General features: G+C 53.7%; 56 protein-coding genes (2 of these 56 running past the window's edge). 11 read left to right on the forward strand and 45 right to left on the reverse strand.

The window, feature by feature from the left end; all coding sequences use genetic code 11:
* The 3 genes in view from DFG60_RS03875 to DFG60_RS03885 are tightly spaced (each overlapping or abutting the next) and all read right to left on the reverse strand, a layout consistent with a single transcriptional unit that may run on beyond the window.
* Window positions 1–1263 carry the 5' portion of a glycosyltransferase family 4 protein gene (locus tag DFG60_RS03875; protein WP_232818612.1) on the reverse strand. 51 nt of this gene lie to the left of the window's left edge, so the window shows 1263 of its 1314 coding nt (coding positions 1–1263); it begins with the start codon at window positions 1261–1263; the stop codon falls past the left edge of the window.
* Window positions 1155–2165: a class I SAM-dependent methyltransferase gene (locus tag DFG60_RS03880; protein WP_232818613.1), complete on the reverse strand. Its 1011-nt coding sequence runs from the start codon at window positions 2163–2165 to the stop codon at window positions 1155–1157. The genes DFG60_RS03875 and DFG60_RS03880 overlap by 109 nt, the downstream gene beginning before the upstream one ends.
* Complete coding sequence (locus DFG60_RS03885; protein WP_114570429.1) at window positions 2162–4789, reverse strand: glycosyltransferase; 2628 nt, start codon at window positions 4787–4789, stop codon at window positions 2162–2164. Before DFG60_RS03885 ends, DFG60_RS03880 begins: the two co-directional genes overlap by 4 nt.
* A 267-nt stretch (window positions 4790–5056) precedes the next feature.
* Here DFG60_RS03885 and DFG60_RS13610 point away from each other — a divergent pair, with 267 nt between their 5' ends.
* Complete coding sequence (locus tag DFG60_RS13610) at window positions 5057–5212, forward strand: hypothetical protein (protein WP_198661541.1); 156 nt, start codon at window positions 5057–5059, stop codon at window positions 5210–5212.
* Between the two features lie 51 nt (window positions 5213–5263).
* Here the strand turns inward: DFG60_RS13610 and DFG60_RS03890 are convergent, their stop codons facing one another.
* From DFG60_RS03890 to DFG60_RS03900, 3 genes are all read right to left on the reverse strand, one after another.
* A complete protein-coding gene (locus DFG60_RS03890; RefSeq protein WP_114570430.1) occupies window positions 5264–5890 on the reverse strand; it encodes an HAD family hydrolase in 627 nt (208 codons plus the stop codon).
* 12 nt (window positions 5891–5902) lie between these two features.
* On the reverse strand, window positions 5903–6472 hold the full coding sequence (locus DFG60_RS03895; protein WP_114570431.1) for a DedA family protein: 570 nt from the start codon (window positions 6470–6472) through the stop codon (window positions 5903–5905).
* Window positions 6473–6564: 92 nt separating this feature from the next.
* Window positions 6565–7002, reverse strand: coding sequence for a YkvA family protein (locus DFG60_RS03900; RefSeq protein ID WP_114570432.1), 438 nt, complete (start codon window positions 7000–7002; stop codon window positions 6565–6567).
* A gap of 152 nt (window positions 7003–7154) precedes the next feature.
* Between DFG60_RS03900 and DFG60_RS03905 the strand changes: the two genes are divergently transcribed.
* Together DFG60_RS03905 and DFG60_RS13805 are read left to right on the forward strand one after the other, a co-directional pair.
* A complete protein-coding gene (locus tag DFG60_RS03905; RefSeq protein ID WP_114570433.1) occupies window positions 7155–7913 on the forward strand; it encodes an SDR family NAD(P)-dependent oxidoreductase in 759 nt (252 codons plus the stop codon).
* Window positions 7914–8396: 483 nt separating this feature from the next.
* A complete protein-coding gene (locus DFG60_RS13805) occupies window positions 8397–9566 on the forward strand; it encodes a murein hydrolase activator EnvC family protein (protein WP_269801287.1) in 1170 nt (389 codons plus the stop codon).
* A gap of 66 nt (window positions 9567–9632) precedes the next feature.
* Here DFG60_RS13805 and DFG60_RS03915 read toward each other — a convergent pair whose 3' ends face one another.
* The 6 genes from DFG60_RS03915 to rluF all read right to left on the reverse strand — a co-directional run bounded on the left by DFG60_RS03915 (window position 9633) and on the right by rluF (window position 15686).
* Window positions 9633–11282, reverse strand: coding sequence for a methyl-accepting chemotaxis protein (locus tag DFG60_RS03915; RefSeq protein WP_114570435.1), 1650 nt, complete (start codon window positions 11280–11282; stop codon window positions 9633–9635).
* Window positions 11279–12256, reverse strand: coding sequence for a BMP family lipoprotein (locus DFG60_RS03920; RefSeq protein ID WP_332871676.1), 978 nt, complete (start codon window positions 12254–12256; stop codon window positions 11279–11281). The genes DFG60_RS03915 and DFG60_RS03920 overlap by 4 nt, the downstream gene beginning before the upstream one ends.
* A 146-nt stretch (window positions 12257–12402) precedes the next feature.
* Window positions 12403–13068: a deoxyribose-phosphate aldolase gene (gene deoC, locus DFG60_RS03925; RefSeq protein WP_114570437.1), complete on the reverse strand. Its 666-nt coding sequence runs from the start codon at window positions 13066–13068 to the stop codon at window positions 12403–12405.
* A 73-nt stretch (window positions 13069–13141) separates the two neighbouring features.
* A complete protein-coding gene (gene rarD / locus DFG60_RS03930) occupies window positions 13142–14026 on the reverse strand; it encodes an EamA family transporter RarD (protein ID WP_114570438.1) in 885 nt (294 codons plus the stop codon).
* A 38-nt stretch (window positions 14027–14064) separates the two neighbouring features.
* The gene (gene rarD, locus DFG60_RS03935) at window positions 14065–14940 is read right to left on the reverse strand and encodes an EamA family transporter RarD (RefSeq protein ID WP_114570439.1); all 876 of its coding nucleotides are present in this window, start codon (window positions 14938–14940) and stop codon (window positions 14065–14067) included.
* Between the two features lie 50 nt (window positions 14941–14990).
* Entirely contained in the window at window positions 14991–15686 is a 696-nt protein-coding gene (gene rluF, locus DFG60_RS03940; protein ID WP_114570440.1) for a 23S rRNA pseudouridine(2604) synthase RluF, read from the reverse strand.
* A 226-nt stretch (window positions 15687–15912) separates the two neighbouring features.
* On the opposite strand from rluF, the gene DFG60_RS03945 reads away from it, so the two are divergent.
* Together DFG60_RS03945 and DFG60_RS03950 are read left to right on the forward strand one after the other, a co-directional pair.
* Complete coding sequence (locus tag DFG60_RS03945; RefSeq protein WP_114570441.1) at window positions 15913–16365, forward strand: HIT family protein; 453 nt, start codon at window positions 15913–15915, stop codon at window positions 16363–16365.
* Window positions 16358–17170: a protein phosphatase 2C domain-containing protein gene (locus tag DFG60_RS03950; RefSeq protein WP_114570442.1), complete on the forward strand. Its 813-nt coding sequence runs from the start codon at window positions 16358–16360 to the stop codon at window positions 17168–17170. Before DFG60_RS03945 ends, DFG60_RS03950 begins: the two co-directional genes overlap by 8 nt.
* A gap of 101 nt (window positions 17171–17271) precedes the next feature.
* Here DFG60_RS03950 and mtaB read toward each other — a convergent pair whose 3' ends face one another.
* From mtaB to lepA, 9 genes are all read right to left on the reverse strand, one after another.
* Window positions 17272–18606: a tRNA (N(6)-L-threonylcarbamoyladenosine(37)-C(2))-methylthiotransferase MtaB gene (gene mtaB, locus DFG60_RS03955; protein ID WP_114570443.1), complete on the reverse strand. Its 1335-nt coding sequence runs from the start codon at window positions 18604–18606 to the stop codon at window positions 17272–17274.
* Between the two features lie 5 nt (window positions 18607–18611).
* On the reverse strand, window positions 18612–19358 hold the full coding sequence (locus DFG60_RS03960; RefSeq protein WP_114570444.1) for a 16S rRNA (uracil(1498)-N(3))-methyltransferase: 747 nt from the start codon (window positions 19356–19358) through the stop codon (window positions 18612–18614).
* Between the two features lies 1 nt (window position 19359).
* Window positions 19360–20307, reverse strand: coding sequence for a 50S ribosomal protein L11 methyltransferase (prmA, locus tag DFG60_RS03965; protein ID WP_114570563.1), 948 nt, complete (start codon window positions 20305–20307; stop codon window positions 19360–19362).
* Window positions 20308–20327: 20 nt separating this feature from the next.
* The gene (gene dnaJ, locus DFG60_RS03970; protein WP_114570445.1) at window positions 20328–21437 is read right to left on the reverse strand and encodes a molecular chaperone DnaJ; all 1110 of its coding nucleotides are present in this window, start codon (window positions 21435–21437) and stop codon (window positions 20328–20330) included.
* A 123-nt stretch (window positions 21438–21560) separates the two neighbouring features.
* The gene (gene dnaK / locus DFG60_RS03975) at window positions 21561–23381 is read right to left on the reverse strand and encodes a molecular chaperone DnaK (protein ID WP_114570446.1); all 1821 of its coding nucleotides are present in this window, start codon (window positions 23379–23381) and stop codon (window positions 21561–21563) included.
* A gap of 55 nt (window positions 23382–23436) precedes the next feature.
* Complete coding sequence (gene grpE / locus DFG60_RS03980; RefSeq protein WP_114570447.1) at window positions 23437–23985, reverse strand: nucleotide exchange factor GrpE; 549 nt, start codon at window positions 23983–23985, stop codon at window positions 23437–23439.
* A gap of 28 nt (window positions 23986–24013) precedes the next feature.
* Window positions 24014–25051: a heat-inducible transcriptional repressor HrcA gene (gene hrcA, locus DFG60_RS03985; protein ID WP_114570448.1), complete on the reverse strand. Its 1038-nt coding sequence runs from the start codon at window positions 25049–25051 to the stop codon at window positions 24014–24016.
* A gap of 310 nt (window positions 25052–25361) precedes the next feature.
* Window positions 25362–26510, reverse strand: a complete 1149-nt coding sequence (hemW, locus tag DFG60_RS03990; protein ID WP_114570449.1) for a radical SAM family heme chaperone HemW — start codon at window positions 26508–26510, stop codon at window positions 25362–25364.
* Between the two features lie 68 nt (window positions 26511–26578).
* Window positions 26579–28402 (reverse strand): translation elongation factor 4, encoded by a 1824-nt coding sequence (lepA, locus tag DFG60_RS03995; protein WP_114570450.1) that lies wholly within the window; start codon window positions 28400–28402, stop codon window positions 26579–26581.
* Between the two features lie 234 nt (window positions 28403–28636).
* On the opposite strand from lepA, the gene rpsT reads away from it, so the two are divergent.
* Entirely contained in the window at window positions 28637–28897 is a 261-nt protein-coding gene (rpsT, locus tag DFG60_RS04000; protein WP_114570451.1) for a 30S ribosomal protein S20, read from the forward strand.
* Window positions 28898–28966: 69 nt separating this feature from the next.
* On the opposite strand, the gene DFG60_RS04005 is transcribed toward rpsT, so the two are convergent.
* Window positions 28967–29401: a GNAT family N-acetyltransferase gene (locus DFG60_RS04005; protein ID WP_114570452.1), complete on the reverse strand. Its 435-nt coding sequence runs from the start codon at window positions 29399–29401 to the stop codon at window positions 28967–28969.
* 14 nt (window positions 29402–29415) lie between these two features.
* Entirely contained in the window at window positions 29416–30417 is a 1002-nt protein-coding gene (gene holA / locus DFG60_RS04010; RefSeq protein ID WP_114570453.1) for a DNA polymerase III subunit delta, read from the reverse strand.
* Between the two features lie 99 nt (window positions 30418–30516).
* Here holA and DFG60_RS04015 point away from each other — a divergent pair, with 99 nt between their 5' ends.
* Entirely contained in the window at window positions 30517–30678 is a 162-nt protein-coding gene (locus tag DFG60_RS04015; protein ID WP_114570454.1) for a YqzM family protein, read from the forward strand.
* A 38-nt stretch (window positions 30679–30716) separates the two neighbouring features.
* On the opposite strand, the gene DFG60_RS04020 is transcribed toward DFG60_RS04015, so the two are convergent.
* The 15 genes from DFG60_RS04020 to DFG60_RS04090 all read right to left on the reverse strand — a co-directional run bounded on the left by DFG60_RS04020 (window position 30717) and on the right by DFG60_RS04090 (window position 43037).
* Complete coding sequence (locus tag DFG60_RS04020; RefSeq protein WP_114570455.1) at window positions 30717–32870, reverse strand: DNA internalization-related competence protein ComEC/Rec2; 2154 nt, start codon at window positions 32868–32870, stop codon at window positions 30717–30719.
* Window positions 32870–33466, reverse strand: coding sequence for a ComEA family DNA-binding protein (locus tag DFG60_RS04025; RefSeq protein ID WP_114570456.1), 597 nt, complete (start codon window positions 33464–33466; stop codon window positions 32870–32872). Before DFG60_RS04025 ends, DFG60_RS04020 begins: the two co-directional genes overlap by 1 nt.
* 213 nt (window positions 33467–33679) lie before the next feature.
* Complete coding sequence (locus tag DFG60_RS04030) at window positions 33680–34408, reverse strand: class I SAM-dependent DNA methyltransferase (protein ID WP_114570457.1); 729 nt, start codon at window positions 34406–34408, stop codon at window positions 33680–33682.
* Between the two features lies 1 nt (window position 34409).
* Window positions 34410–34757: a ribosome silencing factor gene (gene rsfS, locus DFG60_RS04035; RefSeq protein WP_114570458.1), complete on the reverse strand. Its 348-nt coding sequence runs from the start codon at window positions 34755–34757 to the stop codon at window positions 34410–34412.
* Window positions 34754–35329 (reverse strand): bis(5'-nucleosyl)-tetraphosphatase (symmetrical) YqeK, encoded by a 576-nt coding sequence (yqeK, locus tag DFG60_RS04040; RefSeq protein ID WP_114570459.1) that lies wholly within the window; start codon window positions 35327–35329, stop codon window positions 34754–34756. Before yqeK ends, rsfS begins: the two co-directional genes overlap by 4 nt.
* Window positions 35310–35888, reverse strand: a complete 579-nt coding sequence (locus DFG60_RS04045; RefSeq protein WP_114570460.1) for a nicotinate-nucleotide adenylyltransferase — start codon at window positions 35886–35888, stop codon at window positions 35310–35312. The genes yqeK and DFG60_RS04045 overlap by 20 nt, the downstream gene beginning before the upstream one ends.
* Window positions 35885–36178 carry a ribosome assembly RNA-binding protein YhbY gene (gene yhbY, locus DFG60_RS04050; protein ID WP_114570461.1) on the reverse strand — a complete coding sequence of 98 codons (294 nt, stop codon included), beginning with the start codon at window positions 36176–36178 and terminating at the stop codon, window positions 35885–35887. Before yhbY ends, DFG60_RS04045 begins: the two co-directional genes overlap by 4 nt.
* 1 nt (window position 36179) lies before the next feature.
* The gene (gene aroE / locus DFG60_RS04055) at window positions 36180–36965 is read right to left on the reverse strand and encodes a shikimate dehydrogenase (RefSeq protein WP_114570462.1); all 786 of its coding nucleotides are present in this window, start codon (window positions 36963–36965) and stop codon (window positions 36180–36182) included.
* Entirely contained in the window at window positions 36965–38077 is a 1113-nt protein-coding gene (yqeH, locus tag DFG60_RS04060; RefSeq protein WP_114570463.1) for a ribosome biogenesis GTPase YqeH, read from the reverse strand. The genes aroE and yqeH overlap by 1 nt, the downstream gene beginning before the upstream one ends.
* A 139-nt stretch (window positions 38078–38216) precedes the next feature.
* Window positions 38217–38807: a YqeG family HAD IIIA-type phosphatase gene (locus tag DFG60_RS04065; protein ID WP_114570464.1), complete on the reverse strand. Its 591-nt coding sequence runs from the start codon at window positions 38805–38807 to the stop codon at window positions 38217–38219.
* 150 nt (window positions 38808–38957) lie between these two features.
* Entirely contained in the window at window positions 38958–40295 is a 1338-nt protein-coding gene (locus tag DFG60_RS04070; protein ID WP_114570465.1) for an ArsB/NhaD family transporter, read from the reverse strand.
* Between the two features lie 59 nt (window positions 40296–40354).
* Entirely contained in the window at window positions 40355–41131 is a 777-nt protein-coding gene (locus DFG60_RS04075) for a phosphatidylserine decarboxylase (protein ID WP_114570466.1), read from the reverse strand.
* On the reverse strand, window positions 41128–41616 hold the full coding sequence (locus DFG60_RS04080) for a thioredoxin family protein (protein ID WP_114570467.1): 489 nt from the start codon (window positions 41614–41616) through the stop codon (window positions 41128–41130). The genes DFG60_RS04075 and DFG60_RS04080 overlap by 4 nt, the downstream gene beginning before the upstream one ends.
* 2 nt (window positions 41617–41618) lie before the next feature.
* On the reverse strand, window positions 41619–42767 hold the full coding sequence (gene iadA / locus DFG60_RS04085; protein ID WP_114570468.1) for a beta-aspartyl-peptidase: 1149 nt from the start codon (window positions 42765–42767) through the stop codon (window positions 41619–41621).
* 75 nt (window positions 42768–42842) lie between these two features.
* On the reverse strand, window positions 42843–43037 hold the full coding sequence (locus DFG60_RS04090; RefSeq protein WP_114570469.1) for a YjzD family protein: 195 nt from the start codon (window positions 43035–43037) through the stop codon (window positions 42843–42845).
* 196 nt (window positions 43038–43233) lie between these two features.
* Between DFG60_RS04090 and DFG60_RS04095 the strand changes: the two genes are divergently transcribed.
* Complete coding sequence (locus tag DFG60_RS04095) at window positions 43234–44049, forward strand: Cof-type HAD-IIB family hydrolase (protein ID WP_114570470.1); 816 nt, start codon at window positions 43234–43236, stop codon at window positions 44047–44049.
* Between the two features lie 16 nt (window positions 44050–44065).
* The gene (locus tag DFG60_RS04100; RefSeq protein ID WP_232818614.1) at window positions 44066–44530 is read left to right on the forward strand and encodes an NUDIX domain-containing protein; all 465 of its coding nucleotides are present in this window, start codon (window positions 44066–44068) and stop codon (window positions 44528–44530) included.
* Window positions 44531–44581: 51 nt separating this feature from the next.
* Here the strand turns inward: DFG60_RS04100 and DFG60_RS04105 are convergent, their stop codons facing one another.
* The 7 genes from DFG60_RS04105 to DFG60_RS04135 all read right to left on the reverse strand — a co-directional run bounded on the left by DFG60_RS04105 (window position 44582) and on the right by DFG60_RS04135 (window position 54375).
* The gene (locus DFG60_RS04105; RefSeq protein WP_114570472.1) at window positions 44582–45433 is read right to left on the reverse strand and encodes a YitT family protein; all 852 of its coding nucleotides are present in this window, start codon (window positions 45431–45433) and stop codon (window positions 44582–44584) included.
* A 162-nt stretch (window positions 45434–45595) separates the two neighbouring features.
* Window positions 45596–47896, reverse strand: a complete 2301-nt coding sequence (locus DFG60_RS04110; protein WP_114570473.1) for a glycoside hydrolase family 65 protein — start codon at window positions 47894–47896, stop codon at window positions 45596–45598.
* Window positions 47897–48178: 282 nt separating this feature from the next.
* Complete coding sequence (locus DFG60_RS04115) at window positions 48179–49216, reverse strand: LacI family DNA-binding transcriptional regulator (protein WP_114570474.1); 1038 nt, start codon at window positions 49214–49216, stop codon at window positions 48179–48181.
* 31 nt (window positions 49217–49247) lie between these two features.
* Window positions 49248–50777 carry an alpha-amylase family glycosyl hydrolase gene (locus DFG60_RS04120; RefSeq protein ID WP_114570475.1) on the reverse strand — a complete coding sequence of 510 codons (1530 nt, stop codon included), beginning with the start codon at window positions 50775–50777 and terminating at the stop codon, window positions 49248–49250.
* Between the two features lie 23 nt (window positions 50778–50800).
* Window positions 50801–51634, reverse strand: a complete 834-nt coding sequence (locus tag DFG60_RS04125) for a sugar ABC transporter permease (protein WP_114570476.1) — start codon at window positions 51632–51634, stop codon at window positions 50801–50803.
* Between the two features lies 1 nt (window position 51635).
* On the reverse strand, window positions 51636–52985 hold the full coding sequence (locus tag DFG60_RS04130) for a sugar ABC transporter permease (RefSeq protein WP_114570564.1): 1350 nt from the start codon (window positions 52983–52985) through the stop codon (window positions 51636–51638).
* Between the two features lie 127 nt (window positions 52986–53112).
* Window positions 53113–54375: an extracellular solute-binding protein gene (locus tag DFG60_RS04135; protein WP_198661545.1), complete on the reverse strand. Its 1263-nt coding sequence runs from the start codon at window positions 54373–54375 to the stop codon at window positions 53113–53115.
* Window positions 54376–54832: 457 nt separating this feature from the next.
* Between DFG60_RS04135 and DFG60_RS04140 the strand changes: the two genes are divergently transcribed.
* Both DFG60_RS04140 and DFG60_RS04145 read left to right on the forward strand, forming a co-directional pair.
* On the forward strand, window positions 54833–56623 hold the full coding sequence (locus DFG60_RS04140) for a glycoside hydrolase family 13 protein (protein ID WP_114570478.1): 1791 nt from the start codon (window positions 54833–54835) through the stop codon (window positions 56621–56623).
* Between the two features lie 146 nt (window positions 56624–56769).
* Window positions 56770–57671: the 5' portion of a cation:proton antiporter gene (locus DFG60_RS04145; RefSeq protein ID WP_114570479.1), read on the forward strand. Its footprint extends 250 nt past the window's final position; the window shows 902 of its 1152 coding nt (coding positions 1–902); the start codon lies at window positions 56770–56772; its stop codon lies off the right edge, out of view.

Here is a 57671-nt window from a genome sequence, read left to right on the forward strand (position 1 = left end):
CTCGTTCTGTTCCCAATCGAAATGTTCCGTCACATACTTCACGCCTGCCTCACCCATCCGTTTACGCCGTTCAGGGTCTTGCGCAAGTTCCCTGATATAGCGGGCAATCTGCTCCGCATCACGATCCCGCGACACGACACCCGCTCCCGACTCCTCGATCACATGCGCCGCATGGCCAGACACTGAACCGACAAGTGCGCATCCCATCGCCATGTAATCGATCAGCTTTCCTGGCGTGACCGTGTCGAACGCAGTGCTCGGCACGAGGGTCGCGAAGGCGATGTCGCTCGCCGCGAGCTCCTTGAGCGCATCCCAACGAGGCATGGCCTCGAGGAACTGGACGTTCTTCAGTCCGCGTTCAGCGATCATCTTCTCGAATTGCTGCTTATGATAGCCATATCCGACGACGCGGAATTCGATTCCCTCCTCGCCGACGAATTGCTTCGCGACATCGAGCAGCAGGAACAGATCTTGTGCGAGCCCGATGTTTCCCGTATAGATGACGCGGACCCGGTCCGATTTCTTTCTCCTCTTGATCAACCATTCGTTCTCCTCGATCGAATTCGGAACGTAATGGATCTTCTCAGGCGATACGCCGCTCTTCTCGATGTAGCCGGCGAACCCTTCGCTGTTGATGATGATTTGGTCCGCCTCACGGTAGAGCAGGCGTTCGAGGAAATAGAGCGGTGTCAGCAGGAAACGTGATTTCGTGATGCCTACACCGATCAGCGATTCCGGCCAAAGGTCACGTACGTCAAGGACGAGTGGGGCCTTCTTGATCCGCTTCGCGATGACTCCGACGAAGCCCATGAATATGGAGGGGGTCGTTGCATAGATGCAGTCGTACGACCTGTCATCGTTTCGCACTTCCTTGACGGCGAGCAGGAATTGATCGATGAACACGCGAAGCCTTCTCCATAAGTTCGCAGTCGAATTGCGGCGACGCGGCCGGATTCGCGTGATCCGTGATTCGTCGAGCGAGGGTTCATCCCAGAATATCGAGTCCGTGTAGATTTCTGCATTCGGATAGATCGGCTCGGACGTCAGGACATGGACGCTGTTGCCTCTGCGTTCGAGGCGTTTGAACACGTTCTTCATCCGATTCGCCGCACTGCCGATTTCCGGATAGAAGTTTTGTGAGACGAGCAGGATGTTCATCCCTTCTTCCGATCGCGTCTGAAACCTGTCCGCCTGATTTTCCAGTACGCCTTCGCGAGTTTCCCCAGTTTCGAATTCGCCAGCGCTTGATACCTCGTTTTCCATCGTTCAGTCGCCTCCATCAGTCCTTGGTTGAGCGTCAACGCTGACTCGTACCGCTCAAGAAGTTCTTTGTACTGCTCTGTCAGCTGGATGTTCCGTTCTTCCCGGATCTTCAGGTCATGTTCGAGCGATTCAATCAGATCAGTCTTCCGCTTCGAATCCACATGCACTCTCTTCGCCTCTTCTTCATGGCTGCTCATCTTCTTCACTTCAGTCTTAAGGGAGATGATCTCCTCCAGATATCGCCGCTCTGTCGCCTCGAACGCATCCTCGAGCCAGGCGATTTCTTCTTCCGTCATCTGACGCGGGAGCATCTTTTCCTCGAATGTCTCGAGCGCGATCCCGAGCCATTTATCTATCCGTTCCACTTTCTGGATTTCACCGTATGGCGTCAACTGCTCGATCAGTTCGCGCAAATAGTAGGTCCGCTTGTGATCCTGGTAATCGTTCACGCCGAACGGGACGGTGACGATCATCCGTCCCCCTGCCTTCGTTAGCGAATGCGCCCGTTCGATGAATCGCTCCGGCTCTCCGATATGCTCGAGGACCTCCGTCATGAGGACGGAGTCGAAGCGCTGCCCGATTTCATATGTCATGAAGTTCGCTTCGACGAACGCGACGAGCTCGCGGACGGACTCCGCCTCGTGACCGAGTGTCTGATTCGCTTCTTCGATCGCTTCGGGCGAGATATCGAGTCCGAGCACCTCCTTACCTTCCCTGCCGAGCAGGATCGGTATGATTCCGCCCGAACAGCCTATATCGAGTATCTGTCGTCCCTTCGCCTCACGGATGATCCAGTGCACGCGGGACCTGACCTTCTTCCCGAACGCGGCACCGAGCTCATTGTAATAGGCTGCACGTATCTGATCACGCGGCCGCTTCATGCCCGTCTTCCCTTCACTCATCGCTTATCAGCCTCCATCACCATTTTTTCGATCGCACGGAAGTTACCGCTCTCGGCATAATCCCTGAATCGCTTCACCTTCGGCCGGCTCAACTTGATCGGTTCATAGAAACCGATGATCGACCGGAGCAATCCGACGTTCTCTTCGAGATCCTCCTTCTGGCTGTTCTCGAGCTTCACCAAATACCAGTGCTCGAAAAAATGTTCGAACCGCTGTGTCTTATAGGCATCGAGCACGCCCGCCTTCGCGAACTTCTCCGCTCTCGCCTTCTCCCTGACGACACTGCGTTCAAAAAAGCGCGGGGTCACGGAATTTACCGTCGATCCTGCGACGGCTGCATAATAATAGTGGATGACCTTGTTGATCAACAGGACTCGTTTCGCGGCAAGCATCATCTCCTGGAAGAACAGGGAATCCTGACCGACTGCTCCGACGACCATCTCGAGTTTATGCTCGAGCAGGAACTCCCGGCGTGCTACGAGTGCCTGGATGCTTTGGACCGCGAAGTGGTGCTCGAGCAGGAAACGTTTCGGATCGTCAAGGACGACCCGCTTCGCAGCGCGAACGGTCGGCAGTGCGATGATACTCGTCTTTTCCGCAAGCTTCTTCATGTGTCCAGCCGCGAAGTCGAGTTGCGCATCTTCCTTCATCTCTCGTAAAAGCAGGGCATAGCGATCGTTGAGCACCTCATTGTCGGGATCGAGATAGGTCACGAACGGCGCCGTCGCAAGCTCGAGCCCTTTGTTGCGCGGACGCGACGCACTGCCGCTCCCTCCGGTCTCGAAGAAGAACGTGCGGACATTCGGCTCCCGTCGAGCCAAGCGGCGGATTGCCATGAGCGTCTCGGCTTCCGTCGAGCCATCATCGACGAGAATGATTTCCGAACTTTCGAACCCATCCATCCGTTTCAAGCTGGCAAAACATTTGTATGTCAAATACGCACCGTTGTTGTAGATCGGCACGATGACGGACAACTCTTTTTTCGCCGGGTCTGCTTCCGATCTCGTCTCGTTCCATTCGAGATGATCGATCGTCAGGACGACCCCATTGAATTCGCCTGCCAGGAAATCCTCATAGGGGACAGACTCTCGCCAGACCGCAGCCCCATCCCTTTTTACGGTGGACACCGAGATCCGGTAGGAGTCCTCGCCCGGACCGGCCTTTCGGACGACGTCAGCTTCGCTGTATTTGAAGCCCGAAACGAGGTCTTCCAGATAATATTCACCGTATGTCGCGTTCGTCATGTACGCGACGATATCGGCAGAATCATAGAGTTCAGGTGTCAAACCAGATACGGCGATGACCTGATCCGGGCGCAAGGTTTGCTCCCCGACCATCTCTGACATCTCCTCATCTTCGATGACGACGAGCAGCCGCCGTTTCTCCTTCGCCGAGTCTCCGCTCACCATTCGGACGAGTTGATCGATTCGATGATAGACGGTGTGCCCCCCCATCACTTGCCGTATTCCTTCGGCCCTCAGTCTCTCGATGTCCTCCGGTGTCGTCCGTTCGAGAATCGACCCGATTTCCGTTTGATCATGCACGGTGAATACGTTCGGGAACAAATTGTTCACCGCGATGCTGTAATTCGAGATGATCAGGTTGCCGAGCGCCTGCGACTCGAAGATACGCCGGGCGCACATCGTCGGACTGTATTTGATGCTGTTCAGGTTCAAGACCCAGTCATAGCACTTGCTGACCTGCTGCAGGGCATCGTATTGAATGGCTGGCGCCACGTGTTGCACGTAAGCGGCCGGGAAGTGATAGTCCGGCAGATCGAGATGATAATTCCGGTCCACGATGTCAAGGCCATGATTCGAGCCAAGTACGCCGTCGAACAGAATCGTCGTATCCTTGACCCGCTCCGGATACTTCGCCATCCAGCTCCCGGCAAACAGGACGCGTCTTTCCATGCTCCGCGTCGCACCAATCGGATTGTGGATCAACGGGTTGACGCCGAACGACATCGCTTCGATGTTCCGATGCCCGCAAGTCTCACGGTAGACCGGAATCATCGCTTCATCGGACGTGAAGATGAAATCAGCCGCCTTTGCGACGTCGATGAAACGTTCGAAGTTACTCGGATCTTCCGTCGACTGGAAGACGACAGGAACCCCCGCCTGTTTCGCACGCCCCATCATGTCAAGCAGCTTTCGCCGTTTCTTCGATTCCGGTGACGCGATCCCTCTCCAGTCGTCTCCTTTAAGGCCCTTCCATGATGTCACGACGAGCAACAGGTCGAGATGCCTCGCGAATACCTCCTCCTCGTTCTCCGGATTCAAGTAATGCAGATTCCACGCGTCCTCATAGTAGGCATACATGAACTCTGAACAGACGATCGCCACGTCAAGCTGGCGCTTCTTGAAATATCGTGTCCCGCTTCGCAGCGGAATGCCTGCGTAGGCAACGTGATCCAAGTAATGCCGGTTGCTGTTCGCCTGGTATGTTTTCGTATCTGCTCCCCTTTTCGTCGCCAATTGTTTCGGCAAGGTCAGCACAGGTAGTGCGCGCAACGACTCGTAGGAGTCTTTATTCGCAGCTTCTTCCCGTTCGATGCGACGCCGTTCTTCACGCACCCAAGCCAGATGTCTATCTAGTTGCCGTTCCAAACGCTGATTCGTCATAGCTGGTACATCCCTTCCTCTTTCTTATCTCCACCCAAGTCTAGTCGCGGATGTTGAAGGTGAAATGAACAATTCTTAACGTTTAAGTAAAAATACGTATCCGTTTTTTACGTTAACGAATCACAAAATATAAATTGATGTCTTAATATAACTCTCATTCCCAAATAACCCCTCTCGCTAACAGCAATGTTTCCTTAACGGCAGGACGGGAATAATGATATATCGATAGTAGGAACAACGAAGAAAACATGGAAGGCAGTGATCATATTGGATAAGGAGCGAGACGATCAACGCAAACAGGAACAGGAACAGCAACAGGACAGTCCGGGCCTTCACCCCGACCCTGAACCTTCAGAGACGTCGAATCCGGCAGGAAAACCGGCCGAGACCCAGCACCCGGACCCTAACCCCGGTGAATCATGACAAAAAGGGCTGATTTCCACTTACTCATGGAAATCAGCCCTTTCATATTTTTCAATATAAGCCAATGAGGTCCTGCGGGCTGTCGATCCTTACATCCGCCGCTTCCCACTCCTGCCTTGTACCGAACCCGTATCGACAGATGACCGACGTCATATTGTGGGCCCGTGCTGCCTCGACGTCCGACATGCGGTCACCAATCATGACATAAGCCGCTTCTCCGAACTCAGCCTTATGGGCAGCGAGTATGTCCGCCTTCTTTTTGCCAGAGACGGACTCGAGGCATTTCGGGTTCGTGAAGAACTCCCGAATCCCCTGCGAATCGAGTATGAGGTTCAAATAATGGACGCCGCAATTGCTCGCCGTCGAAAGGATATGTCCCTCTTCCCGCAGCCGTTCGAGTGTTTCCCGCATGCCCTCGAACAGAACATCCTTCCCTTCCATCGCCTCTTCGAGATGAGCATGGCGCGTCCGACGTATCTGCCGGATTTCCTCGAGATTTGCCCCCGGGAATATGTTCTCCCAGAATGCATTCCCTGCCAGGCCATAACTCGAGCGGACAAGTTCCTCGGAAGGAAGACCGAGATGCTCCAAACCGTCCATCGATCGATGAATCGATACGGTCATCTGTTCTGTCGTGTCTACAAGCGTCCCGTCGATATCAAACATCAAAATTGCCATACCTTTCACTCCTCAGTTGTTTCTCATCTTTTTCCGTCTCCACCGAATCCATACGAAGGCAAGTACGACTCCTGTCAAGAAGACGGCAATCCATTCTTTCGATGGCCCCTCGACGATCACATGCCATCTGGCCCCCAACAACTTTCCTGTCCAGATGAAGAAGAGCGACCAGGCGAAAAAGGACAGGGCGGTCGCAATCGTGAAGGCAGCTCTCGAGACGCCGGTCAGTCCTGCCCCGATCGCAAAACCCATCCGCCACAGCGGCGAGAACAGCAGGATGTATTTCCCTCTGCTGTCCATGTTCGCCTTGAACTGATTCATGCGCGTCTCAGAAATCCGGAACGTCCGGAAAATCCAGTGGAGCGCGCGATCGCTTCCGAACCGCCCAATCGAAAAGAAGATGTTCTGGGTCACGATGAATGTCAAGAGCGCAAGCATCACCATCAGGACGAGACTGAGCTCCGTCTTATGGACGAGATACCCTGCGTAGGCAAGCGGAACTTCACTCGGCAGAAAAGGCATGATGATCGCGACTACCACCCCGAGATATCCATACGTCTCCATCATTCCTTGCCAATCCATTCCGCCCACCTCCTTTTCACCATTATACGGCAATTAGGATGTTCCTGTGGCGTATGACCTTTCCGCAATGAAAAAACCGGTCGCATGACCGGTCAATAGGCGTCTTCGCTTTGGAACGGTTGCGTCCGCAAACGCTCTTGTTCGTCTTTCCAGTCGCTGAAGCGTGAAAGTTCTTCAAATACCGTCTTCGCGACGAATGTGATGATCGCGATGTCATCCGCGAGACCGAACCCGAAAATGAAGTCCGGAATCAGGTCGATCGGCGAGACGAGATAGATCAGGGCACCGACGACTTTCAACATCGTCTTCCGTTCGATTTGCCGGTATTCTCCTTTTTGATAGGCCCGTATCATTTCGGTGAACAATGTGATTGGCGATAACGCCGTCGACAAAGCCCCTTTGTTGTTCGCGACCTTTTGCCACGTGTTCTTGATCAACGGGTTCGTCTTCTTCGGATTCCCCACGTACTCATCTGCCTCCTGCTCATAGGATTGCAGTTCCCGCTCGATTCGCTCATCTTTGAAATCCATCGAATCATCCCTCCTCAGCTTTCTGTTTTTCTATTCCCCGATAATCCTTCGTTCTAATCCTGACCTTCTTCCGCTCTTCGTGTTTGATTGTGGCGAGAGTCGGCTATGAGAGTATAGGAAGAATTTCTGAAACAGGAGCAGGAGGAATGAACATGGACTTCATGAACAAAACAGTCATCATAACCGGTGCTGCGAACGGGATCGGCGAAGAGATCGCCCGCGCTTTCGGCTCAAAAGGCGCGACGGTCGTCCTCGGGGACATCGATCAGATGTCTGGCGATGACGTCGTCTCGGCGATCGAGGAGGACGGTGGCATGGCCTACTTCTACAAAACGGACGTACAAGAGGAAGAAGACGTCAAGCGCTTGATCAGAAAGGCCGTCGAACATACCGGCAGGGTCGACATTCTCGTCAATAACGCCGGGATCATGATCCGAAAACCGTTGTCAGAGCTGTCCCTCGAAGAGTGGGACCGGGTCAATCATACGAATTTGAGAAGCGTCTTCCTCTGCAGCAAAGAAGCAGTTCGCGAGATGAAGAAAAACGAAAAGGGCGGCTCGATCGTCAACATCTCCTCTACGCGCTCCCTCATGTCGGAACCGGACACGGAGTCCTATGCCGCGACGAAAGGCGGCATCAATGCCCTGACACACGCGCTTGCCATCTCGCTCGGTCCAGAGCAGATCACGGTCAATGCCGTCTCACCCGGCTGGATCGAGACTGGTAATTATCATGAGTTGTCACCTGACGACCATGCCCAACACCCTTCAGGACGCGTCGGCAAACCGTCCGACATCGCACGTGCCGTACTTTTCCTCACTCATCCCGATAACGATTTCATCACGGGAGAGAATGTCGTCATCGATGGCGGCATGACCCGGAAGATGATTTATGAGGAAGAGGAGGACTGAGGATACTGAAAGTAGTTCGATATGCCTCTTTTGATATGCAATCCTTCAGGATCAGCCATACTGTCGTCCGGCAGTTGCTGATCCTTCTTTGTTCCCTTCCACCGCCAAACCGGTGATTTACCCCTGATACTGCTTTCTTGAAACCTGAAAATATAATTTCCAGAGAACATATTACAGAATTATGACATGCCAATCCAGCATACCTCTTCCAATCGAGTTACCAACGTGAATATAAATTAACTGTTAAAGATGTTGATAGACCGCTGATTTTATGAAATGATTGAGAGCTCATTCCCTCCATACCTCTTATATTTTCATAAAACAAACGTTTTTTTCATCGAATGTATTTAAAGAAATTGTAACGGAGCTCCCCGTATTTTCTTGTTACAGTAGTCCTTGTGACGCAGATACGACTCGTCAGGAAGGACTGAACCGATGAAATTCTTATCTATAAATACATTGAAGCCTCTAACGATTACCCTCATGACAAGCGCACTTCTTATCAGCCCGTTTCATGCAAACAAAGCGGATGCTGCAAGCCCATATACGGAAAGACAACATCAAAACCAGACGGAGCAGAAGAAGCAGCGCTCGGCGCTCTCTGCAAAAGAACGTCAGCTCGCTGCCGTTCAAAAACAAATCTACGCGCTCGACCAACAGATCAACGGTCTGACGCTCCAGGTCGTCGAGAACACGCGTGAAATCGCGAAAAACAAAAAAGAACAACAGCGCCTCGCACTCAAGATTCGCAAACTTCAGGCTCAGATCGCTGAGCAGGAGAAGATGCTCGGGGAGCGCCTCGCCGTCCGTCAATCATCTGCCGATACGGCACCGATTCTCGAAGCGGTCTTCGGGGCGAAGGACGTTGGCGACATCATCAGCCGCTTCAACGCCTTCAATACGATCGCGGAGAGCGATGCATCGCTTCTCAAGGACTACGAAGCGAACAAGCAACAACTCGCCGCAGCGAAGAAACGGCTCGACGAAGCGAGAAAAGAACTCGTCGAACGTCGTGCGACTCTGAAGCAGAAACAAGGCGAGCTTGCGAGCGAAAAGGCGAAACGCTCAGCCATCCTCAACCGTCTCAATGTTGACAAGCAACGAATCGAGACGAAAATTCTTGGCCTGAAAGAAGCATCGAGCTTGATCAGAGCACAGGAAGCAGCAGCGAAGCGAGCAGCGGCTGCCGCAAAACAGTCGACACCATCGTCAGGCAGCGGCAAGATCCTCTCGTCAGCAAAAGGCAAGTTCATCCGCCCAGCTGAAGGACGCATCTCACAAGGGATGGGTGCAGCGAGCGGCTCGAACGGATACAGTTATCACAACGGGACGGACATCGCTGGTCCGGTCAACTCGCCAATCGTCGCCTCGGCGTCAGGTACGGTCATCCAGGCGAGCAGCGGCGGCCCTTACGGCAATCACGTCTATATCTCGCATAACATCGGCGGGAAGACGTATACGACTGTCTATGCCCACATGAACTCGCTGACGGTCTCCTCAGGACAGCAAGTGAAGCAAGGTCAACAGATCGGTACGCTCGGCAGTACGGGCAACTCGACTGGTCCTCACCTCCACTTCGAGATCCATGATGGAGGATACCAATATAGCGCGAGCGGACGTACGAACGAGATCGACCCGCAAAGCTTCTTCTGATAGAAATGAAAAAGAGTATTAATACAAAAAATCCTCCATTGAAGACAATGGAGGATTTTTTTGTATTCAAGTTTGAAAATGATTCGTTTCCTGTTCAAGCACGGAGGCCGTCTTCTCAAGATCGCGCATGAGTCCGTAGATGTTCTCAAACGATGCTTGCTGATCCCGCATCGATGCGGCCACTTCCTCGTTGCCGGCAGCGATTTCTTCCATCACTCCGCTGACCGTGCCCACCTGCGCGACGACGGATTCCGCCTCGCCTTTTGAACGGACCATCTGGCTTGAGACGTAGGAAAGCGTCTCAGAAATGCGCGACACGTCCTCCCGCGTCTTCAGGAACGACTGCTTCATCTCGTTGAAGTTCGAGATTTGTGCGCGTTGCTCATCGACGGAGGCTGCAAGCAGCTGCTGCAGTCTCTCGCCGTCGCCTCGAATCGTCCGGACGAGACTGAAAATCGAACGTGTCGCCTGGTTCGTCTCCTCGGCAAGCTTCTTCACCTCGCTCGCGACGACCCCGAATCCGCGTCCCGCGTCTCCTGCTCGGGCCGCTTCGATCGCCGCATTGAGCGACAATAGATTCGTCTGTGCCGCAACGCCTTCGACGAGTTCAGCCATCCGCTCGATCTGTTCCGTCTGCTCGAGGAAGCGTGCCATTTGATCCGAGAGCGACCTTCCTTGGACGGCTGCCTTCGCAAGTGCACCTGCCTGTTGCTCCATCACCTCGACACTATCGCGCATCGTCGCATCGGCTCTTTTCCCGTCAGCAAAGGCGGCGTTCGTCCGTTTCTCGCTTTCTGCAAACAAGTTACGCAGCTCCGTGATCGTTCCGACCGCCGATTGGAGGTCGTCAGACACCGTCTGCGTTCCGCCAGCCATGTCATGGATCGCCTGCGTCATGTTTCCGGACACTTCGACGACGTTCTCGTTTTCCGCACTCGCCTTCTCGCTCATCTGATAGATCCGGTTCGATGTCGAGCTGATCGAGATGATGACATCACGAAGCGTACCGTTCATCCGTGAAATCGAGCGCTCCAGGCGTCCAATCTCATCATTGCGTTCAGCTGCCTCGAAATCCTCCGACAAATCGCCGTCCGAGATTTTCTCGGCAATCCGGACGATCCGGTCGATCGGCCGGACGATGCTCCGGGCGAACAGCCAGTTGTAAATTGCAAGAGCAAGTAGCAGCAAGATCGAGACGAACAGGGTATTTTGCGTCAGAGCGTTCGTCTTATCCTTCGCTTCCGCCTGAAGAGCGCCATAGAACTCACCGTTCTTCGCGTGGAGCGTGTTCAAGTCGCTGAGCACCCCCTCGATCCGGGCCGCGTGCGAGCGGATCGAGATCGGTTCCTGCTCCGCGAGCAGGCTCGGCACAGCTTCGTTCAGCAGCGAATACTTCTCGGCCGCGCGGTCGACATGGACCCGGAAGTCATCAATCAGGTAATCATCCTTCAATGCCTTGATCCGTACTGCATTCTTTTTCGAAAGTGAAGAAGCCTGATCCATCTGATTCTTCGACGGCTGTTCCGCGAGGCGGAGCCATGCCGCTTGTTCATACAACAGCTTCGTCTCAAGTTCCGACACCTCGACGAGCTGTTTGCCATAGTCTTCGTTGTATGACTGGATCTGTCTCAACTCGATCAGCGTCCATCCCATCAAACCGAATACAGCGAGCATCGTGATGAGCGTAGACAAAATAAATCTTTTTCTGAGCGTCATCTGATCACCGCCTTTCCATTAAGCAGGTCTTTCTTCAGTTCCTCGATCCGCGTGTTCTCGTCTGCAGTCCATTCGGCATTGCGGATCGGTGCGAGCGCGATCCCGCCTTCCTTGATGCCGAGTGTGACGTGCCCTCCTTGAAGCCCTTCCTGTTCAACCTGATGTGCGATCTCCGTGATTGCGAGATCGACCTGCTTGAGCATTGACGTCATGACGGCGTCGGGTGCGATCGCCGTCTGATCCGTATCGACCCCGATCGCCTTGTGTCCCTTCTTCTCGGCAGCTTGCAAGACGCCGCTTCCCGTCAATCCGGCAGCGGCGTACAGGACGTCTGCCTTTCTTTTCATCTGCGCGTTCGCCAGCTGATTTCCTTTTTCAGGTGCTGCGAAATCCTCCGCGTAGTCGACGAGGACCTCGATTTCCGGATCGATCGCTTTCGCCCCTGCACGATAGCCATTCTCGAATTTCTCGATCAATGGAGAACGCATCCCTCCAACGAATCCGATCGTCTTCGTTTCCGACTCGAGAGCAGCGACCGCACCGGCGAGGTAGCTCCCCTCGTCCTCACTGAACGTCAGCGAGAGAACGTTCGGAAGATCCGATACCGCGTCGACGATCGCGAATTGCTGCTTCGGATATTTTTTCGCCACCTTCTCAAGGTCCTGCTGCCCCATGAATCCAAGACCGACGACGACGTTCGGCTTCTCCTTCGCGAGCGCCTCGAAACCGCCTTCATATGTCTTCGTCTCAGAAAGTTCGCGGTAGTCGACGAACCAGTCGTCTTTTTCCCGCAGCAGCAACATGCCGCCCATCGCCGCGTCGCTGAACGATTGATCACCAAGTCCGACATCGGACAGAACGACCCCGATTTCCTTTCGTTCCTTGACTGCGGAAGCCGGATCATCAAGAACGCTTGTACAGCCTGCCAAAACGATCGTCATCCCGAGCACCATGGATCTATATTTATTTTTCACGGTATTCACTCCTTTTCTTCTTTGCTCCCTCCTTATCGGCAAAGCGGTCAGACCTCTTAACATACATTGAAAATATCAGAAAATTGAATTCTCAATATATGTACACAAAAAAACCATCCCTCAAAGAAAGGGATGGTTCAGATGACTCAGTAGTCGCTGTCAGATGATCCGCCAGTGACGATGGCGATGCCTGCAGATGCACCGATACGGTTCGCACCCGCATCGATCATCGCTTTTGCACCTTCGAAGTCGCGTACGCCGCCTGAAGCTTTGACACCGATGTCAGGACCGACAGTCTCACGCATGAGACGGATGTCTTCAACTGTCGCGCCGCCTGTCGAGAAGCCTGTCGACGTCTTGACGAAGTCAGCTCCGGCTTTGACCGAGAGTTCGCATGCCGTCTTGATTTCTTCCTTCGTAAGAAGGCAGTTCTCGAAGATGACTTTGACGAGTGTGCCGTTTGCCGCTTCGACGACTGCACGGATGTCACGTTCTACGAGCTCAAGGTTTCCTTCTTTCAAAGCGCCGATGTTGAGAACCATGTCGATCTCCGTCGCACCGTTCTTGATTGCGTCCGTCGTTTCGAAAGCCTTCACTTCCGGAGTGTTCGCTCCGAGCGGGAAGCCGATGACTGTACAGACCTTGACGTCGTCGTCCGATTTCAAGAGTTCTGCCGCGAGTGCGACGTGTGTCGGGTTGACACAGACACTAGCGAATTTGTATTCAAGTGCTTCTTTGCAAAGCGTTTCGATTTGGGCACGTGACGTCTCAGGCTTGAGCGCCGTGTGGTCGATCATTGCTGCCAGATTCATGTTTGTTCCTCCTTAAATTTTCACATTGTAACCTTTTACATTCTACCACGCAAGAGGTCAGACTTCTATCATTTCAAGCGACTTTTTTCTGCTGTTTTTTGCGAAGCCATAATCCGTTGGCCGTAAAGACGAGTGCGGCCGACCAGATGAATGAAAACGCAATCAAATGAGCACGCGTGAACGGTTCACCATACAGCAGGACACCAATCGCGAGCGAAAGCGTCGGCGCGACGAACTGGAGAAAGCCGACGAGCGTGTAAGGGATACGTTGTGCCCCGTATCCGAACAGGAGAAGCGGAACGGCCGTGATGATTCCCGTCGCGATCAGACCGACCGTCAGACCAGCACCTGCGCCGAGCGATGCCTCCCCTTTTGCGCCGAGCCAGATCATATAGATCAGGACGATCGGCAACGGTGCAAGCGTCTCGAGGCTCAAGCTGACAGTCGATTCGAGCGGCCGGCGTTTCTTGACGACGCCGTATATGCCGAAGCTGAAGGCGAGCGCAATCGCGATCCACGGGAAATCTCCGTATCCGATTGCAAGGATCAGGACACCTGTACCGGCTAGCAGGATCGCGATCCATTCGACTCGAGAAAGAGATTCCCGGAAAAAGACGACGCCAAACAAGATGCTGACGAGCGGATTGATGTAGTAGCCGAGTGATGCCTCGACGATGAACGCATGGTTGACTGCCCAGATATAAATGAACCAGTTCATGCTGATGATCACGCCATTCAAAAAGAAAAGGCGTCTTGTAAAGGAGTTCGAGAGTGCCTCCTTGAATTTCGGCAACGCTTTTTGGTAGTAGAGCAATCCCATCAGAAACAGGAACGACCAGACGATCCGGTTCGCGAGGATCTCCTCGCTCGACACGTCGCCGAGCAATTTCCAGTAGATCGGAAGCAATCCCCAGATAACATATGCCGACAAGGTCGCAATAAAGCCTTTTTTGTCCATGATTATCTTCTCTCTTCTTTCAAGTCTGTCGATTATTTTCAGGAAACCTTGCCCGTCACCATCCTTGCACCACGAATACCGCTGACCGTAAAGACGGCGACGCCTGCCCAGATGAACAGGAAGGCGATGAGGTGAACTTCCGTGAACACATCATTGAACAGGAAGATTCCGAGGAACAGCGTAAGTGTCGGGGCGATGTATTGCAGGATGCCGACGTAGACGAACGGGATCCGCGGCATCCCGTAACCGAACAGCATCAATTGAAATGCCGTCGCGACGCCGAGCATCGTGATCGCGATCAATGGACCCGCAGACAGCGCTGTCATGTCTTCAGGCGTCATCGCGAGCGCAAAAACGGCGAACGGCATCGTCACGAGCGTCTCAAGGAACAGACCGGACAACGGTTCTGCCGCCGCTTTCTTCTTCAACACCCCATAGAACGCGAAGGAGATGGCGAGGAGGAAGGCGATGAACGGGAATTGCCCATAGCCGAATGTCAGGACAGAGACGCCTACGACGGCGAAGCAGATCGCGACGATCTGTGCACGCGTCAGACGTTCCCTGAAGAATATCAATCCGAACAGGACGCTGACGAGCGGATTGATGTAATAACCGAGCGACGACTCGACGATATACCCTTCCCCGATCGCATAGAGATACAGCGTCCAGTTCAGCCCAAGGACGATACCAGCCAGGATGACCGTGTGACGCTGACGAGGATTCTGCCAGAGTGTACGAACGTTCCTCATTTTGTTCATCAGGTTAAGTAAAAGGAAGACAAATAAAAACGCACTGATGATGCGGATCGATACGACGGTCCATGCCGGAACGCCGTCTGCGAACAGTTTGTAGATCGGCAGCAATCCTCCGATCGTATAGCCGGCGAACGTCGCGCCCATACCTTTCTTATCCACGAGACACCTCCAAAATATAGGACCGCCGCCAGGCAACGGCCCCTGAATCGTCATTGTGCATCGAGTATCTCGAAGAGCGTCTTCCGCTCCTCTTCCGTGATGTCGCGCCACTGTCCGATCGGCAGATCTCCGAGATCGATGTTCATGATCCGGACGCGTTGCAGCCGCTTCACTTGATAGCCGAATTCTTTACACATCCGGCGAATCTGGCGGTTGAGCCCTTGCGTCAGGATGATCTTGAACGTCCGCCGGTCGACGCGTTCCGTCACGCACGGCTTCGTCGTCGTGCCGAGGATCTCGACCCCGCTTGCCATCCCTTTCAGGAATTCGTCGGTGACCGGCTGATCGACCGTGACGATGTACTCTTTATCGTGATTGTTCTCAGCTCTCAAGATCCGGTTGACGATATCCCCGTCGTTCGTAAGCAGGATCAATCCGTCCGAGTCCTTGTCGAGACGCCCGATCGGGAAAATCCGTTCCGGATGTCCGACGAAATCGACGATGTTCCCTTCGACGTCGAGCTCCGTCGTACACGTGATCCCGACCGGCTTATTGAGCACGATGTAGATCGATTCCGGTTTCGCCTGGAGCGGCTTCCCGTCGATTTGGACGTCGTCGCCCGCTTCTGCCTGGCTCCCGAGTTCGGCCAACTTTCCGTTGATCGTGACACGTCCCGCATCGACGAGCTTGTCCGCGGCCCGTCTCGAGCAAAAGCCCGTCTCACTGATGAATTTGTTGATTCGCATTCTTTCCACGCTCCGTTTCAGAAAATCTGTTCTCAGTGTATCTCATCCCGTGCATTTGTACAAAAATATCCGTCTCCATGGTAACGCGTTGCCTCGAAAGCCGAATTTTTCACCAGATGTCGATTATTCGAGATGATTCTGAAATAATCAGTATTTTTTTGAAAAAAGTGCAAATCCAATCTTGGCGATATTATACTTTTTAGAACTTATGAGGGGGAGGATCAGCATGAACGATTGCTTCATTTGCGACAAACATGCCGAAGTCATCGAGACCGCCGGGATCACGATCCACGAGGACGAATACGTCTATGTCGGTCATATCGACCGGGCCGGTGCACCGAACTATCTTGGGCACATCATGATCGACTTGAAACGGCACGTACCGACGCTTGCCGAATTGACGACCGACGAAGCGACCGTGTTCGGGATCATCATGGCACGCGTCAGTAAAGCGCTCAAGGAGTCTGAATCGGCAGAACATATCTACGCCCTCGTCTCCGGGAATTCCGTCCCGCACCTCCACATGCACCTGATCGCCCGCTACCCGGGTACACCGAAAGAGCACTGGGGCCCGATGGATGTCTATGGCTGGGAGGATGCACCGATGGGCACCGAAGAGGATGTCGTCCGACTATGCCTGCGTCTGAAAACGTACTTGGAGGAGGATGACCATGAATGAGACCGCTCGACAGTTCAGCTGGGTCGGCAGCCGCGAACATTTCGTCGACGCCATCGATGTCCAGCGTCTCGAACATATCGCCGTCGGACGGTATGGCGGCAACTCGAGCGCCGGCCAATATAAGAACGAGGACGGCTGTCTCGTCTGGTCCGATGTTCGGAAGGACTGGGAATTCGCCGTACTGCTCGACGCACACAATACGGCAGAAAGCGCCGAACAGGTCATCGAGCTGATCGAGCGAAACGAATCCCGGATCAGAACGCGGCTCGAGTCGCCAGCGACGCAATCAACGTTCAAACTTTTAGAGGAAGAGATGCTCCGGATGTTCCAATCGGAGGATTTCCTCGCCGCTTGCCGCAACGTCACGGGCGAGACCGCTTGTCTGATCGCAGTTCGAAAAGAGAATTACCTCTGGTGGTTCTCGGTCGGCGATTGTATGCTCTATCTCTTCCATCCCGAACTCGCGGCGCTCGGCCAGTTCCAGCTCAATCAACGGCAATTCTTCGAATGGGTCGGGCAAGTCAATACGTTCGAACGAAACGTCCCCTGTTACAGCACCGGCGTAAGGGAGCTCCGGACGGGTGAAAACCATATCCTGTTGACGACGGACGGCTTGACGGAGTGTCCGAACGACCCTTATTCGACACCGATGGATATCGCCGACGCGTTTCGCGGATTGACAGACGAGGAAGGGATTCAGACCATGCTGAAGAAGATCCAGGCTAACGGTGTCAGAGACAGCACGACGATCGTCTCCTACAAGGTGACGAACCCGCTCGAGGCGACACGGCCGAGCAACGCTTAGCACGTTCGTTCACTCCGAAACGTCACCTTTGCAAGGAACCATATGAAAAATGCCATGATTCCCAGCTGCTAGCGCGGGAATCATGGCATTTCTTTTTCAGGTCAGATGGCAGAAGCTTTGAGCGTCTCCATGACGCGGACGAACTGTCCCTCGTTGAGCGGATAGCCAGCCTTCGTCACTTTGACGCGGACGAGTTGACCGATCAAGGACTCATCGCCCTCGATCGCGACACGCAAGTAGTTGTCCGTATAGCCGACGAGCTTGCCGCCTGCCTCTTCCGAGAACTCTTCCGGAATGATTTCGAGCAGTTCGCCTTCGTACTTCGACGCATACTCCTTCGCGAGCTGATCCGAGAGCGCGATCAGACGGGCGACACGCTCCTCTTTCACACTCTCTTCGACCTGGTCCTCCATCATCGCGGCCGGTGTCCCGGTCCGTTTCGAGTACGGGAAGACGTGCAGTTCGCTGAACTTATGGTCGTTGATGAAGTTGAACGTCTCCATGAACTCTTCTTCCGTCTCGCCCGGGAAGCCGACGATGACATCTGATGTGATCGCGCAGTCAGGCAGCACTTCCTTCAGGCGCGTGATCCGTTCGCCGAACTCGGCCATCGTGTACTTGCGGCGCATCCGGCGCAAGACCGTATCGGACGCCGACTGGATCGGGACGTGCAGATGGCGGACGACGATGTTCGAGTCCTTCAGGACGTCGAGTACCTCATCCGTGATCTGGCTCGCTTCGATCGACGAAATCCGCAGACGTTCGAGCCCTTCGACCGATTCGAGCGCCTTGAGCAGCTTCGCGAGATTGTAGTCCTTCAAGTCCTCTCCGTAACCGCCTGTATGGATACCGGTCAGGACGATTTCCTTGTACCCGGCGTCAACGAGCTGTTGCGCCTGCTTCAGGACATCTTCCGGCTGGCGTGAGCGCATGAGTCCACGCGCCCATGGGATGATGCAGAACGTACAGAAGTTGTTGCAGCCTTCCTGGATCTTGAGAGAAGCCCGTGTCCGGTCCGTGAAGGCAGGGACGTCGAGCTCCTCGTAGACTTTCGCCTTCATGATGTTCCCGACGGCGTTGATCGGCATCCGCTCCGTGCGGAACTGCTCGATGTAGCCGATCATCTTATGTCGATCCTGCGTACCGACGACGACATCGACGCCCGGAATCGCCATGATTTCAGCCGGCGACGTCTGTGCGTAACATCCTGTCACACAGATGACGCTGTCCGGATTTTGGCGAATCGCACGGCGGATGACCTGACGGCTCTTCTTGTCACCAGTGTTGGTGACGGTACATGTATTGACGACGTAGACGTCCGCGTTCGCCGAAAAATCGACACGGTCATAACCCGCGTCCTTGAACAGCTGCCAGACGGCTTCCGTCTCATAATGATTGACTTTACAGCCAAGCGTTTGAAAGGCTACAGTTGCCATTTCGTTCACCCTTTCAATTCAAACTGATACGACACTGCTGACAAGACATAGAATGGAGCCGTCTCCGTCCGGAGGATTCGGCGACCGAGCGCGGCAGCCCTGAATCCAGCCTGCATGAGCCGCTCGACCTCACCTTCCGTCAATCCCCCTTCAGGGCCGATGACGACGAGGAGTGAGTCTCCCGGTTTCAATGTCTCGAGTGTCTCAGCGAACACGGAACGTTCTCCGGCCTTCGCTGTCTCTTCATAGGCGATCAGACAAGCAGTATAGTCTGATGCCGCCTTCAGTACTTCATCATACGTCACATAGTCAACTTCTGGCAACTGTACCCGGTACGATTGCTCGGCTGCTTCCTTGACGATTTTTTGAACGCGTTCGAGCTTCTTCGGGACCTTCTTCGCGTCCCATTTCGAGACCGAACGGGCCGCTTCGAAGATGAGCAGACTGCTCATCCCGAGTTCGGTCCCCTTCTGGGCGACGAGCTCGATCTTATCTCCTTTAGGAAGCCCGTGCGCGATCGTCACCCGAACCGGAAGCTCGGTATCACTTTCAAGCGACTCCTCGATCTCAGCGATGGCCTCGCTCTTCGAAAGCGATACGAGACGGCAACGGAACAGACCGCTGCCATCAAGGACGAGTATTTCGTCCCCTGCCTCCATCCGCATGACGTTCATGATATGATGCGCCTCTTCCTTGCCAAGGCGGAACCGCTGTCCGTCACGTGCTGAAGCATCGACGAAATAACGTTGCATCTCACTCGCCCCGCTTCGCGATGATCGCGACCCAGTCCTCGAGCTTCGTCGTCTCGATGATCTCGAAGCCCGCAGCCGTCATGGCGTCCGCCACCATGTCCTTCTTCTGGGAGATGATGCCTGAAGCGATGAAGTGACCGCCCGGGAGCGTCAGCTTGTAGGCGTCTTCGACGAACAACAGGATGACTTCGGCTAGGATGTTCGCGACGACGAGCTCGACGCCTTCTTCGATCCCCTTCATGAGGTCGCCTTGACGGATCGTGACGCGGTCACCGACCTTGTTGAGCGTGACGTTCTCGTTCGCTGAACGGACCGCGACCTCATCGAGATCGAGACCGAGTACATCCTTCGCACCGAGCTTCGCGGCAGCGATCGACAGGACACCCGAACCCGTCCCGACGTCGATGACGCGGTCATCCTGCTTCAAGTAGTTCTCGATCGCCTGGATGCACAGCACCGTCGTCGGGTGCGTCCCTGTTCCGAACGCCATACCCGGGTCGAGCTCGATGATCTTCTCGCCTTCATGCGGGACATATTCTTCCCACATCGGGACGATCGTCAAATGTTTACTGATCTTGACCGGCTTGTAGAACTGTTTCCACGAATGAGCCCAGTCTTCTTCATCGACTTCAGAGAGCGTGACAGCACCGGAACCAATCGAGAGTCCGTAGCGTGTGAGCAACTGGATTTCGCGTTCGATTCCTTTGATCGTATCCGACAGGTCGCTGCTCTCCGCGAGATACGCCTTGACGAGAACTCCCGTCTCCGGATAATCCGCACGGTCCATCCCTTCCCAAATCTCACCGAAGTTATCCTCGCGGTGTGACATCACTTCGAGATCCTCGACGTCCTCGATCACGACTCCGCTCGCTCCTGCTTCGTGCAAGATGTTCGAGACAGCCTCGACTGCCTGCTGTGTCGTATGGACACACACTTCTGACCATTTCACTTTCGTCACGCTCCTCTTTCTCAACCTTTGAAGAAGGTCTTGATTTTACTGAAGACGCCTTCGTGTTGCTCCTCGACGCCCTTCTCATCACTGATTTCATTGAACTCGCGCAAGAGTTCCTTCTGGCGGTCCGTCAGATTCTTCGGCGTCACGACGACGACGTTGACGTACTGATCACCGTGGTGTCCGGTCCGGACGTTCGGCATCCCTTTCCCGCGCAGGCGGAAGCGTGCATTCGTCTGCGTTCCCGACGGAATCTTCAAGCTGACTCGGCCATGAACGGTCGGCACCTCGATTTCGTCACCGAGCGCTGCTTGCGCGAACGTCAGCGGCATGTCCATGACGATGTGATCGTCGACACGCTCGAACAATTCATGTTCGCGTACACGGACGACGACGTACAAGTCGCCGTACGGTCCGCCATTGACGCCTGCTTCACCTTTGCCGGCAAGACGGATCTGTTGCCCGTTGTCGATCCCGGCTGGAATCTTCACCTTGACGTCCTTGTTCTTCCGGACACGTCCCGCACCGTGGCACGTCACACAAGGCTCCTTGACGACTTGGCCTCTGCCGTGGCACGTCGTACAAGTCGTACGGTTGACGACACGACCGAACATCGTATTCTGCTCGATGTTGATCTGACCGGATCCGCCGCATCGCTTACACGTCTCCGGATGTGTCCCGGGCTTCGCACCGGAACCATGACATGTTCCGCAGTCCTCTTCGACCGGAATCGTGATGACCTTCTCGATGCCTGTGACCGACTCCATGAAGTCGATTTCTTCTACATATTGTAGATCCTGTCCTTTGCGCGGCGCATTCGGGTCCTGGCGGCGTCCTCCGCCTCCGAAGAACATGTCGAAGATGTCGCCGAAGCCTTCTGCTCCACCGAAACCGCCCCCGCCCATGCTTGGGTCCTGATGACCAAAACGGTCGTAATGGGCGCGTTTGTTATCGTCCGACAGCACTTCGTAAGCTTCAGACAGCTCCTTGAATTTTTTATCCGCGTCTTCTTCCTTGTTGACGTCCGGGTGATACGTCCGAGCGAGTTTTCGATAAGCCCGTTTGATTTCAGCTGCCGAGGCGTCACGTGAGACACCTAGCACTTCGTAATAGTCGCGTTTTTCCACGTTCAGTCGCCCTCTCTCTCCGATTCAAATCATACTTATTGATTTTACCGAACTTCATCCGACAAGGAAAGAGCCAAAGCGCGGGAATCACGCTTTGGCTCTCTCGTGCCTGACGATAGTCGATTACTTGTTGTCGTCGACTTCCTCGAACTCAGCATCCATGACGTCATCGTCCTTTGGACCTGCCTGTGAAGCATCTGCACCTTGATTTTGTTCAGCTGCTTTCGCATAGACTTTTTGCGTCAATTCCTGAACGACGTTCGAAAGTTCATCCTTCGCAGCACGGATCGCGTCGACGTCAGTTCCAGCGAGTGCCGCTGTCACTTTCTCCTTCGCAGCCTCTGCCTTCTCTTTGTCTTGTGCGTCAACCTGTTCGCCGAGATCTTTCAGCGCCTTGTCCGTAGCGAAGACGAGCTGATCTGCTTCGTTGCGAAGGTCGACTTCTTCCTTACGCTTGTTATCCGCCTCGGCGTTCGCTTCAGCGTCTTTGACCATCTTCTCGATATCCGCTTCAGTCAAGCCGCTAGACGATTGGATCGTGATCGACTGTTCCTTATTCGTACCGAGGTCCTTCGCCGATACGTGAACGATACCGTTCGCATCGATGTCGAATTTGACTTCGATTTGCGGTACTCCGCGTGGTGCCGGCGGGATGTCCGTCAGTTGGAAACGGCCGAGCGTCTTGTTATCCGTCGCCATCGGACGTTCTCCTTGAAGGACGTGGATGTCTACCGCTGGCTGGCTGTCAGCCGCAGTCGAGAAGACTTGTGACTTAGAAGTCGGGATCGTCGTGTTGCGATCGATCAACTTCGTCATGACGCCACCCATCGTCTCGATACCGAGCGAAAGCGGCGTGACGTCGAGGAGTACGACGTCCTTGACGTCTCCTGTGAGGACACCGCCTTGGACAGCTGCCCCGAGTGCTACGACTTCATCAGGGTTGACGCCTTTGAACGGCTCTTTTCCAGTGAAGTCTTGAACTGCTTTTTGGACTGCAGGGATACGTGTCGAACCACCGACGAGGATGATCTTATCGAGCTTGTCCGGAGTCAAGCCTGCATCTTTAAGTGCACGGCGTGTCGGCTCCATCGTACGTTCGACAAGGTCAGCAGTGAGGTCGTCGAATTTAGCGCGCGACAGCGTCATCTCGAGGTGAAGCGGGCCTGCCGCTCCTGCCGTGATGAACGGAAGGCTGATTTGCGTCGACGATACGCCAGAAAGGTCTTTTTTCGCTTTCTCAGCTGCGTCTTTCAAGCGCTGAAGCGCCATCTTGTCTTGCGCAAGGTCGATTCCGTTCTCCTTCTTGAACTCAGAGACGAGGAAGTCGATGATCTTTTGGTCGAAATCATCTCCACCGAGACGGCTGTCACCGGCAGTCGAGACGACTTCGAATACGCCGTCGCCGAGCTCAAGGATCGAGACGTCGAACGTACCGCCCCCAAGGTCATAGATGAGGATCGTGTGGTCTTCACCTTTGTCGAGACCGTATGCGAGCGCAGCAGCCGTCGGCTCGTTGATGATCCGTTTGACGTCGAGGCCGGCAATTGTTCCCGCGTCCTTCGTCGCTTGGCGTTCTGCGTCGTTGAAGTAGGCAGGAACCGTGATGACCGCTTCCGTCACTTTTTCACCGAGATAGTCCTCTGCCTGTGCTTTCAATTTTTGAAGGATGATCGCCGATACTTCCTGCGGCGTGTAGTCTTTCCCTTCTACATGTACTTTATAGTCCGTACCCATGTGGCGCTTGATCGACATGATCGTGTTCGGGTTCGTGATCGCCTGGCGCTTCGCGACCTCACCTACCTGACGCTCCCCGTTCTTGAATGCGACGACGGATGGCGTCGTACGGTTCCCTTCTGCGTTCGCGATGACGACAGGCTCGCCGCCTTCCATCACTGCCACACATGAGTTCGTTGTTCCTAAGTCAATCCCGATGATTTTTGCCATGATGATTTCCTCACTTTCATGTAGTTGATTTTTGTAGTTTGATGCAAAGGAGAAATTATTCCGCGACCTTGACCATGCTCGGACGGATGACGCGGTCGTGCAGTTTGTATCCTTTTTGGAACTCGGCCGTGACCGTTCCGGATTCATGCTCGTCGCTAACTTCCTGAACGACTGCCTGGTGCAGGTTCGGGTCGAACGGTTCGCCAAGCGCGAGAATCGGCTGGACACCTTCGTGGTGGAGCGTCTCGTCAAGCTGACGCTTCACCATCTCGACTCCCGCAAGCACCTGCTTCGTCTCTTCGCTGTGCGATTCGACCTGCAGAGCGCGCTCGAGGTTATCAATCAGGGGAAGCAACTTCTCGACGATCGTTTGAGAAGCGTACTTCGCACGATTCTCCGCCTCTTGTCGTGTCCGGCGCTTGAAGTTCTCGAAGTCTGCCCGTAAGCGGAGTTCGCTCGCTTTCGCTTCCTCGAGCTGCGCTTGCAGGTCAGGTCCTTCTTCGACGACCTCGGCTTCGACAGCCGCTTCTTCGCTGTTCTCCCCGGCGTTCTCTTCTTTTTCTTCTTGTTCTCCGAGGTTTTGATTCATTTCTTTTTCTTCCATCGTGAACCTGGCCCCTTTCTAATATCTATCAATCCAAGCCGTTCTTACGCAGCTCGGTCTGGAAAGCTTGCAGCAGATGGATGATCGAGTTTATCCCCCGATTGTAATCCATCCGTTTCGGTCCGATGACGGCGAGTGTCCCAAGGGAAACGCCGTCGACGGAGTAGTGGGCACGAATGACACTGCAGTCCTTGAGCGCATCGACGTTGTTCTCACTGCCGATCGTGATCAAGATCTGATTGTCGAGTTCCGGTGTCATGAAGTCGAGCAGCGCCTCTTGCTTCTCGATCAGCTCGAGGACGGGGCGAAGCTTCGCGACATCCTGAAACTCCGGCTGGTCGAACATGTATGCCTTACCGCCGAGGTATATCGACGGACTTTCACGCCGCTGATCGGACAAGACGATCTCCAGGGCATTCGACAAGAGCGCTGTCTGTTCCGAATGCTCCGAGCGGTAACGTTGCATCTCTTCGGCGATCCGTTTTCCTAAAAGCGACAATGGTGTTCCCTGGAGCGTGTGGTTGAGACGCTCCATCAAACGATCCGTCGCTTCTTTCGAAAGTGCCTCCGGCAGTGTCAATGTCTTGTGTTCGACATGTCCCGTCTCCGTGACCAGAACGATGACGACCTTTCCGTCCGCAAGAGGGATTAGCTCGAGATGATGGAGCCGATGTTGCTCTTGCTTCGGTCCGAGAACGAGCGCCGTATAATGAGTCAGCTCACCAAGCAGGTCTGCCGTGTGCTTGATCAGCCTGTCGTTCTCGTTCGCTGAATGGGCGAAGAGCGAACGGAGCGCTCTCGTCTCACGCGCCGTCAACGTACCCGGTTGAATCAGATGGTCGACGTAGAATCGGTAGCCTGACTCCGAAGGTACACGCCCAGCTGATGTATGCGGTTTTTCGATCAGTCCCATCTCCTCTAGATCCGCCATTTCGTTGCGAATCGTCGCGGAGCTGAATGTCACATCGTCTCGTTTCGAGAGCGTCCGTGAACCGACGGGTTGCGCCGTCTTGATATAATCGTCCACGATGGCACGTAAAATCAACAATTGACGATCCGTCAGCATCTTCTTCACCCCTTTGCTTGTTAGCACTCATGTTTATTGAGTGCTAATTACATGTATAACTATAATGAATCAGCAAAAGCATGTCAACAGAATTGCCGCGAACCCTTTGAAGGTTTTCCCATTGTGCGGTACAGTGAAACAAAGCCTAGAGAGGATGTTCCATGTGCTCGAGATTCTTGCCTATGCCGGCATCATCGTCTGGCTGACGATCGCGGTCCTTGCGACGACCGCCTTCTTTTCCAGAAGAGGCAAAAAATAAGGGAAGCAACCGGTCTTAAAAACCGGCTGCTTCCCTTTTCATCGTCTTGGATCATCCTTCAAGTTCTGCTTCTCCGATGAAAGCAGCGAACACCTCGTTCGCAAGCGGCAATCCCTTATCCGTCAGGTGCACATGCGTCGCCGTCCGCTCGATCAACCCTTGCGGCAACAGCTCGCGGATCACCTTGCCGAAAACGTCATCGAACGCATGGCCGAACTTCGCCTCGAACCGTTCGAGCGACACGCCTTCGCGCATCCGAAGCCCAAGGAACATCTCCTCTTCCATCCGTTCGATTTCCGTCAGAGGCGTCTCATTACGGACAGGCAGCCCTTCCGCCTTGATATAATGCGGGATCGGCGCGATGTTCGCCCGGCGTGTCTTATCGATGTAGCCGTGCGATCCGGCACCGAAACCATAGTATTCGTCGTTCTCCCAGTAGACCCGGTTATGCCGGCTCTCCTTGCCCGGCAACGAGAAGTTCGAAATTTCATATTGGGCAAGACCTCCCGCCTCGATCCGCTCGATCATGAGGCGGTACATGTCCGCCTCGAGATCCTGGCTCGGAAGCGGCAGTTTTCCTTTTCGCTCCTGGATGGCGAAGACGGTGTGCGGCTCAAGGATCAAAGAATAGGAAGAGATATGCGTGATCGGCAGCTTGAGTGCCCGCTCGACGTCATATTCGACCTGCTCGAGCGTCTGGTTCGGAAGTCCGAACATCAGGTCGACTGAAATGTTATCGAAACGCTCAGCCGCCTCACTCAATGTCTGTGCGACTTTCGCTTCACGGTGCGTCCGGCCGATTCGCTCGAGCAGGCCGTCATCGAACGACTGGACGCCGAAGCTGACGCGGTTCACGCCGCCCGCCTTCATGATGTCGAGCTTCTCCGGCGAGACGCCGTCCGGATTCGATTCGACCGTATATTCAAGACCCTCATTCGTCAGCGGCAAAAGGTGCTTCTTGATGATGCCCATCAGGCGAGCCATCTGTTCTTCATTCAACGCAGTCGGTGTCCCCCCTCCGATGAAAATCGTGTCCAGTCGGTCCGTCGGGAAACGTTCGAGCGTCAATTCGATTTCACGTTCGAGCGCGTCCAAATATTCAGCCACCGGTTGGTTCTTCAGGAACACCTTATTGAAATCACAGTAATAACAAATATGTTCACAAAACGGGATGTGCACATATGCGGCGCGTGGTGCCATTCGCCTCATCCTTTCCTCTATAAAAAGACAAGGGGGTGCTGCTTTCGCACCACCCCCTCGTTACACGTTCAATCCTCGTCCATCGAAAGGACGGACATGAATGCCTCTTGTGGTACCTCTACCGAGCCTACCATCTTCATACGTTTTTTACCTTCTTTTTGCTTCTCGAGGAGCTTCCGCTTCCGTGAGATATCCCCGCCGTAACACTTGGCGAGAACGTTTTTGCGCAACGCCTTGATCGTCGAACGAGCGACGATCTTCGTGCCGACTGCTGCCTGGATCGGAACTTCGAACTGCATCCGTGGGATCAGCGCCTTCAGCTTGTCGACGATCACCTTCCCCCGCTCATATGCGAAGTCACGGTGGACGATGAAGCTGAGTGCATCGACCTGCTCGTTATTGAGGAGGATGTCCATCTTGACGAGGCGCGAGCGCTGGTAGCCGATCAATTCGTAATCAAGCGAAGCATATCCCTTCGTGCTCGACTTCAATTGGTCGAAGAAGTCATAGACGATCTCCGAGAGCGGGATTTCGTACGTGATTTTGACCCGGGCCGTATCGATATACTGCATATCGACGAACGTACCGCGTTTCTTCTGGCAGAGTTCCATGATCGCTCCGACGTAATCGTTAGGCGTCATGACGGACGCCTTGACGAACGGCTCCTCGATATATTCGACCTTCTGCTGATCCGGCATTTTCGACGGATTGTCGACTGATACCATCTCGCCTGCCGTCGTCGTCACGTGATAGATGACGGACGGCGCCGTCGTGATCATGTCGATGTTGAACTCGCGTTCGATCCGTTCCTGGATGATCTCCATGTGCAGCATTCCGAGGAATCCACAACGGAAACCGAAACCGAGTGCTTGTGATGTCTCCGGCTCGAACTCGAGCGCAGCGTCACTGAGTTGAAGTCTCTCCAGCGCTTCACGCAAGTCGTTATAGCGTGCCGAATCAATCGGGTAAAGACCGCAGTAAACCATCGGATTCATCTTTCGGTATCCCGGAAGCGCTTCGGTCGCAGGATTCTTCGCAAGGGTGATCGTATCACCGACGCGGACGTCGCCGACAGTCTTGATCGACGCAGACAACGTTCCTACGTCACCGACAGTCAATTCCTTCTGCGGGGAAGGCTTCGGTGTCGAAACTGCCAGTTCGAGCACTTCGAAGTCCTTACCTGTCGACATCATCCGGATCTTATCGCCGACCTTGACCGTCCCGTTGACGATCCGGATCGATGCGACGACACCCCGGTATGCGTCATAGTAGGAGTCGAAGATGAGAGCTTCGAGCGGAGCTTCAGGGTTTCCTGTCGGAGCTGGAACCTTTTCGACGATCTGCTCGAGGATTTCCTCGATCCCGATGCCAGCCTTCGCCGAGGTAGGAACGGCTTCTGACGCGTCGAGTCCGATGACGTCCTCGATTTCCTGGCGGACGCGTTCGACATCCGCAGAAGGAAGGTCGATCTTATTGATGATCGGCAGAATCTCAAGATCGTTGTCGAGGGCGAGATAGACGTTCGCGAGTGTCTGTGCCTCGATACCCTGTGCTGCGTCGACGACGAGAATCGCACCTTCACAAGCCGCGAGCGACCGTGAGACTTCGTACGTGAAGTCGACGTGTCCAGGCGTGTCGATCAAGTGAAGGATATACTCTTCCCCATCCTTCGCCGTATATTTAAGCTGGACAGCATTCAATTTGATCGTGATGCCGCGTTCGCGCTCGAGGTCCATCGCATCAAGCGTCTGGTCCTTCATTTCCCGCGCCGTCAGTGCACCGGTCTTCTCTAATATGCGGTCAGCGAGCGTCGACTTCCCGTGGTCGATATGGGCGATGATCGAGAAGTTCCGAATTCGCGCCTGCCGCTTCAAGCGTTCTTCATTAGTCATATAATTAGTCACCTTACCTTATCTTAGAACGTACATGTCTTTCATTATACCAAAAATCCGCTTCCTTGCGCCATCGCGTTTTGTTTTCCTGCCAAAACAAAAAAAGAGAATAAAGGCCCGAGCGGATATTGCATTTCATCATAACGTTTGCTACAATTGTGTTTGTTCTGTTGAACGATAAATGCAGATATGCGAATATAAATCTCGAATGAGTTTCTTGGAGGTGAATTATCCATGGCAAACATCAAATCGGCTATCAAACGCGTGAAGACTGCTGAAAAACGTCGCGTAGCGAACGTTCAGAAAAAATCGGCAATGCGTACAGCGATCAAAGCGGTTGAAACTTTCGCTGCTGAAGGCAACAAGGAACAAGCTCTCGTAGCTTACCAAACTGCTTCGAAAAAAATCGACAAAGCTGCTGCTAAAGGTCTCATCCACGGCAACAAAGCTGGTCGTGACAAATCGCGTCTCGCTAAACTCGTAAACGCGCTTTAATCCTTTCCGAAGGAAAAGAGCGACACATCGCCATCTGGACATCGTCCGATGGCGATTTTTCATGTCTGCTCATAGTTTTTCGTACATGATGAAATGCGGTCCAATCTCTTCAATCTCGAAGCGATTCCCTGTCACGGAAAGTCCGAGGCGCAAGTAGAACGGGAGAGCACTCTCACGAGCGTTACACCACCATCCCCGGACTCCCCGCCTTCTCAACTCGCTTCTTGCCCGCTCGACCATCGCCTTTCCGAAGCCTTCACCCCGGACATCGCCGGCAGTCGCCATCCCCCGCAACTGATAGGCAAAGTCCATATCGAGACCTGCGTGCGCGTTCGGCGCGAACGACGAGACGGCCACAAGCTTCCCGTCCTTGAATCCTCCGATATGAAAAGCGTCCGGATGGTCGTCAGCCGGATAGATACAGTCCTCGAGCGTCTGCTTCGGACGAAGTACCGCATGACGCAGCGGTCTCGTCTCACTCGGGTCGATGAAACGGATTTCCAAGATGCTTCCCTCCCTTAAAGTGTCGCGAGGCGCACGATCAGCGTGTCGAACAGGACCCGCTTATCTCCGCGGCCGGTCTTCATGTTCTCATCCGTCTCCGTGATGGCGACGAGCGCTGTCTCGAGCTGTGCGAAAGAGAAACGGCGGCTAGACTGGATCGCGAGTTTCACCGCATACGGATGTGCCCCGATTTTTCCGGCAATCTGCTTCTCACCGTATCCTTGTTCAGACAAACGCTTCGACAGGTTCATCATCCGATACTGTCGGGCCATCAGCCCGAGCAAGGCGAGAACTTCCTGTCCTTGCTTCTCAAGGTCCCGGACGAGACGAATCGCCGGTTCGACCTGTCTCTTGATCAGATGATCCGTCAGTTGGAAGACGTTATCCTCGAGCGTTCGCGGGACGAGCGCATCGACATCCTCTCTCGTGATCTCACTACGGTCCCCGGCATACAGAATCAGCTTGTCGAGCTCACGCGCAAGCCCTCCCCACGCTTCTCCAGTCAGGAAGAGCAGTCGTTCGATCGCCGGTCGTTCCATTTTGTGCCCGGATGCGTTGACTGCATCAAGGACGAATCGGAACAACTCCTCAGTCGTCGGCTTCTTCGCCTCGAGTACGACCGCCCGTTCCTTCAGACGTTTGACGACCGTCTTTCGCTCATCGAGCTTCTCCGCCTCGACGATGAAGACGACGACGGCGTAATCGGCCGGCTTGACGATGTATTCAGCAAGCCGTTCGAGGTTTTGTGCCTTCTTTTCCTTTGCGCCGGTCAAAAAAGAAGCCGGCTTCGCTACGACGACCCGCTTATCACTCAGGAAAGGCACCGTCTCCGCCTCGTCGAGCACGGCGTCGAGCACCTGTTCATTCAAATCGATCTTCATGTAATCGAATCGTTCTCCGTCCGGCAGAGCTGCCTTGACGATCTCATTCTCCCACTTCTCGAGAAGGTGCCGCTCTGTCCCGAAGAGAAGGTACAGATTCGCCACTTTCCCGTTGACGAGCCAAGGAGTATTCATTCTTCCACCACATTTCACAATTTCTTCTTAACTTACTCATAGATAATACGCGATTATTCCGCTATACTAGAAGCGGAAACTAATAAGGGGGAATGCACAATGGCACATTCAGTACGCCCACCAAGCGAAAACGCTTTTGAAAATGATATCCAATCGAAACGCAATGACGCAATCGACTCAGCTGTCGGTTTCATCGCTTCATTCGGTTTCTTCGCGACATTGTTCGTCATCGGAGTACTCATCAAGTTCCTCAGTCTTTGACTAAAATAAAAGCAGCAACCTTGGGGGGTTGCTGCTTTTTATTTTAGCATAGGGACGCACCCATCGGCAGTACAAGTTATCATCCCGTCCTCATCGGTTCGGTAGATTCGTCCTACCTTCTCCACCCGCTCAAGAACGTCCTTGTCCGGGTGTCCGTACCGGTTGTTGCGTCCGACAGAGAAGATGATCACCTCAGGAGCAGTTTTACGGATCAAATCCTCCCCCGTCGAACTCGAGGAGCCGTGATGTCCTGCTTTCAGAACGTCGATATCACCTGCACCCCACTCCTCCTCCGTCTTGACTCCCGCGTCACCAGTCAGCAGAAAACGCTTCTTTGCGATGTCTGCGAGAAGGACGATCGACCGGTCGTTCTCTTCACTCTCAGGTCCATCAGGGGCAAGCACGCGAAGCCAGGGGCGCACCTGGTCTCCTGCTTTAAGAAACTTGATGTTTACACCTTCCTTCTCAAGCTCCCGCAGCAGTGCAGAACGTTTTTCATCCCGGTTGTCATACGCACCGAAGTAGACCGTATCGATCTCTATTTTCCGAAGCATCCCTGCCACACCTCCGATATGATCATGATCGGCATGCGTCAAAACCAGCCCGTCGATCCGCTTTTCTCCTCTCGTATGGAGGTACGGCACGACGATTTGGGCTCCAGGATCGAACGGCCTGAGCGGCTTTCTCTTCGCGAATGATATGGTACCGCCAGCATCGATGACGAACGTCTCCCCGTCCTTCTCAAGCACCGTACTGTCACCTTGTCCGACGTCCAGAAAGACGACCCTGTCCGGCTCTATCTTTTCGACTATCGCACTTGACAACAGGAGGACCAGGACCGGAGCTGCGTGCAGTATCCGGTGCTTCGCGACGTGCCACAGTGAGAGTATGACGATTGATATCGCCCCTATCCAAACTCCGAGCGGCAAGAGATGGAGAGCACTGACCGCACACGGCAACGCCTCAGCTTTACTTAGGACGCCATCGCTCAAGTCGAGTGCGAAGCGAAGGAGGGCGGCCGTCTCAGGTTCCGGCTTGAACAGTACGCTCACAGCGGTCAGGAACGCCAGCGGCAGAATGATCCATTCGATCCAGCTCCCTACAAGGATGTTGAGCAGCGGCGACCAGATCGACCCTTCCGTCTGTTGGCTTCGCTGCAGCAAGAACAGCGTCAATGCCTGTGCCCATATACTGACGAGAAGCAGATTCCATGGAAAAGCGATCGGCTTCCATATATCGATCGAAATCAGAAGGAACAGCGTCAATGCCACGGTCAATTGAAATCCGAGGTCATAAATCAGGAGCGGAGAGAGCGCCAGCTGTGATGCCCCGACCCAAGCGACCGTAGCGACGGGATCGAGTTTTTTGAAACGGCTGGCAAGCAGGAGGATGAAGGCGACCATGATCGCTCTCGTCACAGGAGGACTCCATTCCGTCAACCAGCCATAGATCGGCAACAGGAACAAGACGACCTCGATCCTGTTCTCTCTTGTCATCCGAAGACGCTTCAGCAAGTAAAGCATACCGAAGATCAGAAAAGCGATGTGGGACCCTGAGATGACGAGCGCGTGCAAGAGTCCGAATGCCTTGAAGCGATCGAGCGTCTCCGTGTCCATCAAACGATCCTCACCGAAGACGAGCGCCTGCACATAGAATGCTTCTCGTGCCGGCAACCGTTCGATGTTCCATAGCCATTCTTCCCGGTTGCGCCTCCCTTCCGCCTCAAAGCCTTCAGCAGGACGACAGCTTGTAAACGACTGCACCTCCCATTTTCGAAGCAGCCGCTCCGAACGCATCCAGCGCGCTTCATCGAATCCGCCTTCGTTCCGCCGTGCGTTCACCTCGAGCTCTTTCAGCCGAACGGAGCAGATTTGACCGATTCGATCATAGGGACGTTCCCCGTCCGCGACCGTCGCGGCGAGGATGAACTTCTCACCGGATGCCTTTGCGACGTAACGAACCCGGTCCCCATTCACCTTCGCTTCAAGCAGCTCGACTTCTGCCGGCAAACCGATTCGCGGCACGTCACTGTTCATCAGGGCGGACCAGGCAAGAAAAAACGCGCCTGCGAGCGGAAACAGACGCGCCTCGAAAGACTTCAGCACCAAGATAGTCGAGACGAACGCGAGTACCCATAGCGATTCTTTCAAGGCGATAGCAAGTGCGACGACGAACAACGGAAAAATCGGCATCAGTATACGACCAGGTAGTTTTTTAGCGATTCAAGGGTCTTCTCACCGAACCCCTTCACCTCACCGAGTTCCTCGAATGATGAAAATCCTCCCTTTTCATCCCGATATGCGATGATGGCCTCCGCTTTGGACGGACCTATGCCCGGCACGGTCTGAAGCTCTTCGCTCGTAGCTCCGTTCAAATCGACGAGCGCAGGGACCGCCGGACTTTTCTCAGGTTCAGGAACCGGCTTCGTGTCCGCCCCTTTTTTCGGTACGATGACCTCCTCGCCATCGATGAGGCGGGCGGCAAGATTCATGCTTCCGGTATCCGATTGCTTCGTCTTGCCCGCCTTCTCGATAGCATCCTTGATCCTGTCACCGAGCTTGAACGTATACGGTCCTGGCCTTAGCACTGCGCCCTTAATGTCGACCATGATCTCCTTTTTCACTGACTTCTCCTCGACATCGGCCGCGGCATGCTGTTCTTTCGAGACGATCATCTCCTCCTCGATCAGCGGTTCTCTCGAGCAGGATGGCAGCGGTACGAACAATACGATGAGCAGCAAGCCGATGACTGCGAACGTCGCGATCCGCTGTATGCCCGGCATCGACATCCCGAACACCCCCTTTCCGATCAGACTATCATCGTCCCCAGCTCACGTCATTTCACGTTCCGTCAATTAATGCCGTTCGCTCCCCGCTCTTTTCTCCGTCCAGCACCAGCATGCGAAACACATCCCGCCCCTTACAGCGTTTTCGGTCCCAACATTTGAACGATGTCATGGAGCACGAAAAACTCCCATTCCAACCGGAACAGGAGTTAATACTTATATTTTTTCCGCGACGAAGAAAATTCGCTCTGCGTTTTCTCGCGGAGCGTCCTCCGTGAAGTCACCCGTGACGGACAGGATACGGAATCCTGCCTCTCTCAACCAGGCGATATACCGTTCAGGAGGATAGGTCCGTTGTTCATGAGTCTCATCGACCCGGTCATAACGTCCATCCTCCCCTTCGACGAAAAAGCTCAACTCATGGACGACGGACAGTTGCTCTTCACCAGGATCAGCGAACCAGATGTAGGAGCATCCCTCACCGTGGCTCGCATACGTCTTCCCGTTGAACAGCGTCTCCATTTTATACGGCGAATGGACGTCGAATAGAATCTTGCCGCCATCATTCAGTTGCGCATGCACCCGCTCGAACGTCTGTTTGACATCGATTTCCGTCTTCAGGTAATTCAGCGAATCGCAGAGGATCGTCACCGCGTCCACCTGTTGCGGAAGCTCGAGCTCGCGCATGTCCTGAACCCAAAAATCGATCTTCATGTCCTCTTCCATCGCTTTTTCCTGCGCGACTTCAAGCATTTCCTCGGACAGATCGATTCCGGTCACCCGGTAGTTCTCCGCAAGCAGCAGGGTCGCAGTCCCCGTGCCGCAACCGACATCAGCGATGCTGCTGCCGGTTTCGACATGGCGCTCCACCCAAGCCGCCCAGTCCTCATATGGGACATCCTGCATCAGTTCATCGTAGACATACGCAAACTGTTCGTAAGCCATGTCAGTCGATCTCCACTTCGACTTTCGGAGCATCCGACCACAACTTCTCAAGGTTGTAGTAGTCACGGTCATCCCGGTGGAAGACGTGAACGACGACGTTCTCAAGGTCTGCAAGCACCCAGCGCGCTGCGTCGAAGCCTTCGAGGCGCTTGATCGGAAGCTCATGTTCGTGCGCGAGTTCTTTTACTTCACGTGCGATCGCCTGAACTTGCTTCTCTGAGTTCCCTTCACAGATGACGAAATAATCCGCGACTGGAGAGATGTTCTTCATATCGAGGACGACGATGTCCTCTGCACGTTTGTCATCGATTGCGTTTACGATTAATTTTAATTCTTGTTCGACTGTCATATGACGGTCCCCTTTCGTAGTTGAAAAATGAAATCATTATAGGTTTCGATCGTCAGCGGGAAGATTCGTTCTTCCTTCCCGATCAGGTAGCGGATCGTATGAGCGAGCGTCCGGACGACCGCATGGGTCAAGTCCTTGTTCGCGACTTCCCGCAGTTGCTCGACGCCCGGGTAAGTCCGGTTCGGTTCGATCGCATCCGCGACGAAGATGATCTGATCGATGCGAGACATGCCGGGTTCTCCTGTAGTGTGGTTTGCGATCGCTCGCAGGACGACAGGATCAGCGACATGTAGTTCCCGTTTGACGAGTTCAGCCCCGATCGGCGCATGCAACAGTTCGTCATCATAATCGAGGAGCTCTCTTTTCCCGAGTTCGATCGCAATTTTCTTCATCTCGCCTGAATCACGGTACTTCGCATAGTCGTGAAGCATCGCTGCAAGCACTACCTGATCAATTGGTTCTCCATACAGCTCAGCGAGGTGCCTCGCCGTCTCGACGACGCCGAGTGTGTGGACGTAGCGTTTCGTCGGCAGCGTCCCTTCGATGATTCGTCTAGCTTCTTCCAGTTGCATAAAGCCTCCACTCCTCAATCAATCGTCTCACTGCCTCGGGCACCATATAGCGAATGCTGCGGCCGCGTTCAATCCGCTTTCGAATGTCGGTCGATGACAACTCAAGCTGTGGCATATCGACCGCCGTCACACGTGCGCCTTCCGGGATGAGATAACGACTTCCCGGACGCGCCACCGCTCCGAAGCGGACGAGCCGGTAAAGCTCCTCCGGATCATGCCACGCGTCGAGGTTCGACAGTGAATCCGCTCCGAGCAGGAAGAAGAACTCGTGTCCCGGATAGCGCCGCTTCAACTCCTTCATCGTATCGACCGTGTACGACTTCGCATTCCGTTCGAACTCGATTCCCGAGATGCGAAACGAATCATGGTCCGCGATCGCGGCCTCGACAAGACGAAGCCTCTGTTCAGGCGAGGTCGCGACCCCATCTTTATGAGGTGGGTTCGGTGCCGGCAAGAACCAGACTTCATCGAGTTCGAGTTGCTCACGCGACTGTTCTGCGATCAGCAGATGGCCGAGGTGCGGCGGATCGAATGTTCCACCCAGCAACCCTACTCTCATCGCGGAAGTTGGATCGTCTTGTTTTCTTTCGATTCCTTGTACAGTACGATCACTTTTCCGATGACTTGGACGAGTTCAGCGCGAGTGCCCGCCACCAGTTCTTCAGCGACTTCCTTCGGATGATCTGCGCAGTTCTGAAGCACCTGCACCTTCAAGAGTTCGCGTTTCTCGAGCGCGTCCATGATGTCAGCGCACATCGCTTCACCGACACCGTTCTTCCCGACTTGGAAAATCGGATTCAAATCATGCGCTGCTGCGCGTAAATGGCGTTTCTGTTTACCTGTCAACATATCATTGTTCCTCCAGTTGCTTTCGAATCACCTGTTCGCCGTATGCGAAATCAGGCGTGTTTCCAGTGAAGCGCGTGAACGCTTCGGCAGCTTGTCCGACGAACATCCCTACTCCGTCAAGCGTCGGCAACCCAAGACGGGCTGCTTCCTTGAGCAGGAGTGTCGGCGTCGGCCGATAGATGATGTCGCAGACAAGCGCAGTCGCCCCGTCAAGTACGAGCGGCGACTGCAGGGTGTTCGGACTCATCCCGACCGGAGTCGTGTTGATGATCGTATCGAACGATTTTAAGTCGACGGCGTCGAGCGGAAGTGCTTCGCAGTCGAATTCGGCAGCGAGACGCAACGCATGCTCATACGTTCTGTTCGCGACCGTCACTTTCGTCTTGAGTGCAGAAATGATGCCGCGAGCGGCACCGCCTGCTCCGATGATAAGGATGTCTTTAGAGACATGGCCTGTTCGCTCAAGCGATTTGACGAACCCTGTACCGTCCGTGTTCGCCCCTATTAGTTCATTCCCGATTCGGTAGACAGTATTCACTGCCCCCGCCCGGCTCGCACTTTCTTCGAGGCGATCGAGGTACGGGATGATTGCTTCCTTGTGCGGAATCGTCACGTTGAGACCATCGAGCTCTCCATCACGCAGTCGCCTGATGACCGTGTCCAGTCGTCCCGGCTCGACATCGAGCGCAGTATAACAGCCGAAAAGCCCAGCCGCTTCCAACCATGCCGAGTGCAGCATGGGTGAAAGCGAATGGGCAATCGGATGACCGATGACGGCAAGTCGCATCAGACGAGCGCCTCACGCAAGGAGACGGCTACGCCCTTTGGTGCATAGGCCGCGACACGACCGCCTTTTCCGTGAACCGCTACCCAGCCGAGTCCGCTGAAGACGATATCCGTCTTCATGTTTTCACGAATGCTGAACTCGTGACGAACGAGCGGAGGAAGGATTTCGAGCGTCTTCTCGTTTGGCGGTGAGAGCAGCTCACCGTTATGGTTCGCGTACAGATCATCTGCTTTATCGAGCTTCGTCCGGTGTACCTTCAGCTCATTCGACATGTAGACGACGAACGAGCGTTTGTTGCCTTCCAAGTAATCAAGACGCGCAAGACCGCCAAAGAAAAGTGTCTGTTGCGGATGGATCTGGAAGACTTGTGGCTTGATTTCTTTTTTCGGTGTGATGAGCTTGAGATCTCGCGCGTCTACGTAGTGAGCCATCTGGTGGTGATTGATGATTCCTGGCGTATCATACAGGTTGCAGTTGTCGTCGAGCGGGATGTCGATCAAGTCGAGCGTCGTCCCTGGGAAGTGACTGACGGTGATGACCGCCTCTTCCTCCTCACCGAAACGCTTGATGACCTGGTTGATCAACGTCGACTTTCCGACGTTCGTACAGCCGACGACATACACGTCGCGTCCTTTGCGATAGTAATCGATTTTCTCTGCGAGCTCGTCGACGCCATGCCCCTTCTTCGCACTGATCAGATGGACGTCGACCGGACGAAGACCAAGTTCCTTCGACGCTTGACGCATCCAGTTCATCAGACGATTCGGATTGAGCGATTTCGGTAACAGGTCAGCCTTGTTCCCGACGAGCAATACGTCGTTCTTCCCGACGAAACGGTGAAGACCAGGCAACCAGCTTCCATTGAAGTCGAAGATATCGACGATTTTGACGACGAGCGCATCCTTCTGCCCGATGCCGTCAAGAATCTTGACGAAGTCGTCATCAGTAAGGGCGACATCTTGGATTTGATTGTAATGCTTGAGTTTGAAGCAACGTTGGCAGATGATCATTTCCCGATCAAGTGCCGATTTAGGCGCATAACCTGGTGCTTTCGGATCCTCCGTTTGGATCTCGACACCACAGCCTGCGCAGTGGATTTCCTCATGGTTCATAAATGTTTGAGCCGCGTGAGGCTTCCCTCTTCTCCATTCTACGTAGCGCCCTGCACCCTACTCCCGGAGCGTAACTTCCGACCTGTGGCCGTACGATTTGCGACTGCTGCCTTCCCTTTCGTGTACCAGTATGACAGGGTCATTCCTTCTCTTGCTGCAAGGTCTGCCGCAGTTCCGTCGGATGCTTGAGGACGGAGGGTTCTTCGACGACCTTTTTCGTCAGCTTATAGATTCCTTTTTGTTTCATGCGATGGAACACCAAGCGTTCCATCATGCGATTGAAGCGGGTGACGACGCCATCTGTCTTGACGACCGGCTGAACATGGATGACTTCGATACCGACCGAGTTCGCCCCAAGTACGTCGGTGAACAATTGGTCCCCTAAAAAAACCACTTCCTTTGCATGATAGCCAAACTGCGTCAGTGCCCGTTTGAAGCCGATCGGAAGAGGTTTTCGCGCTGGCGCGATATAGTGAAGCCCGAGAGGTTCCGCGAATTTCCGCACACGATCCCCATTGTTATTCGAGACGATGATGACATCGAAACCGTATTGATTATTCACCATGTCGAGCCATGCGACCAAGTCATCCGGGGCATCGGCAATGTTCCATGCGACAAGCGTGTTATCGAGGTCCGTCAAAATCGCTTTGACGCCGTTTCGCTTCAACGCTTCAAGGTCGATATCATAGATCGATGCTACGAAATGTTTAGGATAAAGTCGTTTGAACAAGATAAAAACCTCCAGATCATGGTCTAGCTCTATAGTTAAGTTAAAGAAACAATTTTGTTCTTATCGTCCGATTATAGCATAAACGGATGGAGAGGGCGACGGCAGACGCAAGAAAACGGGGCGGAAGAAGTGCTTCCGTCCCGTTTTGTTTCAATGATAGTATCGAATCCACAAATACAGCTGCGACAATAACAGTGTCACGAGAGTGATCGGCGCACCGTAAATGAGGAAACGCATATAGTTGAAGCGCTCGCCCTGCCGTGTCGCGAGCCCTGCGACGATGACGTTCGCGGAAGCACCGATCAGCGTCCCGTTGCCCCCGAGGCAAGCCCCGAGCGACAGAGCCCACCAGAGCACCTGCACCTCGTCGCTGTCCGGAGCGAGACCGATTCCCGTCGAGACATCGTTGATCAACGGAATCATCGTCGCGACGAACGGGATGTTGTCGATCGTCGCCGATGCGATCCCGGATAGCCAGAGGACCGCCGTCGCCGTCGTTTCGATGTCGCCGCCTGTCAAATCGATCGTCTTCTCGGCGAGAAATTTGATGATTCCCACTTCCTGGATTCCACCGACGAGGATGAAAAGTCCACCGAAGAAGAAAATCGTCGTCCATTCGATTCGCGCGAAAACCTCTTCAAGCTGGTGGTCGTTCTCGATCGTGATGAGCATCAGCAGCGTCGCTCCGAGCACGGCAATCGTCGGCGCCTGCAGATGGATCCCGATTCGTTCAAGAATCGGATGGAGAACGAACAATAGAATCGTCCCGACCAAAACGATCGATGAACGCCGAACGAGCTTTCGGCTGACGATGTAGGATGATTCGTCGATCTCAAGCAACTTCTCCCGATGCTCCGGATGGACGTCGAGCGTCTTCCTGAATACGAAATAAAGGATGATGATGGTGACGATGGTGATGATGACGACGATCGGCGCCAAGTGGAACAGGAACGTGTTGAACGTCAGGTGCTCATTCGCGGCACCGATCATGATGTTCGGCGGATCACCGATCAGCGTCGCCGTTCCGCCGATGTTCGCGAACAGCACCTCAGCAAGCAGATACGGGAAGGCTGATACGTTCAGTACCTTCGTGATCGAGAACGTGATCGGCACGATCAGAAGGACCGTCGTCACGTTGTCGAGGAAGGCTGAACCGAATGCGGTCAACAGCGACAGCATGATCAAGATCTTGAGCGGGTCGCCGCCCGTCTTTTTGGCAGCTTTGATGGCGATGAATTCAAAGACGCCCGACTGATTGGCAATCGTGACGAGAATCATCATACCGATCAAGAGGACGATCGTCCCCCACTCGACATATTCGAACAATGCCGTCTCGACGTCCATCACACCGGCTGCGATCATCACGATCGCGCCAAGAAGCGCGACGATCGCCCTGCTCACCTTCTCGCTGACGATGAAGCCGTACGTGATCAAAAAGACGGCGAGCGCGAAATACACTTGTAAACTTTCCGTGAACGATGATTCCATGATCTCTCCTCCTAGAAACGTCGATGACGCCCGCGAAATCAATCGGAGGCGTCATCACTTCAACTATGCCAAGTCCCGAGCCGTTGTCCCATGCGGATCTTGCCCTTCGGTGCGTCTATCGAAAGAGCTCCCTTCGGAACACAGACCACGACGGTCGAACCGAATGAGAAGTAACCGAATGCCTCACCGCGGCCGACTTCGCGCTCTTCGTTCGTCCGGACGATCGTGTTGACGTTAAGTGCTCCGACCATCACGTGGGCATATTTGATCCCTTTCGAGCGCAGCGTCGTGATGAGCCGGTAGTTTCGAGTCAAGGGACGCAACCCATACTTCAAGCCGATCTCATTGACCGGCGCAGCGTCACGTCCGAGCGTGTAGCTCGAGAGCACCTCGCTGTCGAGCGGAACGTGCACGCGATGATAGTCCGTCGGGCTCAAATAGAAGATCATGACCTTGCCCCCGGCATATTGGCTCGCATCATGATGAGAACCGAGCAGCTCCGAAACCGTGTAGGACTGGCCTTTGACCACGAAGCGGCTGTCTTCCGTCAAGTCCTCGATCACCGAGAGTTCGCCGTCGCACGGACTGACGAACGCGCCTGATCCTTGAGCGACCGGACGTGCCCCTTCCTTCAGTTCACGGATGAAGAACTCGTGGAGACTCTTATAGGAAGAAAGCGGCAATGCCGCTTCTTCTGTATTGATTCCGTACAGCTTCGCAAATGACGGAATGAGCCGGCTGCTCGCGGACGAGGTCGCGAACTTTTTAAGCAGGTTCGCGACTGCCGGACGGCCGTTCAATTCGAATAAGGTCTTATAGAACGCACTGCGCATCATTTCAGATCACCCGACTTCTTTCCGTCCTCTCCTGCATCTTCGCCGGCGAAGAAGTCCTCATAGCTCGCTTCCGTCTGCTCACCGGCGATACGCTTCACTTCTTTTCCGTCCTTGTAATGGACGACTGTCGGCGTCCCCTCGATCTTGAACGTCTCCCAGGCAGACTGCTCGACGGCAAGGTCGATCTGATGGAACGGTACGTCCTGCTTCTCTCCGAGCGGGACGAGGTACGGCTTCACCTTCTCGCAGTGAACACATCCCGTCTGATAGAAGTACATGTAGAACTCATCGCCTGACGCAAGTTTTTCTGACACTTGCGAAGCTGTGAAATCGCCCTTTTTCGCCGCGTTCTGCTCACCATCCTGAAGCAGCAGCAAAGCTGCACCGATCAGGACGATGATCGCGATGATGCCGGCAGTGATCCAGTTCGCTTTCGACTGTGCCTTCTTTTTGACAGCAGCCTGTTTTTTCGTTTTCTTAGACATCTTCATCCCTCCAAAAATCTTCGTTCAATCAGCCAGTCGCCGTGCTCGAATACGATATTCCCGCCAACGACGACCATCTTGATGTCGAGCTGTTCATCGACGAGAAGGAAATCTGCGCGCTCGCCTTCAACGATACGCCCGCCACTTATCCCATACGCCTCCGCGACGTTGTCTGTCACGGTCTTGATCACTTCATCAAAATCGACACCCGCGTCAACGGCTGCCTTGACCGCCTTCCAAAGCGACGACGGTTTGCCTGTCGAGAGCCCCGTCAATCGGCCATCCGCATCGAAGGCCGGAAGACTTGCCCCGGCATCCGTCGACATCGTGATCTGCCCGATCGCAATCCCTTCGTCCAGCGCCCTTTTCAGCGCCTGTCCAGCTGGTATTTCTCCTTCTTCGATGAACTGAGGAATCGTGCACGTCGTGAAATCGATTCGTCCACCTTTTTGGGCCCAGGCGAGACCTGCCTCAAAAATGCGTTCGCTCCGATTGATATGGGTCGGCAGAAACTGTCCGACCGGTACGTCCGTCTCCTCGACGACCTGTTCGAGCAATGAAAGACGCCGCTTGCCGTCTCCGATGTGGACGTTCATCGCACCACTTATACCGGACAGCATACCGGCCACCCGCGCCTCGGAGGCGATGCGTGCGATTTCCCTGTCGGTCGGCTCGGTCGAGCGGTGGTCGTTGATCGCAATCTCGCCGACCCCGATCACTTCCGGTATCAAGACGATGTCCTTCGCTGTACTCCCCGTGATCGAAACTGGAGGCACGGCATAGCTGCCGGTCAGCATGAACGTCCGCATGCCGGTTTCCGTATACCCCCTCAAGTGGGCGAGAAGATCGATTCCTGTCCGCGTCAGACCGTCTGTCCCGAGCAGACCGACGACGGTCGTGATGCCTCCTTCAAGAAAGTCGAAGGCGTCGAGGGCAGGCGTACGTGTCGCAAATCCGCCTTCCCCTCCTCCGCCGATCGGATGGACGTGTCCGTCGATCAGCCCGGGTACGAGCCTAAGCCCCCTCCCGTCGATCGTCTTCATCCCGAAGGATTCTGGCGTCTCGAGATCGCCGATTCTCAAAATTTCTCCTCCGCCTGTCAGGAGGTCGACCCGCTTCCCATTGAGGACTGCTCCTTTGACGATGAACATCATGGTCCCTCCCGTCTTCATTTACACGTAAACGATAAAAGCGAGCATGCCGAAAATCAGCACCCCCGCTTCCCCTTATTCTGCTTTCGTGCCTTGGCCGAGGCCCATGTCTTCGTTCACTGCGTCGAGTGCGAAGACGACGAGTGCTGTGACGACAGACATCGCTGTCGCGAATCCGAAATCATACGCAACGGCGTCAACTGCTGATACGATGAACACAGCCGTGTTCACGAGCAAGAACGACCAGAAGAATGTTACGAGAAAACGCATCCTTCCCCCTCCATTTCCATACGTACTTAAAAATGTCCTACGTTTCGTAGTATATCATTTTTCAGATGTCGTCACAGCAATTCCGAATGTTTTTTCTCCATTTCCTCCTTGCCGCCACACGTCGTTCCGACACAAATTCGCCATTTTTTCGTTTGTTCTGCTACAGTAGATACTATACAGAACGGAGGGAACGATCATGCAACAACGTCATTTGATCGCCATCGATCTCGATGGCACGCTTTTACGGGACGACAAGACGATCAGCCAAAGGAACATCGATGCAATCGGACAGGCGCGCGAGAACGGCCATGAGGTCGTCATCGCGACCGGACGTCCCTTCCGCCACGCGAAGCTTTATTATGAGCAACTCGGTCTGACGACCCCGATCGTCAACTTCAACGGCGGACTCGTCCATCATCCGCTCGACCCGAGCTTCGAAGCGACCCATAACCCGATTCCGCTAAAAACCGTCCAGACGATCCTCGAGTCCGTCGCAGATACGAAAACTCAGAACATCGTCTGCGAAGTGACCGATCATGTCTATTTCCATAAGGATCCGGTAGGCATTTATGAATTCTACACTGACCGCGCCTTATCGGTCACGACCGGTGACCTTCGCAAACTGTTGCAGACGGAACCGACGTCATTGTTGATCCATGCCAAAGGTGAACACGTAAAGGAGATCCGGAAGGAATTGTCCGGTGTCCATGCGGAAACCGTATTGAACCGGCAGTGGGTCAAACCGGAATACATGGTCGAAGTCATGCGCAAAGGAACGAGCAAGGCTGAAGGACTGAAACGTGTCTCTGCTCATCTCGGCATCCCCCGTGAACGGATCATCGCGTTCGGAGACGAGGAGAACGATCTCGAGATGCTCGATTATGTCGGCCACGGCGTGGCGATGGATAACGCCATCCCGGCACTCAAGCAGCTCGCATCAGGCATCACGAAGTCGAATGAGGATGACGGCATCGCCTATTATCTGAAAAACGTACTCGGCATCATCCGCTGAGCAACAGGAGGTCATCATGTACCCTATTCGCAATCGCGCCTGTGCGCTGATCGTCGAGGACGAGAAGATCCTGCTCATCGAGATGATGAGTGAATACGGACTGCACTACAATTTACCTGCCGGCGGCGTCGAAGCCGGGGAGTCGATCGAAGAGGCTGTCGCCCGGGAAGCGTTTGAGGAGGCAGGGGTCGAAGTCGAAGTCGGACCGCTGGCTGCGCTGTATCAATACATGCCACACCTCAGCGATAATTACGCGAGCAAGACGCCGAGCATCAACTTCATTTTCCACTGCCACTTGAAGGAAGGCTCGATCGCCCGGATGCCTGCCATACCTGACGAACATCAGGTCGGTGTCCGCTGGGTCCCGCTCGATGAGCTGACCGATGTGCCGCTCCATCCACGAATCCAGCAGCAGCTGCTCGACGCCCTCGCGTCGGAACAGGTCAGCTGGACGAACGAGCACGACTTGCCGCCTTTTTAAGACATCAAAAAACGCATCGTCCCTGATTTCCGGGGACGATGCGTTTTCGTTTCAGCCTTTGCGGAAGTAACCGACGACTGAATCAGTCGGGACGACGTTGATGAAGACGGCTTCATCCGTATCCCGGCAGATCCGTTCGATTTCGCGCAGCTCGTGGCGTTCGATGACCATCATGAGCGTCGCCTTCTCGGCACGTGAATACGTTCCGATCGCAGGCATCTGCGTGATACCACGAATGATGTGCTGATGGAGAGCCTGTGTGATGTCGCCGGCGTGATTCGTGACGATGAAGATCGTCAGGCGCTGGTTGCTCGTATGGATCTCGTCGACGACCTTGGACGTGACATAGATGAAGACGATCGTATAGAGCGCAGTCGGCCAGCCGAACAATGCACCTGCGAGGATCGCGATCAGGAAATTGAGCACGAACAGGTAGACACCGACGCTGCGGTCAGAGAATCGGGCGAAGATGAGCGCGACGATGTCGAATCCACCGGTCGATGCACCGAACTTGATCGTGATGCCTGTCCCGACGGCAAGCAATACGCCTCCGAACACGGCATTCAGCGTCTGATCCTCATTGATGATCGCCACCTGCGGGATGAGACCGATGAAAATCGTCGTCGCAAGAACGGAAATGAGCGTGATGATCGTAAAGCTCCGTCCGAGCATGATCCACGCAAGGACGATCAACGGCAGGTTGAGCGCAAGGAACCAGACGTTCTCACCGAAAGCGAGGGCCGTACCGTCAAGCACCTTCGTTAAGATTTGGGCAAGACCCGTGAAACCGGTCGAGTAGACCCCGCTCGGAATCAAAAACCAGTTCATCGCGAGTGCGATGAGCACCCCGCCGATCGCCGCAACGACGACCTTCATAATATTTTCCTTCACTACCGATGTCACACGCGGTTCTCCTCTCGTACTTGAACTATATCTTGAAACACTTTAGCACAGGTTCCACAAGTAAAAAAGTAAAGAATTCGCGAAAAAGAGAAATCTTCTAATGATATCGCTTCCAAAGAGAAATCACGCTCCGAAGAAATCGGAACGTGATTGGAGATACACTTATACGATTTGAGTAGACGGAACGCTGACTTCCGCATCTGCCGGAATCTCGACCGTCTCATCGAACAAACGAAGGCTGAATGCTTCTCCTGAGAGTTGCTTGATGCGGACTTCGTTCTGCTTCACTTCGATCAGCAGATGGTGCCCGCGCCACTGCATGCGGAACGAGTAACCCGACCAGCCTTTCGGAAGCATCGGACGGAACACGAGTTCATCGTCAGTGACGCGCAGTCCTGCAAATCCGTGAACGATCGACATCCATGATCCGACCATCGACGTGATATGAAGTCCGTCTTCCGTGTCATTGTTATAGTTATCGAGGTCGAGACGTGCAGAACGCCGATAGAGTTCGACCGCCTTTTCCTCGTATCCGACCTCAGCCGCGATGATCGAGTAGATGCAAGGAGAAAGTGAAGACTCATGCACCGTACGCGGCTCGTAGAAATCGAAGTTCGCCTTCTTCTGTTCGAGCGAGAAGCGGTCCGTCAGGAAGTAGAGTCCTTGCAGGACGTCCGCCTGCTTGATGAAGACCGAACGCAGGATGCGGTCCCACGACCAGTTCTGGTTGAGCGGCAGATGGACCGGGTCAAGGTCTGCGACCATGATCTGTTCCTTATCCATGAAGCCGTCCTGCTGCATGAAGACATTTGGAGCCGTCTCGTCCTTCGGATAGTACATCTTCGCGTCAATGTCTGCCCACTTCGCAAGCTCTTCTTCCGACAGTGCGAGCTGATGCATAAGTTCCTCAAGACGCTTCGGTTCTGCTTCTGCAAGATAGCGGTGAACCGTCTGCGCGTATTCGAGACACCATGCAGCGATCAAGTTCGTGTACCAGTTGTTGTTGACGTTGTTCTCATATTCGTTCGGTCCTGTGACGCCGAGGATCATGTAGACATCCTTATGCGGGACGTAGTTGACACGGCTCGCCCAGTAGCGCGCGATTTCGACGAGCACTTCGAAACCGTATTGTCCGAGGTAGGTCTTGTCCCCCGTGTAGTTCGTGTAGTTATAGATCGCATGGGCGATCGCGCCGTTCCTGTGGATCTCCTCGTGCGTGATTTCCCACTCGTTATGGCATTCCTCGCCGTTCATCGTCACCATCGGGTAGAGGGCACCCTTCATGCCGACGTTCTTTTCCGCATTCTCTTTGGCCTGCGGCAGCTGGTTGTGACGGTACTTCAGCAAGTTCCACGCGACTTCCGGCTTCGACGTCGCGAGGTAGAAGTTCAAACAGTATGCTTCCGTATCCCAATACGTCGCACCGCCGTACTTCTCGCCTGTGAACCCTTTCGGTCCGATGTTCAGACGTGAGTCTTCCCCTGTGTACGTCTGGAACATGTGGAAGATGTTGAACCGGATGCCTTGCTGCGCCTCGACGTCACCTTCAATCTTGACGTCTGCCTCTTCCCAGTGCTTCAGCCATGCTGCTGTATGTTCTTCAAGCAGGGTATCATATCCCTTATCGAAAGCCGCGTTGACTTTTTTCATCCCTTCGGCTAGCAGGTCTTCGACTGCATAATCACGGTTGGTGACGAGCGACACGAGTTTCTCTGCGACTGCACTCTCTCCAGCTGAGACCCGCTTCGAGAACCGGTTCGCGACGTACTGATTCGTACCTTCGAGCACTTCGCAACGCGCACCTTCTACATCCGTGATCATCGAAGCCGTCACGTGCCAGTCAAGCTTTTTCGTCTTCGACGTCACATACCCGAAACGTTCTTCGATTCCATGCTCGACCGGAAGCCAGAACTTCTCGTCATAGTTCGAGTCCTCGTTCTCGACATCCGCGTCAAGGTACGATTCGATGACGATATCTGCCTCGAAGTTGACCGGGGTCACCGTATAGCGGAGCGCCGCGATCTCCTTGTCGACGATCGAGAAGAAACGCTTCGATTCGACCTTCGTCTCCTCTTCCCCGTTCTTGAGAAGGAACGTACGAGTCAGCACGCCATGCTGCATATCGAGCTCGCGGACGAAGTCGACTACTTGCCATTCGTTCAAATCGACGTTTTTTCCATTGATCGACACACGGAGTCCCATGATGTTGACTGCGTTCAATACTTTAGCGAAGTATTCCGGGTACCCGTTCTTCCACCAGCCGACGCGCGTCTTATCCGGGTAATAGACGCCTGCTACGTACATGCCCTGGTGAGAGTCTCCAGAATAATCCTCTTCGAAGTTCCCCCGCATGCCCATGTGTCCGTTCCCGATCGACGTCATCGATTCGGCCAAGCGGTTGTCTTCAGGATGGAAGCCATTTTCGGTGATTTTCCATTCGTTTACATCAAATAATCGTTTCATCTCAAGTCGCTCCTTCGTCCGATGTATGGCCCTTGAAACGAGCCTTTTGTAAGCGTTTTTATTTCTTTCTACATTATATATTCTACACATATTCAGAAGTGATGCAACCGTTTGCACTAAAATAAATTTCTTTTTTCGAAAACGCTTCCTCAACCTTGCGAAAGTTCTGTTCCGAGGCTGTCGGCACGGATCAAGACCCCTTAAATCAGTAAAAAAAAGATCGTTGCTTTCAATCCAGAATGCAACGATCTTTTTCGATTTTCCTAGTCTGATCACAGACGGTCATTTCGCTTTCTTTCCACTCCCGCCGCATGATTGACGGACGACGAGGTAATGAGGGACGATGACACGCTTCCCGTAAGGAGGCGTCTCTTCGTTCATCTGCTCGATCAGACAATTCGTCGCTTCGAAACCGAGACCGAAGATGTTGATTTCGACCGAGGTCAGAGGAGGACTTGAGAATTCAGCGATGAACAGGTTGTTGAAGCTGACGACCGACATCTCGTCCGGGACGCTGATCCCCATCTCGTTGAGCGTACTCATCACGCCGAGTGCCATCATGTCATCGCTGACGACGATGGCTGTCGGCGGGTGTTCAAGAGACATGAGACGCTTGACTGCGTCAGCCCCTCCTGTCGTCATGAAGGGCGCGCTTGTGATGTAGTCTTCATTGATCGGAATCCCCGCCTCCATCAATGCGGTCTTGTAGCCTCCTACCCGCTCCTGCGTCACCGCGAGATCCTGCGATCCACCGACGAAGGCGATACATTCGTGTCCAAGTTCATGAAGATATTTCGTCACTTCCCGACCTGCCAAGTAATTGTCAGTATCGACATAGGTGACTTGTGAGGAATCGCTGAAAGGCTTTCCGACGACGACGAACGGAAACTTCGATTCTTGGAGGAAGCGGACGACCGGATCATCCGTCCGGGAATAGAGTACGACGACGCCATCGACGCGACGTCCCTGCACCATCGAGATGACTCCTTCGTATACCTCATCCTCTGTCACGCCTGTCGTCATGTAGAGTGAATACCCGTTTTGGTGTGCCTTCGTGCTGATACCCCGTATCACTTCAGAAAAGAACGGATTTTGCAGCGTCTTCGTCGCCGCACTCGGCATGACGAGACCGATTGCTTGCGTCGAACGGTTGGCAAGGCTTCTGGCGTGGACGTTCGGATAATATCCGAGATCTTCCATCGCCTGCTTGACACGCTCCTTCGTTTTCTGACTGATGCGCGGACTGTTCGCGATGACACGCGAAACAGTCGATGGCGCGACGTTCGCTTGTTTCGCGACATCCTTGATCGTAACTTGCATCCCCTTCACCTCTTTATCTTTGTAGGAGCTTTTAGTTGCCCATTTCACGTGCTTTCTTGCGACGGTGCCACATCAGGATCATGAAGGCTCCGATTGGCGCGATCGAACCGATTGCGACCGCGAGAAGAGGATTGACTTTAGAATTCTCGACAACATAGCTGTTTGCGCTCGTTCCGTCCAGCGTGATTTCGTAGCTGTCACCATCCTGACGCACGAGATCCGAGAACAATAATCCTCTCAGGCTGCGCTCGTCTCCGATTTCGCTCGCCCCGACGCGTAGCGTCGTCTTCTTCTCCCCGAGATTGATCGCATAGACGACCGGCGTCTCGCCTTTTGCGGTCCGCTTATAGACGGCCATGTGATCCGTCGAGGCGATCAGTTCCTGTTTCCCCTCGACGAAAGCAGGATACTTCTCCCGCATGTCGTTCAACGTGCGGATATATTTCTGCATATCCGGATTCTTCTTGAACTCCATCATCATCCGGTTACCTGGATCCTCTCCGCCACGCATCGCCACTTCCGTCCCCTGATAGACGATCGGCATACCGGGAGCCGCGTAGAGTGCGAACAAAGCAAGACGGAGCTGACGTTCCGGTGTCTTCGCTCCGTTCATCTGCGCTTCCGTGATGAATCGTTTCACGTCGTGATTATCGATGAAGTTGCTGAGCTTGAATGGGTCTTCATTGAATGCGACGTCGCGCGCATGGACCGCTTCAAGTTCTTCTGCCGATCCATTCTTTCGCGCGAACTGTTCCTTGATACCGTAATAGAACGGGAAGTTCGTCACCGAATCGAAGCCGAGCTCGGAATACGAGGCGATCTTTCGCGGATCCCCGTCGAACACTTCAGCGAGCAGGAACAGATCTTCCTTCTCCTTTTTGACCTCCGGTATGAACTTCTCCCAGAACTCGGCCGGAACGTGACGGACCGTATCGAGCCGATAGCCGTCAATGCCTGTTTCTTTCACCCAATAAGTCGCTACATCTACCAAATAGTTTACCACTTCCGGTTTCTCCGTGTTGAAGTCCGGCAAGTCAAAAAGCCAGTTTTGTTCCACTTCCTTCGGATCATTCCAGTTCATGATCGTCTCTTCCGGGTGGAACCAGTCCGGCTTTTCCTTCACCCACGGATGCTTCGGTCCGACGTGGTTGACGACGAGGTCGAGCACGACCTTGATGTCCCGCTCATGCGCTTCCTTGACGAGGGCCTTGAACTCCTCCTTCGTCCCGAAGTGCGGATCGATTTCATAGAAGTCCTCGGTCCAGTAGCCGTGATATCCGTTCGGCATGTTCTTGAAGATCGGTGTCAACCAGATTGCCGTGAAGCCCTGTTTCTCGATGTAGTCGAGCCGCTTGCGAATCCCGGCGATGTCACCGCCATGATAAGCTTTTGGGTCTTCGATGTTTTTATCCATGTCATTCGTCGGGTCCCCGTTCTCGAACCGATCGACCATGATGAAGTACATTCTTTCGTCCGTCCAACTTGCCGCATCTGCCGTATCCGGGAACATTCCCGAAAACAGGAGAAGCGGCAAGAGGAGAAGCATCACGCCTCGTCTCATGCCGCCAATTCCTCCCTTTTCCATTATCCTTTCGTACCGCCTGCAGTCAGTCCAGAAACGAAGTAACGCTGGAACATGAAGAACAAGAGGACGATTGGTACTGCCGATAGCACGGCACCTGCCGCGAACAGCGTGAAGTTATTATCGAATTGCTCAGAAACCATGTTGTAGAGCCCGACCGCGAGCGTCTGCTTCTCCGGTGAACGGAGGACGAGCGATGCGAGGATGAAGTCGTTGAATGGCGCCATGAAGTTGAACAGGGCGATGACGGCGACCATCGGCTTCGCGAGCGGCAAAATGATCTGCCAGAAGATTCGAAGGTGCCCCGCTCCGTCCATCCGGGCGGCTTCATCGAGCTCTTTCGGGATCGTATCGAAATAACCTTTCGCGAGATACGTGTTCATTGGAATCGCTCCGCCTGCATAGAGCAGAATCAAGGCGAGATGCGTATCGAACAGGTCGAGCATGTTCAGCAGGACATAGATCGCGATGATCGCGACGAACTGCGGCACCATTTGCAGGACGAGGAACAGGATGAGCGAGTTCTTTCGTCCGACGAAGCGGTAGCGGGAGAAGATGTAGCCCGTCAGCGTGATGAGCGCGACTGAGACGACCATCGTGATGATGGCGATCTTGAGCGTGTTCATGTACCAGAGGCTGTAGTCGGTCTTCGACGGGTCGAACAGGTCGAAGTAGTGGCTGAGTGTCGGATTGCTCGGAATCATGTCCGATGTGATGCTTTTCCCAGGGTTGAGCGACGTGCCGACAACCCAGAGAAGCGGATACAGGATGACGATGGACGCAATCGTCAAAATGAGATACGAGAGCGCCATGTTGATGCGATTTTGTTTTCTCATATTAGATCATATCCTCGTCTTTGAAAGATTTCGAGCGGCGGAACTGAACGACCGCGAGCGTCATGATGAAGAAGGACAGTACGAGCGTGATCGCAGCGGCGAACGCGTATTGCGGGTTCGAACCGAGCGACAGCTTGTAGATCCAAGAGATCAGGATATCCGTACCTCCGGCAGATTGTGCCGGTACGGCCGGTCCACCATTATTGAACAGATAGATGATATTGAAGTTGTTGAAGTTGAACGTATACTGCGTAATCAGAATCGGAGCAGTAGCGAACAGGATCATCGGGAGCGTGATCAGGCGGAACTTCTCGCCCGCTGTAGCTCCGTCGATCGTCGCAGCTTCGTAGAGATCTTCAGGAATCGACTGCAGGATCCCTGTCGTCATCGTCATGATGTACGGGAATCCGAGCCACCACTGGATGCCAATCAACGCGAGTCGCGTATAGGTCGGATCCGTCATCCACTCGAACCCTTGGTCAAGACCGAGTGCCGGCAGGAGTGTCGTATTGAACACACCGAACGATTCGTTGAACATCGAACGGAAGATCAAAATCGTGATGAATGCAGGTACTGCCCAAGACAAGATCAATATCGAACGGAAGATACGCTTTCCGCGCAATCCTTTTTGGTTCAAGATGACCGCAAGACCGATACCGATCGCGATGACACCTGTCGTCGATGCGATCGTCCAGACGAGAGTCCAAACGAGTACGGCGAAGAAAGTGTCACGGAAAATATCGACTTGGAAGATGTTCAAGAAGTTTTGGATGCCAATCCATTCGACAAGCTTCGCAGGTGGCGAGTTGTTGAACTTATAGTTCGTGAAAGCGATCAAGAACGTGAAGATAAGTGGCAAAATGACAGTGAAGACAGCAAGCACCATCGCAGGCACGAGCATCGCATAAGGAAAACCGTTGTCCTTGAAGTTACGAAGCTGCATCTTTAGTGACGGTACATCGAGCTGCATGTCACGAAGCTTACCGACGCGATACGCATCGATAAAGTTCCAGACGTAAATGGCGATACCGAAGAATAACAAAATCAGGGCAATGATGCCTTCGACCATCAGGAAGATCGAATGGTCCCCTCTTACGCCTGGCACTTCACCGAGTGTAATGAGTCCCCAAATGCCGCCGCGGTCTCCTGGACCTGCGCCTGCGCCTTTGAAGAATAGATCATAGTTCACAAGAAAATAAGAAACTACAACGACAAAAAAGGTCGCCCCTTTAAGAAACTGCTTGTTGTAGAATTGGCCGAGTCCCGGGAGGATCGACAGAAGCGCCGCTCTTGTGCGGTGGTTCGTCTGTTTCTCCGGCTTCGGATCATGCATGTTGTTGATTGCAGCCATCGTCCGTTCTCCTTTCCAAAGGTCATGTCTGACCTCAGGCTTCTCTTCCATCCATAAAAGATGAGGGGGAATCGGGAATCCGATCCCCCTCTCTTCAATTCTTTAGGCCACTTGAAAAGACCTTCTCTTATTGATTGTTAGCTTCGATTTGTTGCTTGATTTGCTTGACAGCGTCGTCAGCTGATTTTTGGCCATCTTGTTTGCCAGTAGCGACGAGCTGGAGTGCTGCTGCCATAGGCTCCCAAACTTGACCCATCTCAGCGATGTTCGGCATTGGCACGCCGTTTTTCGCTTGTGCGAATACTGCTGCTGCGACTTCGTTGTCTTTGATCGCTGCTTCTTCTTGAAGAGCAGTGACAGGTGGGATCTCGTTGTACTTCTCGAACATCGCTTGTGCGTTTTCAGCGTTCGTAAGTGTCGCGAGGAACTTCTCAGCCCACTCTTGGTTTTCAGAGAATGCAGATACAGCATAAGTTTTAACACCTACGAACGTTTTGATCGGCTCGCCGTTTGGAAGTGTCGGAAGTGCTGCTGCTCCGAGGTTGATTCCTTTTTCCTTGTAGCCTGCGACAGCCCAAGGACCGTTCATGACAGAAGCTGCCTTCTTCTCTCCGAAGAGCTGATCCATCGCTTGACCGCCGCCGCCGCCGATGAGACCTTTCGGGAAGAGACCTTCTTTGTACCATTTGCCGATGTAGTCGAAGCCTTCGACAGCGCCTTCGTTGTTGAGGCCGATATCAGAAGGATCGAGTTTGCCGCCGTTGTCTTTGAAGACGTAGCCGCCGTATCCAGCGATCGGACCGTGTGCGAAGTAGAAGTTATCCCAAAGTGCGAGGAAACCATATTTGCTGTCTTTTTTGAGGTCTGTAGACAATTTATAGAGATCATCCATAGAAGCAGGAGCTTCTTTGAGCATGTCTTTGTTGAAGAGGAGAACCGGTGTCTCTACCGCTTTCGGGTAGCCGTATACTTTTCCGTCGAACGTCACAGCTGACTTCGCCGTATCGATGAACGGCTCGAGTGCTTTCTCGCCCTCTTTGAGTTCAGCGATGAGACCTTGATCGACGACAGTACCGATTTGGTCATGTGGGAGAAGCATGATGTCAGGACCTTTACCAGCCGGACCGTCGAGTGCTACTTTTTTCTGTTGGTCAGTCATTTTGACTTCTTTGACTTCGACCTTCACGCCTTCTTTTTCTTCGAAAGCCTTCGCTACTGCTTTAGTAGTCTCAGCTTTTTCAGTATCTTCCCAGATGACGATTTTCTCCGGTTTGTCTGAACCCTTTTCCGATGTCTTCGATGAAGAATCAGAGTCCGTTCCACCGCCACATGCTGCAAGAGCACCGATAGCCATTACAGATACAGAAAGACCAGCTACAAACTTTTTCATTTCCATGATTGAAAGAACCTCCCCAATTTGGCTTGCAATGATATGAAACAATGCCTATCGTTTGCATAACCCGAAAACGTTTTGCTGACCGGATGATCCGCGATTTTGTAAGCGGTTTATGAAAACGTTTGCATCACCTTTACATTTTTATTATACAATCTAAAATCCTTTTGACAAGTAGTTTTGTACAATTATTTTCCTAGATTTCAAAAAGGCATCACTCCTCGCTTTGGCTAAGGAATTTCTTCGACTAATAAAATCTTCTACAAAAAGAAAACGGTTACATTCTATTTAGTTGCACAAAAGGGCGCAATCGATTGCACAATCAACTGTTCTTACATCCTTAATCCGTATTTTCCATCGGGTGCACATTGACTTTAAGAAAGCGCTTCACTATTCTTATGTCGAGGATGCTTATACATAAGCGCAATCGATTGCATATTGAGGAGTGAAAGGAATGTTCAGAGAAGCAGTATTCCACAGGGCGATGTCCCCTTTCGTCTATAAATATGACGAAAAGACGATTCATATTCGTCTCCAGACTAAAAAAGGCGACATTGATGAGGCAATCTTGATTTGGGGCGATCCGTATGACTGGCATACGGAGCATCCAGACGACAATGACTGGAACTTCGATCCTACCAAATCAAACTATTGGAACACGCGCGAGACACCGATGGCACGAAGCGGTTCTGATGATCTATATGATTACTGGTTCATCGCGGTCGAGCCCCCGTATCGCCGCCTTCGCTACGGTTTTAAGCTCAGTGACGGAAACGAGACGCTCGTCTATACGGAACGTGGCTGGTTCGAGACGAAACCGCTTGACGACACAGGTTACTATTTCTGTGTCCCCTTCCTGAACAAGGTCGACGTCTTCAAAGCGCCTGACTGGGTCAAGGATACGGTTTGGTATCAGATCTTCCCGGATCGTTTTGCGAACGGTGATCCTGCCAATGATCCTGAAGGAACTCTTCCATGGAACAGCGCCCCCCCTACGACGACTAATCTGTTCGGCGGTGACTTCCAAGGAGTGATCGACCAAGTCGACTACCTCGTCGAACTTGGAATCACCGGTATCTACTTCTGTCCAATTTTCGAAGCAAAATCGAATCACAAGTATGACACGATCGATTATCTTGAAATCGATCCCCAGTTCGGGACAAAGGAAAAATTCAAGGAAATGGTCGATATCCTCCATGCGAACGGCATTCGTGTCATGCTTGATGCAGTATTCAATCATGCAGGATTCCACCACAAGGCGTTCGTCGATGTCCGTGAGAACGGTGATGCGTCCGTCTACCGCGACTGGTTCCACCTCCGGGACTTCCCGCTCGTGACGGAACCGATGCCGAACTATGACACGTTCGCCTTCGTACCGGAGATGCCGAAGTTCAACACCGAGCATCCTGAAGTGAAGGCTTATCTCCTGCACGTCGCAAAGTATTGGGTCGAGGAATTCGGCATAGACGGCTGGCGTCTCGATGTCGCGAACGAGGTCGACCACGCATTCTGGCGGGAATTCCGTTCCGTCGTCAAGGAAGCGAATCCGGAAGCCTATATTCTCGGGGAAATTTGGCACGATGCTCAAGACTGGCTGACGGGAGACCAATTCGATGCGGTCATGAACTACCCATTCACCAGTGCTGCGCTCAACTACTTCGCCCTCGACAAGACGCGTGCCGTCTCTTACGCGAACGAGATGTCGCACGTCCTGTTCTCGAACACGGAAAACGTCAATGAGGTAACGTTCAACCTGATCGGTTCACACGATACACCACGAGCATTGACGCGCGCAGGCAACAACAAGAACAAGATGCGCCTGCTTCTCCTATCATTACTGACCTTCTCCGGCAGTCCGGTCATCTATTACGGCGATGAAATAGGACTTGATGGTGAACAAGACCCGGGGTGCCGCAAGTGCATGCCATGGGAGACAGAACTGCAAGACCGTTCACTCTTCCGATATACCCAGCATCTGCTTTTACTCAGAAAAGAACACCGGACACTCGCAAACCTCGGATTGACGTCATTCGTCCACGCGGATGATGAGACGAACACGGTCGTCATGAAACGTGTCAGCCATGAAGGCACTTATTTCGTCTATTTCAATAACTCGAACAAGGAAGTGACGATTCCGGCACCCGTGGATGGCCATGGAATGGATCTCTTCTCGAACACCCTTCGCCAAACACTCGAAGTGACGCTTCCTGCCTTCACGGGGACCATCGTCCAGTTGATGCGCTAAACAATTACACACTGCCCTGATCGTGCCCATTATCGAAGCGCGGACAGGGCAGTGTTTTTTTATTCCGCACTGCGCGACTTTTCCTGTCCCCCTTTTCGAGCATGTCCTTTTAGGGTAAAGAGCGAGTGAAAGGGGGGAATTGTTCGATGGAAATCATCTTATGGGTCGGGCTCGTCCTCGTCTTGCTTTTCATCGTCAGCTATGTAAGCGAGCGACTTCACCTGCCGAGCATTCTTGCGTTCATTTTGATCGGCGTCATCATCGGCCTGTACCGGGATGGCACCCATGAATTAAAAATTGCCGGGGAAGTTGGGATCATCGTCCTCTTTTTCCTGCTCGGCTTGAAATTTTCCGTATCTGAACTGATTGGACATATGCGCAACGTATGGCAGGCTGGATTGATCGACGTCCTCCTCTCCTTTGGCGGAACTTTTCTTCTTACGCTCGCCTTCGGATTTTCGGTACCTGAAGCTTTTTTGATCGGCTGCGTCCTTTATGCGACGAGTTCATCGATTTCAGCCAGACTGCTTGAGCGGGAGAAAGATAAACACGCTGACGTCAATAAATTCGTCCTCTCACTGCTCATCTTCGAGGACCTGTTCGCGCCACTGCTACTTACGATGGCTCCATTCGTCCTAGGTAAAGCCGAGTTCACCCCTGAAAAGATCGGGATGCTCGGTCTCGGATTCTTCTTCATGTTTGCCGCGCTCCTCATCGCGACAGTCTGGATGCGAAGAAATCGGCGGATCGTCGACTCCCTTTATCGTCACCCGGATGCCGGTATCGGAATCATCGGTTTGATCCTGACGTTCTCAGGTATCGGTATCCTGTTCGGGCTCTCGGAAGTCCTTGGCGCCTTCATCATCGGCATCCTGCTCACTGAGGTGAAGGAGACACGCTACTTGAGACGACTCGTCACACCTTTTCAGGACTTGTTGCTTCCATTCTTCTTCATTTATTTCGGGATGTCGTTCGAGTTGACTGAAGGTTTGCCGCTTGATTGGTTCTTCCTCGCCCTCGTCGTCTGGGGACTGTTGTCAAAATGGCT

The sequence above is a fragment of the Exiguobacterium flavidum genome (genome assembly GCF_003344535.1).
In the GTDB taxonomy this organism is placed as follows: Bacteria; Bacillota; Bacilli; order Exiguobacteriales; family Exiguobacteriaceae; genus Exiguobacterium_A; species Exiguobacterium_A flavidum.

Coding starts and splice junctions, on each gene's coding strand:
- rluF (WP_114570440.1), bottom strand. CDS start 15,686: ATGCGAATCAACAAATTCATCAGTGAGACGGGCTTTTGCTCGAGACGG.
- DFG60_RS04090 (WP_114570469.1), bottom strand. CDS start 43,037: ATGCGTTTTCTCGTAACATTCTTCTGGTCGTTCTTGCTCGTGAACACG.
- DFG60_RS04045 (WP_114570460.1), bottom strand. CDS start 35,888: ATGAGAGTAGGGTTGCTGGGTGGAACATTCGATCCGCCGCACCTCGGC.
- rpsT (WP_114570451.1), top strand. CDS start 28,637: ATGGCAAACATCAAATCGGCTATCAAACGCGTGAAGACTGCTGAAAAA.
- holA (WP_114570453.1), bottom strand. CDS start 30,417: ATGAATACTCCTTGGCTCGTCAACGGGAAAGTGGCGAATCTGTACCTT.
- DFG60_RS04080 (WP_114570467.1), bottom strand. CDS start 41,616: ATGTCTAAGAAAACGAAAAAACAGGCTGCTGTCAAAAAGAAGGCACAG.
- DFG60_RS04140 (WP_114570478.1), top strand. CDS start 54,833: ATGTTCAGAGAAGCAGTATTCCACAGGGCGATGTCCCCTTTCGTCTAT.
- DFG60_RS04020 (WP_114570455.1), bottom strand. CDS start 32,870: ATGCCGATTTTTCCGTTGTTCGTCGTCGCACTTGCTATCGCCTTGAAA.
- DFG60_RS03880 (WP_232818613.1), bottom strand. CDS start 2,165: ATGAGTGAAGGGAAGACGGGCATGAAGCGGCCGCGTGATCAGATACGT.
- yhbY (WP_114570461.1), bottom strand. CDS start 36,178: ATGTTGACAGGTAAACAGAAACGCCATTTACGCGCAGCAGCGCATGAT.
- DFG60_RS04025 (WP_114570456.1), bottom strand. CDS start 33,466: ATGTCGATGCCGGGCATACAGCGGATCGCGACGTTCGCAGTCATCGGC.
- DFG60_RS04100 (WP_232818614.1), top strand. CDS start 44,066: ATGTACCCTATTCGCAATCGCGCCTGTGCGCTGATCGTCGAGGACGAG.
- DFG60_RS04120 (WP_114570475.1), bottom strand. CDS start 50,777: ATGAGACGAGGCGTGATGCTTCTCCTCTTGCCGCTTCTCCTGTTTTCG.
- mtaB (WP_114570443.1), bottom strand. CDS start 18,606: ATGGCAACTGTAGCCTTTCAAACGCTTGGCTGTAAAGTCAATCATTAT.
- DFG60_RS04030 (WP_114570457.1), bottom strand. CDS start 34,408: ATGGCTTACGAACAGTTTGCGTATGTCTACGATGAACTGATGCAGGAT.
- DFG60_RS03905 (WP_114570433.1), top strand. CDS start 7,155: ATGGACTTCATGAACAAAACAGTCATCATAACCGGTGCTGCGAACGGG.
- DFG60_RS04125 (WP_114570476.1), bottom strand. CDS start 51,634: ATGAGAAAACAAAATCGCATCAACATGGCGCTCTCGTATCTCATTTTG.
- dnaK (WP_114570446.1), bottom strand. CDS start 23,381: ATGGCAAAAATCATCGGGATTGACTTAGGAACAACGAACTCATGTGTG.
- rarD (WP_114570438.1), bottom strand. CDS start 14,026: ATGGACAAAAAAGGCTTTATTGCGACCTTGTCGGCATATGTTATCTGG.
- DFG60_RS03895 (WP_114570431.1), bottom strand. CDS start 6,472: ATGGATTGGCAAGGAATGATGGAGACGTATGGATATCTCGGGGTGGTA.
- DFG60_RS04015 (WP_114570454.1), top strand. CDS start 30,517: ATGGCACATTCAGTACGCCCACCAAGCGAAAACGCTTTTGAAAATGAT.
- aroE (WP_114570462.1), bottom strand. CDS start 36,965: ATGCGACTTGCCGTCATCGGTCATCCGATTGCCCATTCGCTTTCACCC.
- grpE (WP_114570447.1), bottom strand. CDS start 23,985: ATGGAAGAAAAAGAAATGAATCAAAACCTCGGAGAACAAGAAGAAAAA.
- DFG60_RS04070 (WP_114570465.1), bottom strand. CDS start 40,295: ATGGAATCATCGTTCACGGAAAGTTTACAAGTGTATTTCGCGCTCGCC.
- DFG60_RS04135 (WP_198661545.1), bottom strand. CDS start 54,375: ATGAAAAAGTTTGTAGCTGGTCTTTCTGTATCTGTAATGGCTATCGGT.
- DFG60_RS04110 (WP_114570473.1), bottom strand. CDS start 47,896: ATGAAACGATTATTTGATGTAAACGAATGGAAAATCACCGAAAATGGC.
- yqeK (WP_114570459.1), bottom strand. CDS start 35,329: ATGCAACTGGAAGAAGCTAGACGAATCATCGAAGGGACGCTGCCGACG.
- hrcA (WP_114570448.1), bottom strand. CDS start 25,051: ATGCTGACGGATCGTCAATTGTTGATTTTACGTGCCATCGTGGACGAT.
- hemW (WP_114570449.1), bottom strand. CDS start 26,510: ATGGCACCACGCGCCGCATATGTGCACATCCCGTTTTGTGAACATATT.
- DFG60_RS03945 (WP_114570441.1), top strand. CDS start 15,913: ATGAACGATTGCTTCATTTGCGACAAACATGCCGAAGTCATCGAGACC.
- DFG60_RS13805 (WP_269801287.1), top strand. CDS start 8,397: ATGACAAGCGCACTTCTTATCAGCCCGTTTCATGCAAACAAAGCGGAT.
- yqeH (WP_114570463.1), bottom strand. CDS start 38,077: ATGAACCATGAGGAAATCCACTGCGCAGGCTGTGGTGTCGAGATCCAA.
- DFG60_RS04075 (WP_114570466.1), bottom strand. CDS start 41,131: ATGATGCGCAGTGCGTTCTATAAGACCTTATTCGAATTGAACGGCCGT.
- rsfS (WP_114570458.1), bottom strand. CDS start 34,757: ATGACAGTCGAACAAGAATTAAAATTAATCGTAAACGCAATCGATGAC.
- DFG60_RS04115 (WP_114570474.1), bottom strand. CDS start 49,216: ATGCAAGTTACGATCAAGGATGTCGCGAAACAAGCGAACGTCGCGCCA.
- deoC (WP_114570437.1), bottom strand. CDS start 13,068: ATGAATCTGGCAGCAATGATCGACCACACGGCGCTCAAGCCTGAGACG.
- DFG60_RS03950 (WP_114570442.1), top strand. CDS start 16,358: ATGAATGAGACCGCTCGACAGTTCAGCTGGGTCGGCAGCCGCGAACAT.
- DFG60_RS03885 (WP_114570429.1), bottom strand. CDS start 4,789: ATGACGAATCAGCGTTTGGAACGGCAACTAGATAGACATCTGGCTTGG.
- DFG60_RS04095 (WP_114570470.1), top strand. CDS start 43,234: ATGCAACAACGTCATTTGATCGCCATCGATCTCGATGGCACGCTTTTA.
- DFG60_RS03915 (WP_114570435.1), bottom strand. CDS start 11,282: ATGACGCTCAGAAAAAGATTTATTTTGTCTACGCTCATCACGATGCTC.
- iadA (WP_114570468.1), bottom strand. CDS start 42,767: ATGTTCATCGTCAAAGGAGCAGTCCTCAATGGGAAGCGGGTCGACCTC.
- DFG60_RS04130 (WP_114570564.1), bottom strand. CDS start 52,985: ATGGCTGCAATCAACAACATGCATGATCCGAAGCCGGAGAAACAGACG.
- DFG60_RS03890 (WP_114570430.1), bottom strand. CDS start 5,890: ATGGCAATTTTGATGTTTGATATCGACGGGACGCTTGTAGACACGACA.
- DFG60_RS03960 (WP_114570444.1), bottom strand. CDS start 19,358: ATGCAACGTTATTTCGTCGATGCTTCAGCACGTGACGGACAGCGGTTC.
- DFG60_RS03900 (WP_114570432.1), bottom strand. CDS start 7,002: ATGGATTTCAAAGATGAGCGAATCGAGCGGGAACTGCAATCCTATGAG.
- lepA (WP_114570450.1), bottom strand. CDS start 28,402: ATGACTAATGAAGAACGCTTGAAGCGGCAGGCGCGAATTCGGAACTTC.